The organism is Curtobacterium sp. PhB25 (genome assembly GCF_004365375.1).
Taxonomy (GTDB): Bacteria; Actinomycetota; Actinomycetes; order Actinomycetales; family Microbacteriaceae; genus Curtobacterium.
On sequence record NZ_SODR01000007.1, the window covers coordinates 114413 to 171966 of the forward strand.

Annotated in this window: 51 protein-coding genes and 1 tRNA gene (2 of these 52 running past the window's edge); 23 read left to right on the forward strand and 29 right to left on the reverse strand. The window is 71.1% G+C overall.

Going from position 1 to position 57554, the window contains the following annotated elements; all coding sequences use genetic code 11:
- The 7 genes from EDF51_RS14350 to EDF51_RS14380 form a co-directional block, all read right to left on the reverse strand.
- Positions 1-426, reverse strand: partial view of a family 1 glycosylhydrolase gene (locus tag EDF51_RS14350; RefSeq protein ID WP_131881262.1) — the 5' end (the start) only. Its footprint begins 765 nt before the window's first position; only the first 426 of its 1191 coding nucleotides appear in the window; the start codon lies at positions 424-426; its stop codon lies off the left edge, out of view.
- 12 nt (positions 427-438) lie between these two features.
- Entirely contained in the window at positions 439-1308 is an 870-nt protein-coding gene (locus tag EDF51_RS14355; protein WP_134195415.1) for an alpha/beta fold hydrolase, read from the reverse strand.
- Entirely contained in the window at positions 1305-3101 is a 1797-nt protein-coding gene (locus tag EDF51_RS14360) for an ABC transporter ATP-binding protein (RefSeq protein WP_134195416.1), read from the reverse strand. Before EDF51_RS14360 ends, EDF51_RS14355 begins: the two co-directional genes overlap by 4 nt.
- The gene (locus EDF51_RS14365; protein WP_123293511.1) at positions 3098-4042 is read right to left on the reverse strand and encodes an ABC transporter permease; all 945 of its coding nucleotides are present in this window, start codon (positions 4040-4042) and stop codon (positions 3098-3100) included. Before EDF51_RS14365 ends, EDF51_RS14360 begins: the two co-directional genes overlap by 4 nt.
- Positions 4039-5019 carry an ABC transporter permease gene (locus EDF51_RS14370; protein WP_111085432.1) on the reverse strand — a complete coding sequence of 327 codons (981 nt, stop codon included), beginning with the start codon at positions 5017-5019 and terminating at the stop codon, positions 4039-4041. Before EDF51_RS14370 ends, EDF51_RS14365 begins: the two co-directional genes overlap by 4 nt.
- Positions 5016-6773, reverse strand: a complete 1758-nt coding sequence (locus EDF51_RS14375) for an ABC transporter substrate-binding protein (RefSeq protein ID WP_228505606.1) — start codon at positions 6771-6773, stop codon at positions 5016-5018. Before EDF51_RS14375 ends, EDF51_RS14370 begins: the two co-directional genes overlap by 4 nt.
- Positions 6774-7089: 316 nt before the next feature.
- Positions 7090-8190, reverse strand: a complete 1101-nt coding sequence (locus EDF51_RS14380) for a LacI family DNA-binding transcriptional regulator (RefSeq protein ID WP_228505604.1) — start codon at positions 8188-8190, stop codon at positions 7090-7092.
- Positions 8191-8417: 227 nt separating this feature from the next.
- Here EDF51_RS14380 and EDF51_RS19980 point away from each other — a divergent pair, with 227 nt between their 5' ends.
- Positions 8418-8570, forward strand: coding sequence for a hypothetical protein (locus EDF51_RS19980; protein ID WP_159570996.1), 153 nt, complete (start codon positions 8418-8420; stop codon positions 8568-8570).
- A gap of 169 nt (positions 8571-8739) precedes the next feature.
- Here the strand turns inward: EDF51_RS19980 and EDF51_RS14385 are convergent, their stop codons facing one another.
- Complete coding sequence (locus EDF51_RS14385) at positions 8740-9441, reverse strand: GntR family transcriptional regulator (protein ID WP_235035805.1); 702 nt, start codon at positions 9439-9441, stop codon at positions 8740-8742.
- Between the two features lie 90 nt (positions 9442-9531).
- On the opposite strand from EDF51_RS14385, the gene EDF51_RS14390 reads away from it, so the two are divergent.
- Positions 9532-10734 (forward strand): MFS transporter, encoded by a 1203-nt coding sequence (locus EDF51_RS14390; RefSeq protein ID WP_134195418.1) that lies wholly within the window; start codon positions 9532-9534, stop codon positions 10732-10734.
- A gap of 86 nt (positions 10735-10820) precedes the next feature.
- On the opposite strand, the gene EDF51_RS14395 is transcribed toward EDF51_RS14390, so the two are convergent.
- Positions 10821-11984 carry a hypothetical protein gene (locus EDF51_RS14395; RefSeq protein ID WP_123293507.1) on the reverse strand — a complete coding sequence of 388 codons (1164 nt, stop codon included), beginning with the start codon at positions 11982-11984 and terminating at the stop codon, positions 10821-10823.
- Between the two features lie 187 nt (positions 11985-12171).
- On the opposite strand from EDF51_RS14395, the gene EDF51_RS14400 reads away from it, so the two are divergent.
- The 4 genes from EDF51_RS14400 to EDF51_RS14415 are packed head-to-tail and all read left to right on the forward strand — an operon-like array spanning position 12172 to position 18591.
- Complete coding sequence (locus EDF51_RS14400; protein ID WP_123340015.1) at positions 12172-13530, forward strand: sugar ABC transporter substrate-binding protein; 1359 nt, start codon at positions 12172-12174, stop codon at positions 13528-13530.
- The gene (locus tag EDF51_RS14405; protein ID WP_134195419.1) at positions 13527-14618 is read left to right on the forward strand and encodes a sugar ABC transporter permease; all 1092 of its coding nucleotides are present in this window, start codon (positions 13527-13529) and stop codon (positions 14616-14618) included. The genes EDF51_RS14400 and EDF51_RS14405 overlap by 4 nt, the downstream gene beginning before the upstream one ends.
- Complete coding sequence (locus tag EDF51_RS14410; RefSeq protein ID WP_111085425.1) at positions 14615-15550, forward strand: carbohydrate ABC transporter permease; 936 nt, start codon at positions 14615-14617, stop codon at positions 15548-15550. Before EDF51_RS14405 ends, EDF51_RS14410 begins: the two co-directional genes overlap by 4 nt.
- The gene (locus tag EDF51_RS14415; RefSeq protein ID WP_131881273.1) at positions 15547-18591 is read left to right on the forward strand and encodes a glycoside hydrolase family 2 TIM barrel-domain containing protein; all 3045 of its coding nucleotides are present in this window, start codon (positions 15547-15549) and stop codon (positions 18589-18591) included. Before EDF51_RS14410 ends, EDF51_RS14415 begins: the two co-directional genes overlap by 4 nt.
- Before the next feature lie 72 nt (positions 18592-18663).
- Here EDF51_RS14415 and EDF51_RS14420 read toward each other — a convergent pair whose 3' ends face one another.
- Positions 18664-19089 carry a DUF3151 domain-containing protein gene (locus tag EDF51_RS14420; protein ID WP_134195421.1) on the reverse strand — a complete coding sequence of 142 codons (426 nt, stop codon included), beginning with the start codon at positions 19087-19089 and terminating at the stop codon, positions 18664-18666.
- A 273-nt stretch (positions 19090-19362) separates the two neighbouring features.
- Between EDF51_RS14420 and EDF51_RS14425 the strand changes: the two genes are divergently transcribed.
- Complete coding sequence (locus EDF51_RS14425; RefSeq protein WP_131881277.1) at positions 19363-20934, forward strand: ABC-F family ATP-binding cassette domain-containing protein; 1572 nt, start codon at positions 19363-19365, stop codon at positions 20932-20934.
- 7 nt (positions 20935-20941) lie between these two features.
- Here EDF51_RS14425 and EDF51_RS14430 read toward each other — a convergent pair whose 3' ends face one another.
- Together EDF51_RS14430 and EDF51_RS14435 are read right to left on the reverse strand one after the other, a co-directional pair.
- The gene (locus EDF51_RS14430; RefSeq protein WP_134195423.1) at positions 20942-21637 is read right to left on the reverse strand and encodes an SDR family oxidoreductase; all 696 of its coding nucleotides are present in this window, start codon (positions 21635-21637) and stop codon (positions 20942-20944) included.
- A gap of 10 nt (positions 21638-21647) precedes the next feature.
- The gene (locus EDF51_RS14435) at positions 21648-22151 is read right to left on the reverse strand and encodes a VTT domain-containing protein (RefSeq protein ID WP_131881282.1); all 504 of its coding nucleotides are present in this window, start codon (positions 22149-22151) and stop codon (positions 21648-21650) included.
- 88 nt (positions 22152-22239) lie between these two features.
- Between EDF51_RS14435 and EDF51_RS19985 the strand changes: the two genes are divergently transcribed.
- Positions 22240-22971, forward strand: a complete 732-nt coding sequence (locus EDF51_RS19985; RefSeq protein WP_279586156.1) for a DUF3800 domain-containing protein — start codon at positions 22240-22242, stop codon at positions 22969-22971.
- Positions 22972-23017: 46 nt separating this feature from the next.
- Here the strand turns inward: EDF51_RS19985 and EDF51_RS14445 are convergent, their stop codons facing one another.
- The 9 genes from EDF51_RS14445 to EDF51_RS14480 all read right to left on the reverse strand — a co-directional run bounded on the left by EDF51_RS14445 (position 23018) and on the right by EDF51_RS14480 (position 31315).
- Positions 23018-24049 (reverse strand): YihY/virulence factor BrkB family protein, encoded by a 1032-nt coding sequence (locus EDF51_RS14445; RefSeq protein WP_134195425.1) that lies wholly within the window; start codon positions 24047-24049, stop codon positions 23018-23020.
- A 4-nt stretch (positions 24050-24053) separates the two neighbouring features.
- Entirely contained in the window at positions 24054-24569 is a 516-nt protein-coding gene (locus tag EDF51_RS14450; RefSeq protein WP_134195426.1) for a hypothetical protein, read from the reverse strand.
- 157 nt (positions 24570-24726) lie between these two features.
- Positions 24727-25770: a Gfo/Idh/MocA family oxidoreductase gene (locus EDF51_RS14455; RefSeq protein ID WP_134195428.1), complete on the reverse strand. Its 1044-nt coding sequence runs from the start codon at positions 25768-25770 to the stop codon at positions 24727-24729.
- 237 nt (positions 25771-26007) lie between these two features.
- Positions 26008-26943: a prenyltransferase gene (locus EDF51_RS14460; protein ID WP_134195430.1), complete on the reverse strand. Its 936-nt coding sequence runs from the start codon at positions 26941-26943 to the stop codon at positions 26008-26010.
- Positions 26940-27356: a lycopene cyclase domain-containing protein gene (locus EDF51_RS14465; RefSeq protein WP_166673564.1), complete on the reverse strand. Its 417-nt coding sequence runs from the start codon at positions 27354-27356 to the stop codon at positions 26940-26942. Before EDF51_RS14465 ends, EDF51_RS14460 begins: the two co-directional genes overlap by 4 nt.
- A complete protein-coding gene (locus EDF51_RS14470) occupies positions 27353-27685 on the reverse strand; it encodes a lycopene cyclase domain-containing protein (RefSeq protein ID WP_111085416.1) in 333 nt (110 codons plus the stop codon). Before EDF51_RS14470 ends, EDF51_RS14465 begins: the two co-directional genes overlap by 4 nt.
- A complete protein-coding gene (gene crtI, locus EDF51_RS19990) occupies positions 27685-29325 on the reverse strand; it encodes a phytoene desaturase family protein (RefSeq protein ID WP_243698127.1) in 1641 nt (546 codons plus the stop codon). The genes EDF51_RS14470 and crtI overlap by 1 nt, the downstream gene beginning before the upstream one ends.
- Entirely contained in the window at positions 29322-30260 is a 939-nt protein-coding gene (locus EDF51_RS19995; RefSeq protein WP_243698128.1) for a phytoene/squalene synthase family protein, read from the reverse strand. The genes crtI and EDF51_RS19995 overlap by 4 nt, the downstream gene beginning before the upstream one ends.
- Positions 30257-31315: a polyprenyl synthetase family protein gene (locus EDF51_RS14480; protein WP_111085415.1), complete on the reverse strand. Its 1059-nt coding sequence runs from the start codon at positions 31313-31315 to the stop codon at positions 30257-30259. Before EDF51_RS14480 ends, EDF51_RS19995 begins: the two co-directional genes overlap by 4 nt.
- 21 nt (positions 31316-31336) lie before the next feature.
- Here EDF51_RS14480 and idi point away from each other — a divergent pair, with 21 nt between their 5' ends.
- The 6 genes from idi (at position 31337) to EDF51_RS14510 (ending at position 38823) form a co-directional block, all read left to right on the forward strand.
- Positions 31337-31879 carry an isopentenyl-diphosphate Delta-isomerase gene (gene idi, locus EDF51_RS14485; RefSeq protein ID WP_111085474.1) on the forward strand — a complete coding sequence of 181 codons (543 nt, stop codon included), beginning with the start codon at positions 31337-31339 and terminating at the stop codon, positions 31877-31879.
- 337 nt (positions 31880-32216) lie between these two features.
- Positions 32217-33281: a magnesium and cobalt transport protein CorA gene (locus EDF51_RS14490; RefSeq protein ID WP_132099441.1), complete on the forward strand. Its 1065-nt coding sequence runs from the start codon at positions 32217-32219 to the stop codon at positions 33279-33281.
- A 172-nt stretch (positions 33282-33453) separates the two neighbouring features.
- Complete coding sequence (locus tag EDF51_RS14495; protein WP_134195433.1) at positions 33454-34473, forward strand: LacI family DNA-binding transcriptional regulator; 1020 nt, start codon at positions 33454-33456, stop codon at positions 34471-34473.
- Between the two features lie 367 nt (positions 34474-34840).
- A complete protein-coding gene (mmsA, locus tag EDF51_RS14500) occupies positions 34841-36364 on the forward strand; it encodes a multiple monosaccharide ABC transporter ATP-binding protein (protein ID WP_185002736.1) in 1524 nt (507 codons plus the stop codon).
- A complete protein-coding gene (locus EDF51_RS14505; RefSeq protein ID WP_131844746.1) occupies positions 36361-37653 on the forward strand; it encodes a sugar ABC transporter permease in 1293 nt (430 codons plus the stop codon). The genes mmsA and EDF51_RS14505 overlap by 4 nt, the downstream gene beginning before the upstream one ends.
- A 63-nt stretch (positions 37654-37716) precedes the next feature.
- Complete coding sequence (locus EDF51_RS14510) at positions 37717-38823, forward strand: sugar-binding protein (protein WP_134195435.1); 1107 nt, start codon at positions 37717-37719, stop codon at positions 38821-38823.
- A 163-nt stretch (positions 38824-38986) separates the two neighbouring features.
- Here EDF51_RS14510 and EDF51_RS14515 read toward each other — a convergent pair whose 3' ends face one another.
- The 3 genes from EDF51_RS14515 to dcd form a co-directional block, all read right to left on the reverse strand.
- The gene (locus tag EDF51_RS14515; RefSeq protein ID WP_131844748.1) at positions 38987-39334 is read right to left on the reverse strand and encodes a HepT-like ribonuclease domain-containing protein; all 348 of its coding nucleotides are present in this window, start codon (positions 39332-39334) and stop codon (positions 38987-38989) included.
- Complete coding sequence (locus EDF51_RS14520; protein ID WP_165901272.1) at positions 39331-39846, reverse strand: helix-turn-helix domain-containing protein; 516 nt, start codon at positions 39844-39846, stop codon at positions 39331-39333. The genes EDF51_RS14515 and EDF51_RS14520 overlap by 4 nt, the downstream gene beginning before the upstream one ends.
- Positions 39847-39967: 121 nt before the next feature.
- Positions 39968-40555 carry a dCTP deaminase gene (gene dcd / locus EDF51_RS14525; RefSeq protein WP_123339996.1) on the reverse strand — a complete coding sequence of 196 codons (588 nt, stop codon included), beginning with the start codon at positions 40553-40555 and terminating at the stop codon, positions 39968-39970.
- 89 nt (positions 40556-40644) lie between these two features.
- On the opposite strand from dcd, the gene EDF51_RS14530 reads away from it, so the two are divergent.
- The 3 genes from EDF51_RS14530 to EDF51_RS14540 all read left to right on the forward strand — a co-directional run bounded on the left by EDF51_RS14530 (position 40645) and on the right by EDF51_RS14540 (position 44615).
- On the forward strand, positions 40645-41739 hold the full coding sequence (locus EDF51_RS14530; RefSeq protein ID WP_159570949.1) for a GNAT family N-acetyltransferase: 1095 nt from the start codon (positions 40645-40647) through the stop codon (positions 41737-41739).
- A gap of 9 nt (positions 41740-41748) precedes the next feature.
- The gene (locus EDF51_RS14535; protein ID WP_132099438.1) at positions 41749-42447 is read left to right on the forward strand and encodes a DUF6882 domain-containing protein; all 699 of its coding nucleotides are present in this window, start codon (positions 41749-41751) and stop codon (positions 42445-42447) included.
- A 107-nt stretch (positions 42448-42554) separates the two neighbouring features.
- Complete coding sequence (locus tag EDF51_RS14540; RefSeq protein WP_134195441.1) at positions 42555-44615, forward strand: cytochrome c oxidase assembly protein; 2061 nt, start codon at positions 42555-42557, stop codon at positions 44613-44615.
- Between the two features lie 30 nt (positions 44616-44645).
- Here the strand turns inward: EDF51_RS14540 and EDF51_RS14545 are convergent, their stop codons facing one another.
- Positions 44646-44993 (reverse strand): hypothetical protein, encoded by a 348-nt coding sequence (locus tag EDF51_RS14545; protein WP_123293483.1) that lies wholly within the window; start codon positions 44991-44993, stop codon positions 44646-44648.
- Positions 44983-46131 carry a DUF6177 family protein gene (locus tag EDF51_RS14550; RefSeq protein ID WP_131844753.1) on the reverse strand — a complete coding sequence of 383 codons (1149 nt, stop codon included), beginning with the start codon at positions 46129-46131 and terminating at the stop codon, positions 44983-44985. Before EDF51_RS14550 ends, EDF51_RS14545 begins: the two co-directional genes overlap by 11 nt.
- A gap of 198 nt (positions 46132-46329) precedes the next feature.
- Between EDF51_RS14550 and EDF51_RS14555 the strand changes: the two genes are divergently transcribed.
- The 6 genes from EDF51_RS14555 to EDF51_RS14580 all read left to right on the forward strand — a co-directional run bounded on the left by EDF51_RS14555 (position 46330) and on the right by EDF51_RS14580 (position 52866).
- A tRNA-Gly gene (locus tag EDF51_RS14555) sits at positions 46330-46400 on the forward strand.
- 68 nt (positions 46401-46468) lie between these two features.
- Positions 46469-47416 (forward strand): class A beta-lactamase, encoded by a 948-nt coding sequence (gene bla, locus EDF51_RS14560; RefSeq protein WP_134195443.1) that lies wholly within the window; start codon positions 46469-46471, stop codon positions 47414-47416.
- Between the two features lie 101 nt (positions 47417-47517).
- Positions 47518-48786, forward strand: a complete 1269-nt coding sequence (locus tag EDF51_RS14565) for an FAD-dependent oxidoreductase (protein ID WP_134195444.1) — start codon at positions 47518-47520, stop codon at positions 48784-48786.
- Positions 48783-49919, forward strand: coding sequence for an FAD-dependent oxidoreductase (locus tag EDF51_RS14570; RefSeq protein WP_243837133.1), 1137 nt, complete (start codon positions 48783-48785; stop codon positions 49917-49919). The genes EDF51_RS14565 and EDF51_RS14570 overlap by 4 nt, the downstream gene beginning before the upstream one ends.
- Positions 49916-51475, forward strand: a complete 1560-nt coding sequence (locus EDF51_RS14575; RefSeq protein ID WP_166673565.1) for an ABC transporter substrate-binding protein — start codon at positions 49916-49918, stop codon at positions 51473-51475. The genes EDF51_RS14570 and EDF51_RS14575 overlap by 4 nt, the downstream gene beginning before the upstream one ends.
- Positions 51472-52866 (forward strand): M20/M25/M40 family metallo-hydrolase, encoded by a 1395-nt coding sequence (locus tag EDF51_RS14580; protein ID WP_243837134.1) that lies wholly within the window; start codon positions 51472-51474, stop codon positions 52864-52866. The genes EDF51_RS14575 and EDF51_RS14580 overlap by 4 nt, the downstream gene beginning before the upstream one ends.
- An 18-nt stretch (positions 52867-52884) precedes the next feature.
- Here the strand turns inward: EDF51_RS14580 and EDF51_RS14585 are convergent, their stop codons facing one another.
- The 3 genes from EDF51_RS14585 to EDF51_RS14595 all read right to left on the reverse strand — a co-directional run.
- Positions 52885-56508: an HtaA domain-containing protein gene (locus EDF51_RS14585; protein ID WP_134195448.1), complete on the reverse strand. Its 3624-nt coding sequence runs from the start codon at positions 56506-56508 to the stop codon at positions 52885-52887.
- Positions 56509-56578: 70 nt separating this feature from the next.
- Complete coding sequence (locus EDF51_RS14590; RefSeq protein ID WP_111085395.1) at positions 56579-57154, reverse strand: hypothetical protein; 576 nt, start codon at positions 57152-57154, stop codon at positions 56579-56581.
- 56 nt (positions 57155-57210) lie between these two features.
- On the reverse strand, positions 57211-57554 hold the end of the coding sequence (locus EDF51_RS14595; RefSeq protein WP_131844758.1) for a hypothetical protein. It continues 655 nt past the right edge of the window; 344 of the gene's 999 nt are visible here — the last part of the coding sequence; its start codon lies off the right edge, out of view — the gene reads right to left on this strand; it ends in the stop codon at positions 57211-57213.

Consider the following 57554-nt stretch of genomic DNA (forward strand, 5'->3'; position numbering starts at 1 on the left):
GGCTTCGGTGTAGCGGGCGAACAGGTCGGCCGCGTCGGGTGCGCGCCAGAAGCCGTCGCGTTCGAACCAGCGGGGCACCGTGAAGTGCATGAGCGTGACGATCGGCTCGATGCCGAACTCGTGGCAGGCGTCGACCATGCGGCGGTAGTGGTCGATCTCGGCGCGGCTGACGAACCCGCGTTCCGGCTCGATGCGCGCCCACTCGATGCTGAACCGGTACGAGTTCAGGCCGAGCTCGGCGGCGATCCGGATGTCCTCGCGGTAGCGGTGGTAGCTGTCCGCGGCGTCGCCGGACGGCTCGACGATGGTGGTGTCCGGCTCGTGCTCGTGCACCCACCAGTTCGAGTTGACGTTGTTGCCCTCGATCTGGTGCGCGGCGGTGGCGGCACCCCAGAGGAAGCCCTTCGGGAAGTCGAGCGTGCTGATGACGGGGTCCTTTCAGTGGGCGTTCATGAACGCATCGAAGACGGCGACCGTGCCGAGCGGGTTCTCGATCTGGGGGCCGTGGTAGCTCTCGGCGATCACCTCGTACGACGCACCGAGACGCGAGGCCATGTCCGCCTGCCACGGGATCGGCCAGGCGCCGTCCCAGACGCCGTGCGCGACGAGGACCGGCAGTCCGGTCGCGCGGAGTTCCTCGGTGGTGTCGGCGCGGTCCTCGAGGATGGCCGCGCCGCCGAGCACGCTGAGGACGCTCGTGTGGTCGAAGCGCTCGCGGACCATCCGGGCGTCGTCGGGGAGCTCGGCGTCGGGTCGGCCCGCCCAGAGCGGGTTCTGCGCGTCGAACAGCGCACGGTTGGAGCACGTGTCGGCGACGATCGTCTTCTCGGCGGCCTTGCGGTACGACCAGCCGTGCGGGCCGGAGCAGAACATCGTCACGTCGCGGAACGACGTCGGCGACGCGATCGCTGCGGCGCGGACGATCACACCGCCGAGCGAGTGGCCGATGAGGTGGACCGGAGCGCCGTCGTCGAGCAGTCCGGCGACGCGGACGACGTCGGCGGCCTCCTGCTCGAGCGTGTACGCCGTGCGGTCGTCGGGCGAGACCGAGTCGGCCTGTCCACGGCGGCTGATCGCCACCGCCGACCACCCGGCGTCGCGGAGGAGTGGCAGGAACGTGCGCCAGTCCTCCTTCGAGCCGGTGTACCCCGGGATGATGAGCACGACGCCCTTCGACACCCCGGACGGCACGATCCGGTACGCCGTAAGGCGGCCGATCGGCAGGTCGATCCCGACGACGTCGACCCCGTCCGGCGTCGGCAGGTGGCCGAACGCCGGCACCGCCGGGAAGTCGTGCAGCGTGGTCACAGCCGGCCCTCCGCGAGGGCGCGGCGGGGGTTCGGCACGGCGTCGAGCAGGGCGATCGTGTAAGGGTCCTGCGGGTTCTGCAGAACCTCGGCCGTCCGTCCCCGCTCGACCACGGCACCCTCGTGGAGCACCATGATGTCGTCGGTGATGAGCCGCGCGCTGAGCAGGTCGTGCGTGATGTAGAGGAGCGAGACGCCCCACTGCTCGCGCAGGTCCTCGAGCAGGGCGAGCACGCCGGCGCGCAACGTCACGTCGAGCATCGAGACCGGCTCGTCGGCGATGATCACCTGCGGGTCGGACGCGAGTGCCCGGGCGATGACGACGCGCTGCCGCTGCCCACCGGAGAGCTGGTGCGGGAGCTTCTGCGCGAACTGCTCGACCGGGGTCAGGCCCACGGTCTCGAGGAGCTCGAGCACGCGGCGACGGGCGTCCTGCCCCGTCAGGTCCGTGTAGTTCGCGATCGGGCGGGACAGCGTGTACTCCACGGTGTGCAGCGGGTTGAGCGCCGCGTACGGGTCCTGGAACACCATCTGCACCTCGGAGCGGAGGTCCCGCAGGCCTCGCTTGCCCAGGCGTGCGACGTCGAGGTCGCCGAACCGGACGGTGCCGGTCGTCGGCTTCTCGACCCCGGTCAGGAGCTTCGCGATGGTCGACTTGCCCGAACCGGACTGGCCGACCAGGGCGAGCGACTGCCCCGGCTCGAGGGTGAACGACACGTCGCGCACCGCCTGCACGGGCTGCTCGCCGCGGCGCGGCGCCGGGTAGGTCTTCACGATGTTCGAGACGACGATCGGGTTCTTCGCCGCCGAGCGCTCACGCGACCCGACGGTGCTGAACGACGACGTGGCCTCCTGCCGCTTCTCGCCGGACGTCGCACGCTGCGACCGGTCCGGGAACCCGGGCAGGGACACGATCTCGGCCCGCGGGTCGGCGTAGTGCGACAGCAGCATCTGCGTGTACTCGTCCTGCGGGTTGCGCAGGAGCTCCTTCGAGCCGCCGTCCTCGACGATGCGGCCCTCGTGCATGACGAGCACGCGCTCGGTGGCCTCGAGCACGATGCCGAGGTCGTGGCTGATCAGGATCGCCGTGAAGCCCTCGGCCTGCTGCAGCTCGATGATCGTGTCCATGACGGCGTGCTGCACGAGCACGTCGAGTGCCGTGGTCGGTTCGTCGAACACCATGAGCTGCGGTTCGAGCGACAGGGCCAGGGCGATCGAGACACGCTGCCGCATGCCGCCGGAGAGCTCCCCGGGGAACCGGGCGAGCATCGACGTCGGCAGCTTCACCTTCTCGATGAGCTCCTTCATCCGGGCGTCCCACCGGTCGCGCGACACGTGGCCGTGCGCCTTGAAGATGTCGATGAAGTGGTTCCGGACGGTGCGCACCGGGTTGAGCGCGTTCATGCCGGACTGCAGCACCATCGCGAAGCCGCCCTGGCGCTGCTGCCGGAGCGCTTCCTCGTCGAGGTCACGGATGTCGTGACCGTTGAAGACGATGCTGCCGCCGTTCGTCCGCGCCGGCGGCTTCTGCAGGCGCGTCAGCGCGTAGCCGAGCGTCGACTTGCCCGAACCGGACTCGCCGACGAGGCCGACGAACTCCCCCTTCCGCAAGCTGAACGACACGTGGTCGACCGCCTGGACGGCCGTCTGGCCGGCCGATTCGTACACGACCGACAGGTCGCGGACGTCCAGCAGGACGCCCTGGGCGTCACCACCGTCGGACGGGAGGCCCGTGGCGGCGCCGTCCCGCGCCTCCAGGCCGTCTGCTGGTTGCGTCGTACGCGAGCCGCTCATGCGGTCGCCTCCTTGCGCTTCGGGCGCGCGCCTTCGCGCAGCCGCGGGTTGGACACGGCGTCGACGCCGAAGTTGATCAGGGTGAGGCTCATCGCGAGCAGCGCGATGCAGAGGCCGGGGGCGAAGAGCAGGATCCACTGGCCGGTGAGCAGCGCGTTGGAGTTCTGCGCCCAGTAGAGGATCGTGCCCCAGCTGACGATCGACGAGTCGCCGAGCCCGAGGAACTCGAGGCCCGCCTCGGCCAGGATCGCGCTCGTGGCCGCTCCGAAGAAGGAGCCGACGATGAGCGAGGTCATGTTCGGCAGGATCTCGCGGAACACGATGCGGGTCGCACCGTCGCCGGAGAACTGCGCCGCCGTCACGAAGTCGCGACCGCGAAGGGACTGCGTCTGGCTGCGCAGGACGCGAGCGCCCCAGGCCCAGCCGGTGACGACGATCACCGCGATGATGACCGCGATGCCGCCGTTCTGCAGGTACGCCGCGATGACGATCATCAGGGGCAGGCCCGGGATGACCAGGAACAGGTTCACGATGAAGCCGATGACCTCGCCGATCCACCCGCGGACGTAGCCCCAGCTGAGGCCGATCGCCACGGCGACGAGCGTCGACAGGATGCCGGCGACGGCGCCCACCATCACGGAGATCCGTGCGCCGTAGATGATCTGGGACAGGACGTCCTCGCCGGCGGCGGTGGTGCCCATCCAGTGGTCGGCGGTCGCGTCGGCGGACCGGGCGAAGCCGTTCTGGCTGGCACCGTACGGGGCCAGGAGCGGCGCGAAGATCGCGACCAGCACGAACACCGCGAGGATGATGATGCCGATCCGGGCCTTCGAGTTCGACCAGACGACGCCGAACTGGCGGGCGATGCTCTTCCACTTGGAAGGAGCCTGTTGTTCGTCGGTGTCCTGGGTCCGGACAGCGACAGTGGCGTTGTTGGTCATCGGCGCGTCCTCGGGTCCAGGACGCCGTACATGACGTCCACGATGAAGTTGGCGATGAGCACCGACACGGTGATCATCAGGAAGAGGGCCTGCATCAGCGGGTAGTCCTGCCCGATGACGGCGTTGAACAGCAGGTAGCCGATGCCGGGGTAGCCGAAGACCTGCTCGACCAGCACCGAACCGCCGACCACGCCACCGAGTGCCAGACCGAAGCCGGTCAGGTTCGGCAGGATCGCGTTCCGCGCCGCGTACCGGACGGCCACGGTGCGGCCGCGCAGACCGTTCGCCTCGGCGAAGGTCACGTAGTCGTCACCGAGCGTGTTGATCATCGCGTTGCGCATGCCGATGATCCAGCCGCCGAGGCTCGTCACCAGGATCGTCACCGCGGGCAGCACCGCGTGCTGCAGGGCATCGGCCGCGAACGCTCCGTTGAGCCCCGGGGTGGTGGTCGCCGAGTAGGCCCCCGTCGTCGGGAACCAGTGCAGGACGTAGCCGAGGAAGAACAGCAGGAGCAGCGCGGTCCAGAAGTACGGGAACGTCGACATGAACGATCCCGACAGCGTCGGGAGCGAGTCCAGCCAGGTGCCGCGCTTCCACGCCGCCGCGACGCCGATCAGGGTGCCGAGGACGAACGCGAGGATCGTCACGACGCCGACCAGGATGAGCGTGTACGGCAGGGCCTTCGACACCAGGTCGCCGACCGGCTGCGGGTAGAACGTGTAGCTCACCCCGAAGTCGAGCGTGACGACCTGGTGCAGGTAGTTGACGTACTGGTCCCACAGGTTGCCCGTGGGGACACCGAGCTGGGCCTCGATGGCCTTCTTGGTGGCTTCGGTGACGGGGCCGTTCTGGCTGAGCTTCGCCAGCGCGGCGTCCGACGGGCTGCCCGGCATGAGGCGCGGGAGCACGAAGTTCAGCGTGACCGCGGCCCAGAGGGTCAGGACGAAGAGGACGAGTTTCTGGAGGATGTACTTCACTTCTGGTCCTCTTGCTGCTTCAGGATCTCCTGGCCGGCTGCGCTGTCCCGGAGCCGGAGCTTCGAGAAGATGAGCAGCGGTGCGGAGTCGTAGTTCTGCGGGGCCATGTACGGGTCCTCGGCGCTGGGCCAACCGACGAACTTGCCGGTGTTGAACAGCCCCCAGAGCCCGCCGTAGTACATGCCGATGACGGGCAGCTCGTCGTACACGATCTCCTGCAGCTGGTTCAGGATCTCCTGCTGCTTCGCGGTGTCCGTCGTCGCCTTGTACTCGTCGAGGAGCTTCTGGGTGTCGGCGTTCTTGTAGCGCTCGTAGTTGTTGACCGTCGACTTGCCGACCGGCTGGTAGAAGTCGCTGCTGAGCAGGGAGTTGAACGCCTGGTAGACGTCACCGTTGCCCATGCCGCCCATCGCCATGTCGAACGTGCCGTTGTTGATGTTCTGCTGGTAGCCGGCGGGCTGCGGTGCCTGGATCGTCACCTTCACGCCGATGGCCGTCAGGTCGCGACGGACCTCCTGCGCGGCACGGAGCCAGTCCGAGTAGCCGTTCGCGGTCATGATGGTGATGGACAGCTGCTTGCCGTCCTTCATGATCTTCCCGCCCTGCTCGGTCCAGCCGGACTTCGCGAACGCGGCCTTCGCAGCGTCGACGTCCTGCGTGATCATGCCCTTGTCCGGGATGTCCGGGTTGAGGTACTTCTCCTGGTTCGGCAGGATCAGGCCGGTCTGGCCCGCTGCCGCCAGGTTGCCCTCGGACGCGGTCTCGGCGATGTCGTCACGGTTCAGCGCGAGCGAGATGCCCTTGCGGACGTTGACGTCGTTGTACGGGGCCTTCGTCAGGTTCGGGATGAGGCCGATCACGCCACCGGCCGGGAACCACCACTGGTTCGTCTTCGACGCGGCACCCCAGGTGCCCTTGACGTCCGAGATGAACGAGTACGCCCAGTCGTAGCCGCGGGTGACGGTGTCGAGCTGCGTGTTCGTCGCCGGCAGGATGAGGTGCTTGATGGCGATCTTGTCGGCCTGCCAGTACGTCGGGTTCTTGTCCATCGAGTACTGCTGGTCGGTGTAGTTGCCGAGCACGAACGGACCGGTACCGACCGGGTTCGGGTCGCGGAAGGTCGTGGGGTCCTTCACGCCGCCCCAGTGCTGCTCACCGAGGATGTACGTCGCGCCGATGATGTTCAGGCTGGGCACGTCGTCGCTCTTGAGGTGGAAGACGACGTGGTCGCCGTCCACCTCGATGCTCTTGATGTGCTGCCAGGCGCCCTTGACGTCCATCGCCGGGAACTTCTTCAGCAGGTCGAACGTGAAGACGACGTCCTTCGCCGAGAACGGCGAGCCGTCGGACCACTCGACGCCCTGGCGGATCGTCATGTCGATCGTGCTGGCGTCCGGTTGGCTCCACTTGCTGGCGAGCCACGGGGTGCCCTTGCCGTCGAGGGGGTTGATCTCGATGAGCGGCTCGTACATCCACTTGGAGGCCGTGCGGGCGTTCGCGATGTACGGGTTGAAGTTGCGGTCGAACAGCGGGTTGCCGTGGTCCGCGTTGATGAGCATCGTGTCCTTGCCGATCGTGGGATCGGGTTCGGACCGGACCTGGATGCTGCAGCCGGTGGCCATCAGGGCCACGGCTGCGAGCCCGGCGATCGCCGCGACGAGGCGTCCGCGTCGTCGGGTGCTGCCGGGGCGCGTTCCGGGAGCGCGGGTCCCGGGGTCGCGCTTGCCGCGCGTGCGCTGTGGGGGAAGCGTCATTGCTCGGTCGACCTCCGTGTCGAATCGGTACTGGGTCAATGTATGCGCTTACATCGCGTCGCGCAACACCGGGGTTCCGTGCCGGGGTGGTACGTAGGCGCGGGCGGCGGCAGCGAGGGTCGGAGCGAGGGTCGCTGCGCACGGTGCGCGTTCCGTCGCCGGGTGCGAGGCTGCCCGCTCCGTGCGCGGTTACAGGCCCGCACCGGGCGGTCAACGTCGCACGGGATGAGCAAAGCCGCACGGTGCGGACGCACCGCCGCACCCCTCGCCGCGCCGTTCGCCGCGCCATGCGCCGCGCCGCTCGCCGCACCGCTCGTCACAGCGCCGGCGGGCAGCTCTCGCGCAGCAGCACCTCGACCGGCAGGCGGACGGCGCGCGGCGGTCCCTCGCGGTGGTCCAGCCGGTCGACGATCGCCCGCACCGCCGCACGCCCGAGCTCCCCCATCGGCTGGTGCACGGTGGTGAGCCGCGGCGACGAGAAGCGCCCGGCGTCGATGCCGTCGAACCCGGTGACGACGACGTCCTCGGGCACGCGCAGGCCCCGGGCGGTGGCGGCGTCGAGCACCCCGAGCGCCGACTGGTCGTTCGAGCACACGATGGCCCGGGGCACCTCGTCCGCCAGCAGCGTCGCCGCCAGCTCGCGCGCCCGCGCCCGGCCGAAGTCGCCGTGCACCACCCGGACCGACGAGGCCGGCACCCCGTGGTCCGCCAACGCCGACCGGAAGCCCGTCGAGCGCTCCATGTCGTCCGGCGAGTCGATCGGGCCTGCGACGTACGCGAGCGACCGGATGCCGAGCCGCCCGATCACGTGCGATGCGAGCGTCCGCATGCCGGCGCTGTTGTCCACGCTCACGGAGTCGAACCCGTGCGACCGCCGGTCGTCGGCGAGCACCACGACCGGGATCCGACGGGCGACGTGCTCGAGCAGGTCGTCCGGCACGGTCTGCGCGAGCACGGCGAGGCCGTCCACCCGGCCGGCGACGTCGTTGACGATCACGTCGCGCGAGGACCCCCGACCGGCGGCGACCATGAGCGCGAGTCCGCGCTGCCAGGCCTCGGTCTCGGCGCCGCGCAGGACCTCGTCGAAGTACAGGTTCGAGGAGAACGGCTGGGTCACGTGGCGGCGGTCGTCGACCACGCGGACACCCCCGTCGGTGACCAGGTCCGGCCGTTCGTCGGGCACCACGTCGAACCCGGGCAGCAGCAGTCCGACGACGCCGGTGCGCTTGCCGGCGAGGGCTCGGGCGTTGCCGGAGGGGACGTAGCCGAGGCTGCGGATCGCCGCCTGGACGCGGTCCCTGGTGCCCTCGCGGACGGCGTCCGGCGTGCGGAGCACGCGCGAGACGGTCGCGATCGAGACGTTCGCGGCACTGGCGACGTCGTAGACCGTGGGAGGTGCGGTACGTGGTGCAGCCAAGCCGTGCCTCCCGTCCGACGTCCGCTGGTGCGCACCGGGGCGGCGCGGCCGCACCATCCTAGGCACGGTCCGTGACGGCACTTCTCCACATGTGACGAAAGCCCTTGCGGCGGCCGGAGCGACCGCGCGACACTGTCACGACCTCAGTACGTCCCGTGAGGAAGCGCACCGGCGGGCAGGATGCCCGCGCACACCACGATGCCCACACGCAGGGGAAGGACACCGACATGTCACAGGCGACACGATCCGGAAGCAAGCTGGCGAACCGCGCGAGCCACGACGAGGCCGAGGTGCGCGACGCGCTGCTCGAGCGCACCGACGGCGGCGGTTCGACGTTCGACCAGCTCGACGCGACGGAGGAGCGCGCGGACCGCCCGTAGCGGGTCACGTCCGGCGACGGCCAGGAGGCGCGGACCGGCAGCTGCTGTCGGGTCGCGTCTCCGGCATGGTCGCGTCCAGTGCCCTGCTCGCGTCACGGCGGACCGGGTCACGCGCCGCGCGTCCCGCCGGGCCCCGCGGTTCGTGTTCCGTCAGGTCACGCGGTTCGCGTCAGCGCTCGGTGGCCCCGACGATCGTCATGCCCGCGCCGCGCAGTCGGCGGCGCTCCTGTGCGATCCAGCCGAGCAACCGGTCGTTCGTCCCGGCGACGTGCGCTGCGACGAGCCCGGCCGCACGGTCGGCGTCGCCGTCGCGCACGGCGTCGATGATGGCGCTGTGCTCGTCCCACGCGGCGTCGCGGGCCTCGGGCGTGCGGACCTCGATCCACCGGGTGCGCTCGAGACGGGTCAGGGCATCGGCGATCGCGTCGGTGATGAACCGGTTGCCACCGAGCGCCGCCAGGTCGAGGTGGAACGTCGAGCCCATCCGGATGCCGGCTTGCTGGTCGGGCGTCGGGCGCAGGGCGTCGAGGTGCCCGCGGACCTCGGCGAGCTGTTCGGCGCTCGCCCGCTCGACCGCGAGTCGGGTGGCGGCGGGTTCGAGCACGCCCCGGAGTTCGGCGAGCGAGGCGATCTCGTCGAGGTCGATCGGGGTGACCGTCCACGAGCGCCCCTCGTGCAGGATGAGGCCCTCGCGCTCGAGCCGCGACAGTGCGGCACGGACGGGGGTCCGCGAGGCGTGGAACCGCGCTTCGAGACCGCGCTCCGAGATGCGCTCACCCGGCGCGATGTCGAGCGTCAGGATCGCGGCACGCAGGTTGTCGTAGAGCTGGGCCGTCTGCGACACCGGGGTTGCATCGGTCGTGTCGGTCACGGCCAACAACTCTAGCGGGGACACCGTCGGAATGGTATACCGTTGTGGTATACCAATTGCTTCCGACATGAAACGATGCGAGCCACCACGATGACCGCGACCGCCGCACCCCCGACGCCCACCACGATCGGCCGCCGAGCGTGGACGATGCTCGCGCTCGGGGTCGCCGCGCAGGCCGCCGGGACCCTGGTGGTGACGGCTCCCGCTCTGCTCATCCCGTACCTGCACGCGAACGGTACGTCCCTGACCGTGGCGGGCGTCCTCGCCGCCGCGCCGACGTTCGGCATGGTCCTGACGCTCATCGCCTGGGGCGCCATCACCGACCGGATCGGCGAACGGATCGTGATCGCCGGCGGACTCGTGCTGACGACCCTCGCGGTGGTCGGGGCATGGCTCGCCGCGGGCGACCCGGTCCTGCTCGGGCTGGCCTTCCTGCTGGGCGGCATGACGAGCGCGTCGACGAACGCCGCGAGCGGCCGGGTCGTCGTGGGGTGGTTCCCGAAGGAGCGGCGCGGGCTCGCGATGGGCATCCGGCAGATGTCGCAGCCGCTCGGGGTGACGCTCGCGGCCGTCACCGTGCCGCAGCTCGCCGAGGGGTCCGGGATCCGCGCGGCCCTCGTCCTGCCGATCGTCCTCTGCGCCGTGCTCGCGGTGCTCTGCGCCGTCGGCATCCAGAACCCGCCACGACCGGCCCGGCACACGGCACCGGCCGACGCGACGGCGAACCCGTACCGGGCGAGCGGGTTCCTGTGGCGGATCCACGCGGTGTCGATCCTGCTCGTGGTGCCGCAGTTCACCCTGTCGACCTACGGGCTGGTGTGGCTCGTCGGGCTGGGCTGGTCGACGGCCGCGGCAGGGCTGCTCGTCGGGGCGTCGCAGTTCGTCGGGGCGATCGGGCGGATCCTGGTCGGGGTGTGGAGCGACCGGGCCCGCTCACGCGTCGGACCGCTGCGGATCGTCGTCGTGAGTGCCGCCGTCGTGATGGGGCTCCTCGCGCTCGTCGACGTCACGCACCTGGCGGCCGGCGCCGTGTTCCTGGTGATCGCGACGAGCGTCACCGTGGCGGACAACGGGCTGGCCTACACGTCGGTCGCCGAGGCGGCCGGGCCGTTCTGGTCCGGTCGCGCCCTCGGCACGCAGAACACCGGGCAGTTCATCGCGGCGAGCGCCGTCGGCCCGGGCATCGGCGCGTTGGTGACGGCGCTCGGGTTCGCGGCGTCGTTCGGCATCGTGGCTGTGCTGCCGCTGCTGGCCCTGCCGCTGGTCCCGCGTGCGGACCGGTCGCACGACTGACCGCGCGATGCACTGTAGGAACGGGCGTACTTGGTCGAAAGAACTGACCAGGTACGCCCGTTTCGATAAGGTACGCGCGCGGCTCGCTAGGCGGGGACCACCGGGCCGACGGGCCAGCGGAGCAGCGCGGCGGCGGGAGCGCCACCGGGCAGCGACGCGGCGTTGACGAGCACGAGCTCGGCGTCGGTCAGGACCGCGGCCCGCACGAGCGCGCACACCGCCGGCACCGCCCCGATCACCGGCGTCCCCGCGGCCTGCTCCGGTGCGGTGGCGACCCACGGCGCCCCGGCGAGCGCGAGCAGCGTCCGGTCGCCGATGGCCACGGCGTCGAGGGCGACGGTCGCACCCTGGGCCTGCTGCAGCGCCTCGACGACGGGTCCGAGGCCGGTGACGACCTGGTTGTCGCCACGCCCGACGTGCGTGCGGAGCGAGTCCTCGAGGTCGTGACGGCGGGTGGCGACGACGCGGGCGAGTGCGGTCTCGACGTGCTCGACGAACGCCTGCTTCGAACCGGCGTCGGCTCGCGGGTCGCCCGGGAACACCGAGACGAGTGCACGGGTCTCGGACGAGAGTGCCTTCACCAGCAGCTCGCGGGCGGTGACGTCACCGGCGACGACGACGAGTCCGGGGCGGATCGTCCGAACGGCCTCGTCCACGGCGGCAGCGGTCTCCGAGGAGTTCTGCTTCCAGATCTCCTCGGTGTGCTGCTGCCAGTGCGGCTGCTTCCACCCGGTGCCGGCCTTGGCGTAGTGCAGGGTGTCGTTCCGGCCTGCCACCTGCTGCTCGGACGCGTCGGCCGCGACCGGGGCGTGCCCGAGGCGGTAGGCACGGAAGGCCCCGCCCTCCTTGCCGGCGTGGACCACCAGGAACGGCAGGTCGACGGGACGGTGGGCGACGAGCGGCACCAGGTCCGGCACGGCTCCGACGCCGACGGACTCCGATCCGTGCAGCGGCCCGGGCAGGACCTCGCTCAGCACGACCTCGCCGTCGTGCACGAGCACGTACCGGGTGACGGGCGAGGGGACGCCGGGCTCCTGCTCGAACTCGGTGGCGACGGCGTCGACGACCTCGTCGGACGCACCCTGTGCCCGGAGCCCCTCCTCGACACCGCGGAGCTTGAGCGCCGCCTGTCGTCGGGGATCCTCGACGTTGCCGGAGACGTCGGCGTAGGCCCAGGCCCAGGTGCCGCCGCCCTCCAGTCGCTCTCCCAGGATCCGGTGCAGTTCGCTCGTCGCGTTGGTCGACGTCATGGCAGCTCCTCTCGGACGGTTGCCGGAGCCGATGAGCCCCGGCGCTCTCACGTGCGACCACACTCCACCTCGCCGCCACCGGGCGTCCACAGTCGGGAGCGAACACCCAGGCGCGAATCTGCAACGACGCTCGGTTTTGTGGTTGGCTGAGCTGGACCCCGAATCGACGACGAACCGGAGTGCGGCAATGACGCCACGACCACGACCCATCTCCAGACGACAACTCCTGGGCTTCGGCATCGGCACGGCGGCGGCAGGGCTGCTCGCCGGCTGCGCGGTCCCCGGTTCCACCAACGTGAACAAGGCCGCCCTCGTGCCGGCCGCCGCGTCGGGCGAGACCGTCCAGCTCACCTACTGGGCCTGGTTGAAGGACCTGCAGAAGGTCTGCGACGTCTGGAACAAGACGCACCCGAACATCCAGGTGTCGGCGAACTGGATCCCCGGTGGCAACAGCGGGGGGTACCAGAAGATGTACTCCGCGCTGGCGGCCGGCGGCGGTCCGGACATCGGTCAGGTCGAGCTGCGGCAGATCCCCGAGTTCATGCTCGCCAACGGTCTCGTCGACCTCGCCCGCTACGGCGCGAAGGACTTCGAGTCGAAGTACGACGAGGCGGCGTGGGCGCAGGTGTCCTTCGTCGACGGCATCTACGGCATCCCGCAGGACACCGGCCCCATGGGCTTCTACTACCAGACCGCCCTGCTCGAGCAGGCCGGCGGTGAGCCCCCGACGACGTGGGACGAGTGGCGCGACCTGGCCGAGAAGGTCCGGAAGACGGGCAAGCAGAACTACCTCGAGGTGTTCCCGGTCTCGGACGCGTCACCGTTCGCCGCGTACGCGCAGCAGGCCGGCGCCCGCTGGTTCAAGGTCGACGGTGACGAGTGGGTCGTCGACATGACCGACGACAAGACCCTGATGGTCGCGGACTTCTTCGACGGGGTCATCGACGACAAGCTCGTCGACACCAGCGCCGGTGCGTACTCCCCCGGCTGGTACGCCTCGGCCGCGAGCGGCAAGATCGCCGCGGTCACGAGCGCGAGCTGGGGTGACGCCCTGATCGAGTCCGTGCAGGGCGGCGAGGGCAAGTGGAAGGTCGCCCCGATGCAGAAGTGGGGCGCCGACGGCTTCGGCTCGAGCGCCATCGGCGGTTCGACGGCGGCGGTCCTGGCGAACGCGAAGCACCCGAGGGAAGCGCTCGAGTTCATCACCTGGATGACCACCTCGAAGGAGGGCATCGACGCGATGATCAAGTACTGCGGCATCGGCTGGTCGCCCGCGGTCGACTACATCGGCAAGCAGCGTGAGCAGCCGTCCAAGTGGTTCTCCGGCCAGAACTACAACGAGGACGTCTTCGTGCCGGCCTCGAAGGAGCAGAACATCGACTGGTCGTGGTCCCCCGTGACCCAGTCGGCGTTCACCAGCCTGCAGAACCAGTTCCGCCGCAAGCTCACCTCGGGGCTGAAGCTCAGTGACGCCGTGGAGCTCGCACAGCGGGAGATCGTCCAGTCCTTCAAGGACAAGGGCCTCAGCGTCAGGACGGCACGATGAGCCAGCAGACCAGCACGCGACCCGCCTTCCGCACGAGCACGAAGGCCACGAGTGCGCAGAAGCGTGCTCCGTGGATCCTGCTCGCGCCGTTCCTGACCCTGTTCCTGCTGACGTTCATCATCCCGATCATCAGCGCCCTGTTCCAGTCGTTCACGACCGTCGACCGCGAGGGCCTGTTCGGCGAGGACGGCGTCGTCGGCAAGTTCGCCGGCTTCGACAACTACGCGATCGCGCTGCAGGACTCCGGCTTCGTCGCCTCGATCGGCCGCATGCTGCTCTTCGGCATCGTGCAGGTCCCGGTGATGATCATCGCCTGCACGATCCTGGCGCTGCTGCTCGAGTCGGCGAGCGCCCGCTGGCCGGGCTTCTTCCGCGCGATCTACTTCATGCCGTACGGCGTCCCCGGCGTCATCGCGACGATCCTGTGGTCGTTCCTGTACGTGCCCGGCCTGTCGCCGATCGTGTCCCTGCTGCAGTCGATGGGGCTGCAGCCGGACTTCCTCGGCGCCAACAGCGTGCTGTGGTCGATCGCGAACATCGTCACGTGGACCTACACGGGCTACAACATGCTCATCATCGTGGCGCAGCTCAAGTCGATCCCCGGCGAGGTCTACGAGGCCGCCAAGATGGACGGCGCCGGACCCTTCCAGGTGGCGTGGCGGATCCAGATCCCGCTCATCGCGCCGGCCCTGGTGCTCACCACGGTGTTCTCGATCATCGGCACGCTGCAGCTCTTCGCGGAGCCGCAGATCCTGTCCACGGTCGCCCCGGCGATCGACACCGAGTACACGCCGAACTACGCCGCGTACACGAACGCGTTCGCGTTCAACGAGTACGGCGTCGCGAGTGCGCAGGCGGTCATCATCGCGCTGGCCGCGTTCATCCTGTCGTTCGCGTTCCTCGCGTTGACGAACCGCGCGCCGAAGGACGAACGCGACCGGCGCAAGCGCGCCAAGCGTGACGGCCTGGAGGCCCGCACCGCGCTCCAGACGCGCGCTGCGGCGGGCAGCACCGGTACTTCCCAAGCCGCACCGGGCCTCCAGGCCAGGTCCGGTCTGCAGAACGGAACGAAGGGGGCGGACGCATGACCAGCGAAGCCATCGAAGCGCCGGCCACGGCGAAGACCGCCGTCCCCGTGGACACCACGTCGATCTCGGCGCACCAGCGCCGCAAGCTCGACCGGTCTCCCCGCTCGCAGATCGTCGTGACGGGCATCCTCGTCATCGTCGCGCTGTACTTCCTCGTCCCGCTGTACTGGGTGGTCATCGCCGCGACGAAGACGACCGGCGCGCTGTTCTCGACGAACGGGTTCTGGTTCGGCGGCGAGTTCGCACTGTGGAGCAACCTGCAGCAGGTGTTCACCTACGACGGCGGCATCTTCGTCCGGTGGATCGCGAACAGCATCCTGTACTCCGGCGTCGGTGCGGTCCTGGCGACCTACTTCGCCGCGGCCGGCGGGTACGCCCTGGCGAAGTACGACTTCAAGGGTCGGCAGTTCGTGTTCGGCACGATCCTCGGCGGCGTGCTCGTGCCCGGGACCGCGACGGCGCTGCCGCTGTTCCTGCTGTTCTCGACGCTGGGCCTGACCGACACGTACTGGAGCGTGCTCATCCCGAGCCTCGTCTCCCCGTTCGGCCTGTTCCTGTGCCGGGTGTACGCAGCGGCGTCGGTGGACACCACGCTGCTCGAACAAGCACGCATCGACGGTGCCAGCGAGCTCCGGATCTTCCACACCGTCGTGCTCCGGCAGATGACCCCGGCCCTGGTGACCGTGTTCCTGTTCCAGGTCGTCGGCATCTGGAACAACTTCTTCCTGCCGCTCATCATGCTGGCAGACCAGAAGCTGTACCCGATCACACTGGGGTTGAACAACTGGCGCTCGCAGGTCGACCGCCTGCCGGAGTTCTACCAGCTCACCACCGGCGGGGTGCTCGTCTCGGTCATCCCGCTCGTCATCGCCATCATCGTCCTGCAGCGCTTCTGGCGCGGGGGCCTCACGGAAGGATCGGTCAAGGGTTGACCAACTCCGCACTCGACGACCTCCACTCGACCTCGCCGGGTTCGGCATCACGGCTCCCTCCGCGGGCCGCGCTCCACACCGACGCACCCTCGCTGTCACTGAACGGCGACTGGCGCTTCCGGTGGTCGCCGGTCGCATCGGTGTCCGACGCGTTCGCCACCGACGCCGCCGTGGAGGACGACCCCGCGTGGGGCGAGCTCCCGGTGCCGTCGCACTGGGTGCTGCACGGGCACGGGTCGCCGAGCTACACGAACCTGCAGTACCCGTTCCCGATCGACCCGCCGCACCCGCCGGACGAGAACCCCACCGGTGACCACCGGCGCACGTTCGAGCTGCCGTCGTCGTTCGCGGCGGCCGGTCGGGTGCTGCTGCGGTTCGACGGTGTCGAGTCGCACTTCCGGGTGTGGTTGAACGGCACGCTCGTGGGCTGGTCGACCGGGTCCCGCCTGGCGACCGAGTTCGACGTCACGCAGCTGCTCCGTCCGGGGTCGAACGACCTGGCCGTGCGGGTGCACCAGTGGTCGGCGGCCTCCTACCTGGAGGACCAGGACCAGTGGTGGCTGCCCGGGATCTTCCGCGACGTCACGCTGCTCGCCCGTCCGACGGCGCCGATCGACGACGTGTTCGTGCGCGCCGGGTGGGCACCGACGCTCGGCAGCGCCGCGACGGCCGGGACCGCTGCGTCCGGACGCCCGGCGACCGGCAGCGGGACGATCACGTTCCCGACGCTGGACGCTGGCTTCCCGGTGCGGTTCGCGGTGCCCGACCTCGGCGTCGACGTGACGTGGGCGACGGCCGACGAGGTCGCGCCGATCGAGGTCGAGGGCGTCGAGCCGTGGAGCGCGGAGCTGCCGAAGCTCTACGACGCGACGGTGTCGACCGGCACGGACGCCGGCGGTGCCGCCGGTGGCGAGACCGTCTCGTTGCGGCTCGGCTTCCGCACCGTGTCGATCGAGGGCGACCGGTTCCTGGTGAACGGCGAGCGCGTGGTGTTCCACGGCGTGAACCGGCACGAGACCCACCCCGTCCGCGGCCGCGTCTTCGACGAGGAGCACGCCCGCGCGGACATGGCGCTCATGAAGCGCAACAACGTCAACGCGATCCGCACCTCGCACTACCCGCCGCACCCCCGCGTGCTGGACCTCGCCGACGAGCTCGGCTTCTGGGTGATCCTCGAGACCGACCTCGAGACCCACGGGTTCATCTTCACCGGCTGGGTCGGCAACCCGTCGGACGACCCGGCATGGGCGGACGCCTACCTCGACCGCGTCGCACGGACCGTCGAGCGGGACAAGAACCACCCGTCCATCGTGATGTGGTCGCTCGGCAACGAGTCCGGCACCGGCCGGAACCTGGCGGCGATGTCGCAGTGGGTGCACGACCGCGACGCCGAGCGCCCCGTGCACTACGAGGGCGACTACACGGGCGAGTACACCGACGTGTACTCGCGGATGTACCCGTCGCTGCAGGAGACCGAGTCCATCGGCGGCGGCACCCCGACGCCCCTGCTCGGCTGCGGCCCGGCCGAGGCCGCACGGCAACGCTCGAAGCCGTTCATCCACTGCGAGTACGTGCACGCCATGGGCAACGGCCCCGGCCAGATCGCCGAGTACGAGGCCCTGGTCGACCGGTACCCGCGCCTGCACGGCGGGTTCGTGTGGGAGTGGCGCGACCACGGGCTCCTGGCGCAGACGGCGTCCGGCCAGGACTACTACGCCTACGGCGGCGACTTCCACGAGGTCGTGCACGACGGCAACTTCGTGATGGACGGCCTGGTGCTGCCCGACGACTCCCCGACCCCGGGGCTCGCCGAGTTCGCGGCCGTCGTCGCCCCGATCCGCCTGGCGGTGTCGGACACCACGATCCTGGTCGAGAACCGGTACCACTCGGCCTCGACCGCCGGGCTGCGGTTCTGCTGGACCCTGTCGCGGAACGGCGTCGTCGAGGCCTCCGGTCGGTTCGCCGCCGGTGTGGTGGCCGCCCGCGAGTCGGCGACCGTCCCGGTGCCGTCCGAGGTGCTCGACGCGGCCACGGCCGAACTCACACCCGGCGACGAACTCTGGCTCGACCTGACCGCCGAACTGGCGGGCCCGACCGCGTGGGCGGACACCGGCCACGTCGTCGCACGCACCCAGCGGCTCGTCGCGAGCCGTGTGGCGGACGCACCACGGGCCTCCCGGCAGGGGTGGGACGGCGACCGTCTCGGCGACGGGACGTTCTCGGACCGCGGCGACCTGGTGTCCTGGAAGGGACACGAGGTCGCAGGACCCCGCCTGGAGCTCTGGCGCGCCCCGACCGACAACGACCGGCTGGCGTCGCAGGGCGGCTACGAGACGGCGGACCCGGTGCTGACGCACGGTGTCGGTGACCCGGACGCTCCCCCGTCGGCCTCGCGCTGGCGGGACCGTGGACTGGACCGGCTGACCCACCGCCTGGTGTCAGTGGCACGGACCGACTCCGGCCTGGAACAGCGGGTGCGGGTGGCGGCGGCGAACAGCGGGTGGGGCCTCGAGGTCACGCACCGCTGGACCCTGACGTCCGACGGGCTCGTGCTGCAGACCGACGCGGTGCCGTTCGGGGCGTGGGACGTCACCTGGCCGCGGATCGGGGTGCGGTTCGACCTGCCGGCCGGGTTGGCCGACGAGACGGCCACGTGGTTCGGCACCGGGCCGCTCGAGTCGTACGCCGACTCGTCACACGCTGCCCGGGTCGGCCGGTTCACCGCTCCGGTGCGGTCGCTCGGGGTCGAGTACTCGCGGCCGCAGGAGACCGGGCACCGGCCTGCTCTGCGCTCGTTGTCCGTCGGGCCGTTCACGGTGTCGACCGTGGGGTCGCACCGTGCGGGCTTCACCCTGTCGCCGTGGACCGCGCAGCAGATCGACCGCGCCGAACACCCGTACGAGCTGCCGACGTCGGACCACCTGTACCTGTACCTCGACGCGGCACAGCACGGGCTCGGCTCCCGCGCGTGCGGCCTCGACGTGCTGCCGGAGCACCAGCTCTGGCCGCAGGCGTTCAGTTGGAGCGTGGCGCTGGCGTAGGGCGGGTCCGGGTCTTCCGGAACCTGGTTTCGTCGTTTCGCGCCGCACGCCGCGCGCCGCGACCGCGCCGCGCTACGCGTCGGCGGACAGGGCGCGCAGTGCCTCGGGGTCGCTCGCGTTCAGGAAGTCGGTCAGGCGCTCGGGCTCGCCGGGCTCGTCGATCGCCTCGGCCGCACGGCGCAGCGCGAACAGCGCACGGAGCACGCCCCGGTTCGGCTCGTGCGCCCACGGCACCGGACCGGCACCGCGCCACCCGGCCTTGCGCAGGGCGTCGAGCCCGCGGTGGTACCCGACGCGGGCGTAGGCGTACGACTCGAGCGCCGCGCCATGCTCCCAGGCCTCGTCGGCGAGCAGGGCCCACGCCAGGCTCGACGACGGGTGCGACACCACCACGCTGGCGACGGGAGCGTCGGCGGCGAGCGCCGCGGTCACCTCGGGTTCGGCGGGCAGCAGGGTCTCAGGGTTCGTCGACGGGTTCGGCAACAGGTTCTCCGGCATGCCCCCAGCCTGTCATCCCTTGCGCGTCCCCGTGGCCGGGATTACCGTGGGAGACACCTCGTCGTCATCACGAGGCCCCCGGGGCGGGAGACCGACCGGCGGCACGGATGGCGGACACGGGGGTCCCCGACGGAAGAAGACGGATTGCTGTCGATCACCGGTTCTGCTCAGCCCACGCGCTGACACCGTGATCGCGCGCCCCCGTCGGGCGCTCCACCGCACAGCGGTGGGTTCGGTGTCGTGCGCCCAGCATCGACACCGGGAGGCATCCCCATGCCCAGCAGTCCATCCGTCGTCCTGCACGACGTCACCTTCGCCTGGCCCGACGGCACCGTCGCCCTCGACCACCTCACCGCCGCCTTCGGGCGTGGCCGGACCGGCCTGGTCGGGAGGAACGGGGCCGGCAAGTCCACGCTGGTCCGGCTCGCGACCGGCCGGCTCCACCCCACGTCGGGCACCATCTCGACGTCCGGCCCCGTCGACCACCTGCCGCAGCGCCTCGCAACGGGGACCGACGACGCCGTCGCCGACCTGCTCGGCATCCGGTCGACGCTCACCGCGCTCCGGGCCGTCCTGTCCGGTGACGCGTCGCCCGAGCACTTCGAGGCGGTCGGCGACGACTGGGACCTCGAGGAACGGGCCGCCGCCGCGATCGCGAGCGTCGGACTCGACGGCGCCGACCTGGAACGCCCGGTGTCGACGCTGTCGGGCGGGCAGTCCGTGCTCGTCGCCGTCGCCGGGGTGCGGTTGCGCGGTCGTCCGATCGCGTTCCTCGACGAGCCGACGAACAACCTGGACCGTCGGGCACGAGGGCTCCTGCTCGACCTGGTCGACGACTGGCGTGGCACCCTCGTGGTGGTCAGTCACGACCGGGAGCTCCTCGAGCACGTCGACGAGACGTGCGAGCTCCGCGCCGGTGCGATGACCGTGTTCGGCGGGACGTTCAGTGCGTTCGAGGAGCACGTGGCCGTGCAGCAGGCGGCCGTCGAACGGGAGGTCCGGGTCGCCGAACAGCGACACCGCACCGAGAAGCGGCAGCGCATCGAGGCCGAGACGAAGCTCGCCCGGCGTGCCAAGGCCGGTGAGAAGGCGGGCCGATCGATGCCGAAGATCCTGGCGAACGAGCAGCGGAAGAAGGCGCAGGAGACCGCCGGCCGACTGCGCGTCGGGTACGCGGACGACGAGGCCGCCGCACTCGCCACCAAGCGCGAAGCCGAACTCCGGCTGCGCGACGACGAGTCCATCCACGTGACCCTGCCCGACCCGGACGTCCCGGCGTCACGACAGATCGCGACCGTCACGGTTCGCGGGCGGGACGTCATCGTGCAGGGGCCGGAGCGGATCGCCGTCACCGGGGACAACGGCGTCGGCAAGTCCACCCTGCTCGAACAGCTCGTCGGTTCGCCGGAGGCGCGGGAGCACCCGCTCCCCGACACCGGAGCCGTCGCCCACGTCGAGCGGATCGCGTACCTGCCGCAGCGGAAGGACACCCTCGACGACACCGCCACGGTGCTCGACAACGTGCGACGGGACGCCCCGCACGTCGCCGTCGCCGAGGTCCGGAACCGCCTCGCGAAGTTCCTGGTGCGCGGCGACACCGTCGACCGGCTCGCCGGGGCGCTGTCCGGCGGGGAGCGGTTCCGGGTGGCGTTGGCGAGCCTGGTGCTGGCCGACCCGCCGCCGCAGTTGCTGGTGCTCGACGAGCCGACGAACGACCTCGACCTGACGAGTGTCGACCAGCTCGTCGACGCGTTGCGGGCCTACCGCGGCGCGCTCGTCGTGGTCAGCCACGACGAGACGTTCCTCGACCGGCTCGAGCTCGACGCGCGCATCGAGCTGTCGTAGCCCGCTGTCAGCGCCGTCGGGTCGGTCGGATCGCGAGCGAATCGACGGTGCCGCGCTCCGGCAGGTCGACGACCGTCCGGACAGCGGCGGCCACGTCCTCCGGCGCCAGGTAGTAGGCGGTGTCGTAGTCCTCGCCGAGCTTCTCGGTCAGCGCCCGCTGCATGTCCGAGTCCGTCCGGCCCGGGTGCACGCTCGAGACCCGGACGCCGTTCGCCCGCTCTTCTTCGCGCAGGGCGTCGGCGAAGGCCCGCAGTGCGAACTTCGACGCCGCGTACACACCACCGCCGGGGCCGGAGTGGAAGCCCGAGCCGCTGTTGATCGGCACGACGATGCCCCGAACCGCTCGGAGTGCCGGCAGCGCCACCCGGGTGAGCTCGGCGACCGCGAACAGGTTCGTGGCGAAGACCTGCTCCCACACGGCACGCGGGGTGTCGGCGATGGTCGTGCCCTGCTCGACACCGGCGGAGTGCACGAGCACGTCGAGCCGGTCGGGCAGCGGCGGCAGGTCCCCCGCGCCGAGGTCACCGACGAACGGCACGGCGCTCGGCAGCTCGGCGACGAGGGCGTCCACTGCCTCGGCGTTCCGCCCGCCGACGAACACGTGGTGGGTGCGACCGAGGTCGGTCGCGATCGCGCGGCCGATGCCGCGGGTGGCACCGGTCACCAGGGCGACCGGACGGTTCTGGAGCTGTTCTGTCGTCACGTGGGCCAGCCTACGGAAGCCGGGCCGGGCCTCCCGTCCGGTTCCGTGATCTGTGGAGAACCGTCACCGCGACGACCATCGCGACCACCAGGACGGCCACCAGGACGGCCACCGCCGCGATGCCCCACGGCGAGCCGGCCAGCGCGGCGACGACCGCCCAGAACACCGCGAGCCCGACGGTGGCGTAGAGGAAGGCCCACGCGACGCACCCCGGCACCATCGCGGTCGTGTACCGCCACCACGCCACGCGGGCGAGCCCGGCGGCCGCGTTCATCACCGTCTGCAGCCCGACCACCACGAAGCTCACCGTCACCACCGGCAGGCCCCAGCGCTCGAGGAGCACTGAGCCGCGGCGGACCGCCGGCGAGTGCAACCAGCGACCCCAGCGGGAGCGCGAGGCACCCGTCACTGCGAGACGCGCGACCCAGTACGTGGCCTGCGCACGGCAGAACACGATCACGAAGAGCGCGAGGACGAGCTGCCAGAACGGCAGCCCGTCGAGGAAGGCGGGCACGGTCGCACCGTAGCGCGCCGACCCCCGCGGACGCCTGGAGTACGTCAGTATCTGGTACATGGAACGTCACACAGCCGCCACCGAGCGCATGCGGCTCTTCTACGTCGATGACTCGGGGAGCGCCGAGCACGGCGGGCTGATCGTGTACGCCTGGGTCGAGGTGTCGCCGACGTCGTGGGCGCCCGCCCTCCGCACCTGGCTCGATCTCCGGAAGGAACTGGCACGGGACTTCGGGATACCGGTCTCGCGGGAACTGCACTGCACGCACTACACCCAGGGTCGCGGCAAGGTGGCAGACCACCCGCCGGCGCGACACGTTGCGCAGAGCGCAGACGGAACGACAATCGTCCTGTGGAAGGACCTCGGGCGCGAAGTCGCCGAGCGATGCCTGCGGACCCTCACTTTCCTTCCCGGTGTCCGTGTGGGATCGGTCTTCCGGTGGGTACCTGAGGGCGGGAAGGCCTGGGGTGCCGCGAAGTACGAGACGTACGCCGATCTCGTGGCGATGATCGATCGCGAGCTGGCCGCCGAGGACGCCTTCGGGATCATCACGATGGACGGTGACGACGAGAACTACCGATCCGCGCATCGTGCCCTTCCGCTGGCGACGCGCCGAGTGCTCGAGGACCCGGTGGCACATGACAGCCGTCGTTCGCAGTGGGCGCAGATCGCCGACCTCGTGGCGTACACGGTGAACATCCACCTCAATCGGCACCCACGCAACGCGTTCGGATGGGATTGGTACGACCAGCACCTGCGACCCCTGGACCGAAACGGTGCGCCGTTGCACGTGCCCGGAGAAACAGCTAGACCCGCCTGATCCACGAGAGTGGGGCGGGTCCGCTGCACCAGTTTACCGGATTCGGTCAGTCGCCGTCGGCGCCCTGCCGGATCCTGATCCCCTCGAGCACGTCCTGCGCCCGCTTCTCGTCCTGCTTCTCGATCTGGCGGGTGTCGCGCTCGGGGAGCTGGATGTCCTCCTCCGCACGGATGCCGGCCTGCAGCTGCCGGCCGCGCTCGAGCTCGGCGTCGAACTCGGCACCGAACAGCAGCGCGTTGTTCGTGATCCAGATCCACAGCAGGAACACGATGACCCCACCGAGGGAGCCGTACGTGGCGTTGTAGTTCGAGAAGTTGCCGACGTAGAACCCGAACCCGACGCTCGCGATGATCCAGATGAGGAGCGCGAGGATCGATCCGCCGCTGACCCAGGTGAACTTCGGCTGCTTGACGTTCGGCGACCAGTAGTAGAGCACTGCCACGGTGACGATCGCGATGATCAGCAGGATCGGCCACTGCACGATCAACAGCACCGTCGCGGCGACGTCTCCGAGGCCGATGACGTCACCGAAGCTGCGCGCCAGGGGGCCGGAGACGAGCACGAGCAGACCGAGCACGAGCAGGACGACGGTGACGAGCGTCACGCCGAGCATGGTCGGGCGGAGCTTCCAGATCGGCCGGCCCTCGCGGACGTTGTAGATCCGGTTCATCGCCCGGCCGAAGGCGCCGACGTACCCGGAGGCCGACCAGAGCGCACCGACGACACCGACGATGAACGTGATGGGAGCGGCGGGCGAGCGGACGAGACCTTCGAGCGGCTCCTTGATCAGGCTCACGACCTGGTCGGACCCGATGTTGCCGATGATCTGCAGCAAGGTCTTGATCGTGTTGTCGGCCTGCCCGACCAAGCCCAGGAGCGACACGACGGCCAGCAGTCCGGGGAAGAGCGCGAGGACCGTGTAGTACGTCAGGCTCGCGGCGAGGTCGGTGCACTGGTCGCTGGAGAACTCACGCAGGGTCTTCTTCAGCGTGTAGACGAGCGTGGGCTTGGTGAGGTCGGTGGGACTGTCCGGCTTCCGGGAGTCGTCCGGGTCCGGCTTGTGCTGCTCCTGCGCCATCGGACTACCCCCGCGCCTTCAGGGCCTGCTTCGACCGCTTCACGGCGGCCTTGCGGTTCTTGGTCGCCCGTCGCTGCACCGCGGCGATGCCGGTCTGCTGCTTCACGCGGGCCTTGTGGGCCGGGTCACGGTCCAGCGCTTGCTCGGCCGCCTTCGCCCGGGCCTTACGCCCCTTGCGGCCGGACTGTGCCTGCTCCTTCGCCGAGGGGCCGTCGCCGCGCGCGCCGAAGGGCAGCAGCGCGGTGAACGCCGAACTCGCCGGTGGCGTCGCCAGGTGGCCGGCGGGACGGTTGCGGATCGCGATGCCGGTGATGATCGCCGCGATCCCGGTGAGTCCGGTGATGCCCATCGCCACGAGCGGGGTCGGGTCACGGTGCCAGCGCTGTCGGGTCTTCGCGACTGCGAGCCGTGCCCGCGCCGGGAGGTTCGCACGGCGCTTGAGCTCGGTGACGGTGTCGGTCATGCGCTCACGCGTGCGGACGTTCGCGAGTTCGAGCTCGGGGAGACTGTCCTTGGCCATTCCCCAGTTTCTACACGGTGGGGCCGGGGGCGCGCCCAGATGGCCGCGGCGCGGCCGCCCGGTCCGTGTCGCTCCTGCGGCAGTGGACGCGACCCAAGGGCGGACGGGAGGCCCGTGGCAGGCCCGCCACGGGCCTCCCGTTCGCCGGTCACGGCGTTCAGGACGGGACGACGACGTCCTCGGGCTGGCCGCTGGCAGCCGAACGACCGGCTGCCTCCATGAGTGCGAGGCTGCGCAGGTTGTCGCGGCCGCTCGTCGCCGGTGCCGGACCGCCCTCGACCGAACGGGCGAAGGCCTGCAGCCCGCCCTGGCGGTCGGTGTGCTCGAGCACGGGCAGCTTGACGGGCTCGGCCTCGTCGTCCTGGGTGCGGCGGAGGGTGACCACGTCGCCGTCGACCGCGTTCGGGGCTCCGTCGCGGCTGGTGAACCAGAGTTCGCCGTCCTCGCCCTGGATGCTCCACTCGCCGGCCCACGCCGTGCGGGGGCCGCGGCTCAGCCAGCTGCCGCGGTAGCTGACGACCAGGCCACCGTCGAGCTCGATGATCATCGAGGCGATGGCTTCGTCCTGGTACTTGCTGTACGACGGGAAGGTCGCCTTGGCGAAGACCCGGACGGCCTCCTGTCCGGTGACCATCCGGAGCAGGTCGAAGTGGTGGATGGCCATGTCGTTGATCATGGCGTGGGGGAACTTGTAGTGCGGGTGTTCCTCGAACGCCAGGTCGTTGTCCCACTGCCGGAAGTCGACGTTGATCGCGGAGAGCTCGCCCACGGTGTTCGCAGCGAGCAGGTCCTGCACGGCGCGCGGTGCCGGGTACCAGCGGTAGTTCTGGCTGACCTGCAGCACGAGGCCGAGCTCCTCGGCACGGCGCACGGCGGTGACGGCCTCGTCCGTGGTGTTGGCGAACGGCTTCTCGACCAGGACGTGCTTGCCGGCGTCCAGGGCCTCGAGGGCGAGCGGCACGTGGGTGACGGCGGGGGCGGTGATGACGACGGCGTCGGCCTCGACCCCGGCGAGCGCCTCGGTGAGGGACGCGAACGCGGCGGACGCGGGCAGCCCGAGGTCCTGCTGCACGGCGGTCAGCGTCGCCGGCACCGGGTCGACGATCCCGACCACCTCCACTTCGGAGACCTCTGGGATGGCGGTGCGGGCCCAGTTGCCGCCCCACCCTCCGAGACCGACGTGGATGATCCGGACCGTCATGCGTGCACTCCTTCGTGGCTGCCGCGTCACGACTCCCGTGACGCGTCCGTCCAGTCTGTCAGTGCTGCGCGCGCCGGGCGTCGAGGTTCGGGCGTCGAGGTTCCACGACATGCCGCGTGCGCGGCGCCGAGGTTCCACGGATCGCGCCGGGCGACGTCGAGATGCCGAGATTTCGGAACCTCGACGGGACGCCGACGGGACGACCGAGCCCGACCGCGACCAGCGCGACCCGGGCGCTCAGTGCGTGAAGGCGTAGGCGATGAGCGCCATCGTCACGATGAACCCCGCCAAGTAGTTGATCCAGAGGAACCGCTTCCACCCGGCGTTCGCGGCCTCGGCGCCCTGGTCCGTGATGTTCCACCACGGCAGCACGTTGAGCGCGTACGGGATCACGACGACGGCGGCGATCGGCCCCGGGAACGCCGAGAACAGCAGCGCGACGCCGGCGACCAGGTACGCGACGAACGCGAGTCGCACGGTCGCCCGCGCACCGATGACGGTCGCGACGGAGCCGATGCCGCCGGCCCGGTCGGCCAGGACGTCCTGCACCGCGCCGAACGCGTGCGAGGCGACCCCCCACAGGAAGAACGCGATGCAGACGGCGACGAGCTGGCCGGTCCAGTGCGGTCCGGCGAGCGCCAGGCCGTAGATCGCGGGCGAGACGAAGTGGGTCGACGAGGTCAGGGAGTCGAGGAACGGCTTCTCCTTGAACCGCAGCCCCGGGGCCGAGTACGCGATGACGGCGAACACGCTGATCGCCAGGACGAGCCACGACCACGGCCCGTTCCCGCTCACCGCCCCGAGCACGACGAGCGCGACCAGGAACGGCACGTTCGTGACGACGACGGCCCAGAGCGTGGTGCGGTGGACGCTCTTGTCGAGCAGCGCCCCCTCGACGCCGCCCTTGCGCGGGTTGCGCAGGTCGGACTCGTAGTCGAAGACGTCGTTGATGCCGTACATCGCCAGGTTGTAGGGCACCAGGAAGTACACGACGCCGACCAGGAACGCGACGAGCGAGAACCCGCCGCCGCTGTCGTCAACGCTGACGCCGACCCCGCTGCCGAGCAGGTACGCGGCCCCGAACGGGTAGGCGGTGTTCACCCAGCTGATCGGACGCGACGAGACGAACAGTGCTCGCAGGGTCGACGGCCTGGAGGCGGTGCTGGCGTTCACGGGGTGTCCTCCGGTGGTGCGGTGGTCGGGTCGGGCGCGGGGCGCGCGGCGGCCGGGTCGCGCAGGCCCGTCCGGTCGAACAGGACCCACAGGCTCGGCAGCAGCACGATCGCCGCCATCGCGTACGCGAGGTCCTCGACCGGGATCGCCCCGATCTTCGCGCCGCTGATGAGCGAGGGGTCGTAGGCGACGATGCGCAGGGTCACGATGACGTTGTCGAACACGATCGTCATCACGAGCAGCGCGATCCCGGCGACGAGCGACGTGACGAGCGCGACCCGACGCCCGGGCCCCGGTGCGCGTCCCGCCGCTCGTGCACGGCGCGCGGCCACGATGCCGGCGACGACCGCCACCACCGCCACGACGGCGAAGAACGGCAGGGCCAAGAGGCCGTAGGCGCCGGAGCCGGTCACGGGCGCCGCCGTCCGAGCGACCGCTGCACGACGGGCCGGACGAAGCCGACCAGGTCCATCGTCGAGTAGCAGAGCAGCAGCAGGAAGAAGAGCTCCTCGAGCGGGACCTCGGGGGCGAGGAGCACCCCGGTCAGCAGGTGCTGCGGGCCGATGAAGAAGATGCCGTACGCGACCCCGGCGACGTCCCACACCATGAAGAACGCGACGCCGACGACCATCACCGCAGCCGCACGCCACGGCGCTCGCCAGAAGAACAGCCGGAAGCGGGCGTCGAGCACGGTCATGCCGATCAGCGACACGACCAGGCCGGCGAGGTACAGCCCCGGCATCAGACGGTGCCGGCCTGGTTCCGCGGGGTGCCGAGCGGCGTCGGCAGCGGTTCGGTGCTCGTGTCACCGTGGATCCGCTTGAGCAGGACCTCGGCGCTGATCAGGCACATCGGCAGACCGATGCCCGGGATCGTGGACGCCCCGGCGTAGTACAGGCCCTCGACCTTGGCCGACGCGTTCTTCTCGCGGAAGAACGCACTCTGCTTGAGGGTGTGCGCGGGACCGAGCATCGACCCGTTCCACGCGTTGAGGTCGTCGGCGAAGTCGCGCGGGCCGATCGTCCGGCGGACCCGGATGCGGTCCCGCAGGTCGGGGACGCCCGAACGCTCGGCGACGACGTCGATGGCGCGGTCAGCGATCTGCTCGACCTCCCAGTCGCCGGCACCGTCGATCCCGCCTTTGCCGATGGACAGGTCGGCGGGCAGGGGCACCAGGATGAAGAGGTTGCTCGAGCCGCGGGGCGCTACGGACGGGTCGGTCTCCGACGGCGCGCAGACGTAGATCGACGCGGGGTCGGGGACGTGCCGGTCCTTGCCGAAGATCGCGCCGAAGTTCGCCTTCCAGTCCTCGGTGAACACCAGGGTGTGGTGCAGCAGGCCGGGCGTCGGTCCGTCGATGCCGAGGTAGACGAGCACGGCGCTCGGCCCGGGGTCGCGGGTCTTCCAGTGCTCGGCACCGTGGGTGCGGTGCTCGCGGTCGAGCAGCTGCATCTCGGTGTGCTGCAGGTCGGCGGCGCTCACGACCAGGTCGGCCGGAGCCGTGTGCTGCACGCCGTCGCGGTCGCGGTGCACGACCCCGGTGGCGACGCCGTCCTCGACGACGATCCGTTCGACCTTCGCGCCGGCGATGATCTTCGCGCCCTCGGCACGGGCAACCCGCTCGACCGCGGCGATCACCTCGGTGATGCCGCCCTTCGGGTAGAGCACCCCGTCGGCGAGGTCGAGGTGGCTCATCAGGTGGTACATGCTCGGTGCGGCGTACGGGCTCGTGCCCAGGAACACGGCCGGGTAGCCCAGGATCTGCCAGAGCCGCCGGTCCTTGACCGCCGAGGCAGCGCGGGACGACAGTGGCTGCAGCAGGAGCCGGGCGAGCTTCGGCAGGCGACGGAGCACGTCGGGGGCGGCGAGCTTCGTGAGGTCCTGGAACGTCGTGTACAGGAACCGGCGGATCGCCATCGCGTAGGTGTCCTCGGCCGAGGCGAGGTACTTCCGGATCCGCTTGCCGGCTCCGGGCTCGACGGACTCGAACAGCGCGATGTTCGCCTCGGCGTCGGCGCGCAGGTCGATCGGCTCGTCGTTGCCCTCGCTGTAGACGCGGTACCCGGGGTCGAGCTTGACCAGGTCGAGTTCGGCGTCGGCCGAGGTGCCGAGCAGTTGGAAGAAGTGGTCGAACACCTCGGGCATGAGGTACCACGACGGCCCGGTGTCGAACCGGAAGCCGTCGCGCTCCCACGAACCGGCACGGCCGCCGAGCTGCGACCGCTGCTCGAGCACGGTCACGGCGAAGCCGTCCCGCGCGAGCAGCGCCGCGGACGCCAGTCCGCTGATGCCGCCGCCGATCACGACGGCGCGTCGGGCGGGCACCTTGCGCCGGGTGGTGGCGGCGACGGCCGTCGGACGGGAGGCGCGGGGCGGGGTCATGACGTGCCTCCTGGCCGACGGGTGGCCACCTTCGACCGCACGGGGGCGCGTCCGGCGAGCACCTGTGCGGCCAGGCGTGCCTTCACCGGGTTCGGGACGCGCACGCGCGTCGTCACCAGGCGCGTCGCCGGCGTGCGGGCGATGCGGTCGTTGAGTTCCTGGAACAGGGCGTGCGCGAGCCCGACGGCGTTCCGGGCGTCGGCCGGCAGCAGCCGGATCGTCCGGGCCGCGTGGTCGAGGTCGGCCTGCACGTCGGCGACCAGGCGCTGCTTCGTGGCCTCGTCGAACGAGCGGATGTCGACCCCCGGGAAGTACGAGCGGCCGAGCACCTCGAAGTCGGCGTGCAGGTCGCGCAGGAAGTTCACCTTCTGGAACGCGGCGCCGAGCGCACGGGCTCCCGCGACGAGCTCAGCCTGGTCGAAGGTCGGGCGGCCGGCGCGGTACACGAACGCACGCAGGCACATCAGCCCCACGACCTCGGCCGAGCCGTACACGTACGCCGCGAACGAGGCGTCGTCGTGCTCGGTGCGCTCCAGGTCCATCCGCATCGACGCGAAGAACGGCTTGGTGAGCTCCGCGCCGAAGCCCGTGACCCGTGCACTCCGGGCGAATGCGTGCACGACCGGGTTCGCCGAGAAGCCGAGGGCGATCGCGCGCTCGGTGTCGGCCTCGAGCTCGTCGAGGACCGTCCGTGCCAGGTCGGGATCGAGCCCCGCCTCGGTCGCGGGACCGTCGACGACCTCGTCGGCGACGCGCACCAGCGCGTAGACGTTGCGGATGTGCTCGCGGGTGTCCTTGGCGAGCAACCGGCTCGCCAGGCCGAACGACGTCGAGTAGCGGTCGATGACGACGCTCGACGCCGCCTCGGCCGTGGCGTCGTACAGGGGGAGCCGACCGGACGGCGCACTGCCGGTCCGGGTGGTGTCGGTCGTCACCGGGCGCGCTCCACGAGTTCGGTCACGAGGCCCTCCAGGCGGTCGGCGAGGTCGTACGGCAGTCCGGAGAGCTCGGCACGGGCGAGTGCGACGTGGTCGGCGATCCGGGACTCGGCTGCGGCACGGGCGCCGCAGGTGACCAGGGTCGCACGGAGTTCGGCCGCACGTTCCTCGGTCAGGTCCGGGTCACCCAGGTAGGGAGCGATGTCCGGCCAGCAGTCCGTCGTGGCCGCGTAGGCGATGAGCATGGTCCGCTTGCCCTCGCGCAGGTCCCCCAGCACGCTCTTGCCGGTGGTCGTCTCGTCGCCGAACACCCCGAGCAGGTCGTCGACGATCTGGTAGGCGATGCCGATCTCGCGGCCGAAGGCGCCGAGCGCGGTGACGACGGTCTCGGGCGCGCCGGCGAGCACGGCACCGGACTGCAGCGGTGCCTCGAACGAGTACACGCTCGTCTTCGCCCGTTCCATCGCCAGGACCTCGTCCACCGTCGGCATCACGCCCAGGGCCAGGTCGACGTCGGTCATCTCACCGGCGGCGCTGGCGAACACGGCTTCGTCGAGCAGTTCGAGCAGACGCCCACGACGCTCGCCCGTCACGCCGGAGGACTCGATGAACCGAGGGGCGCCGGAGAGTGCGAGGTCGCCCGCGATCACGGCGGCGCTCATCCCGCGGTGCTCGGCGGTCGGCAGCGGCAGCCCACCGGTGGTGCCGGCGTCGCGGTAGGAGCCCGCGACGTTCGGCTGGCCGCGGCGCGCCCAGTCACGGTCGATGACGTCGTCGTGCACCACCAGCGCGGTGTGCAGGAGTTCGTAAGCCGCGGCGACGTGCGCGGCAGCGTGCACGTCGTCCCCGCCGAGGCCGAGGTACGCGGTCAGGACCATGCGCGGTCGGAAGCGCTTGCCGCCCAGGCTCGCCTTGCGGAGCACCCGCCAGAGTTCCTCGGACGGACGGCCGTAGCGCGCGGCACGAGCCGAGGACACGACGAAGAAGCGCTCGAGACAGTCATCGACGAGCGCGAGGTCGATGTGCGCCACGGTGGCCGCTTCCTCGCTCATTGGCCTAACCTATCGGTGCAGATGAGCGCTTTCCCGGAAACCGTGGTCCTGCTGGCCGACGACCGTACCCCGATCGGCACAGCGGACAAGTTCACGGTGCACACAGACCACACGCCCCTCCACCTGGCCTTCTCGTGCCACGTCCGCAACACCGACGGGGACGTCCTGGTGACCCGTCGCGCCCTGTCGAAGAAGACGTGGCCCGGTGTCTGGACGAACACGTTCTGCGGGCACCCCGGCCCCGACGAGTCGTTCGAGGACGCCATCGCCCGCCGGGCATCGCGCGAACTCGGCATCACCGTGCGCGACGTCGAGCTCGTGCTGCCGGACTTCCGGTACCGCGCGGTCGACGCCTCGGGGATCGTCGAGAACGAGGTCTGCCCGGTGTTCCGCGCCGTCACCGACGACCTGCCCGCCCCCGCGGACGACGAGGTCGCCGAGTACGCCTGGGTCTCCGAGGACTCGCTGCGGGCCGCCGTCGCCGGTGCGCCGTTCGGCTGGAGCCCCTGGCTGGGCTGGCAGCTGACCGAGCTCGAGGCCGCGGGCCTGCACATCACCCGCTGACCCTGGCGGCCGCCTGGGCCGAGACTCGCGCTCCGCGACACTCCTCGTGCCGGCGAGCACGAGAACCGTCGCCCAGGCCGAGTCTCGGACGAGCGCTTGGCTCCCTCGTGCGTCCGGAGTAGGGTCGGACGTCGGCCACGGTTGTGGCCACGAGGCTGCGCACCGCGGCCGCACGACCAGGAGAAGGGCAGGTGAGGCGCGATGTCGGGTGACCATCCTCGCGCGGGCCGGCAGCCCCTCCCCCTCGCCGCCGCGCCCGTGTCCTAGATCTCCTCCGCCCGCTGCGGCCCGCCCGCGGCATCGCGCCTGCCTGCTCCCGACCACGAGGAGCACGCGCATGGCAATGATCGACAACGCGATCTACGTCGAAGGACGTCGCATCGATTCTCCGTCGACCCTGTCGCTCGGCGCACGCCACGAGGTCGCACGGTGCGACCTGGCGTGGATCGGACTCCTCCGCCCGGACCCGAAGGAACTCGACGCCGTCGCGACCGAGTTCGACCTGCACGAGAACGCGGTGGAGGACGCCCGCAAGGGGCACCAGCGCGCGAAGCTCGAGCGGTACGGCGACACGCTCTTCCTGGTGCTCCGTCCGGCCTGGTTCGACCGCGCCGCGGGCACGGTCGAGTTCGGCGAGGTGCACCTGTTCGTCGGCGACCGGTTCGTGGTGAGCGTCCGGCACGCCGAGCGCCCCGACCTCGCGGCACTCCGCGCCCAGGTCGAGGCCGACCCCGAGTTCCTGGCGCTGGGCTCCGAGGCCGTGACCGCCGCGGTGCTCGACGAGGTCGTGGACGGCTACGCCCCGGTGGTCGAGGTGCTGCAGGACGGCATCGACGCCATCGAGGACCAACTCTTCGCTGGGCAGGTCGACCCCGGTGTCTCGAAGCGCATCTACCAGCTGCTCAGCGAGGTGCTGTCCTTCCAGCGCGCCACGAAGCCGGTGCCCGCGATGGTGAAGGGTCTGCTCCGCGGGGCCGACAAGTACGGCGTCGACGACGAGGTGCAGCACCGACTGCGCAACGTGCTCGACCACGCCCTGCGCGTGACGGAGCGGGTGGACTCGTTCCGGTCCCTGCTCGAGAACGCCCTGACACTGCACGCGACCCTGGTGTCGCAGGAGCAGAACGAGGCGATGCGGCGGATGACCAGCGCGAGCCTGGCGCAGGGCGAGGAGAGCCGGCAGCTCGCCCGCGCCGCGCACCGTCAGGGCGAGGAGGTCAAGAAGATCTCGTCGTGGGCGGCGATCCTGTTCGCCCCCGGGCTGATCGCCGGTGTCTACGGGATGAACTTCGACCACATGCCCGAGCTGCACTGGCGGTACGGCTACCCGGTCGCGATCCTCGGCATGCTCGCCCTGATGGGCGTGCTCTGGGCGATCTTCCGCAAGCGCAACTGGCTCTGACGCGCCGCGAGGGCGCAGCGAGGGCGCAGCGAGGCTGCGGCCCGGCACGCCGCCGGGCCGCAGCCTCGAGGACGTTCAGGTGGCGTCGATCCGCCGGACGTGCATAATGATCTGGCCCGGAATGTGAACGTGCACATCGACGTGCCACGGCCCCGGGCGGAAACGAGCAGCAATGGCGTCATCGCGGGCACAGCAACCGCGTTCGCCCAGCATCCGTGACGTCGCACGGATCGCGGGCGTCTCCCACCAGACCGTCTCGCGGGTGCTGAACAACTCCGACGCCATCCGCGACGCCACACGCGACAAGGTGCTGGCGGCGATGGAGCAGCTGCAGTACCGGCCGAACCGTGCGGCGCGGGCCCTCGTCACGAGCCGCACCCACACGATCGGCGTCCTGACGGCCCGGCGCGCCCACTACGGCCCGGCGGTCGCACTGCAGGCGATCGAGGACGCGGCGATGCTGCGCGGGTACTCGGTGACGACGGCGAACATCGCCGAGGCGACCGACACCGCCGTGCGCGAGGGGCTCGGGCACCTGCTCGACCTGGACGTCGAGGGCATCGTCGTCATCGCACCCCAGCAGCGGGTGTTCGACCTGATCGAGGAACTCGGCATCCGCACGCCGTACGTGACGATGCGGGCCAGTGTCGGCGAGGACCCGACGGCCCTGTGGGTCGACCAGATGGAGGGCGCGCGGCTCGCCACCGAGCACCTGCTCGACCTGGGCCACGAGTACATCCGGCACATCGCCGGCCCGCAGGACTGGATCGAGGCGGACGCCCGCATGCAGGGCTTCCTGCGCGCCATGTCGGACCGCGACATGTCCGTCGTCCCGCCGATCCTGGGCGACTGGACGGCGGACTTCGGCTACCACGCCGGCCGCGAACTCCTGCGGTGGCGGGACTGCACGGCGGTGTTCTGCTCGAACGACCAGATGGCCCTGGGCGTCATGCACGCAGCGCGCTCCTACGGGCTCGACGTGCCGGGCGACCTGTCGGTGGTCGGCTACGACGACATCCCCGAGGCGAAGCACTTCTGGCCACCGCTCACCACGGTGCAGGTCGACTTCGCCGAGCTCGGCCGCCGCTGCGTCGACCTGCTCCTGCCCGGCGAGGACGAGCTGCTCCGCCCGATCGACATCGTCCCGCAACTCGTCGTGCGCGCGTCCACGGGAGCCCCGCGCGGCCGGTGACGCGCCCACGGTCGATCCGCAGGACGCGGGGCGGACCGGCACCGTGCCTCCCGTCCGGGGGACGTTCGTGCGGGATCACGCAGGCCGTTACGAAAACGCGACCAATCCGAATTGACAGCCGCACCGGGGCTGTGCGTAAATTACCTCCGTCCAGCCGATGTGACCGTTCACATGAGCGTCACACCAGCGGGGCACCGGACGCGACAACGAAGTCCACGCAGGCCACCTGCGCCCTTTCGCTGCCGCAGCAGAACCACCCGAACAACTGCCGCATCGCAGCGGCAGAAGGAGATGCACTGTGGCGTCAACCCCGATCGACACCGGCCTCGAGACCCGGTCGATCACCGCACCCGAGACCATCCTCGAGATGCGCTCGATCACCAAGGAGTTCCCTGGTGTCAAGGCGCTCTCCGAGGTCTCCCTCAACGTCCGCGCCGGTGAGATCCACGCGATCTGCGGTGAGAACGGCGCCGGCAAGTCGACCCTGATGAAGGTCCTGTCGGGCGTCTACCCCTACGGCACCTACGACGGCGAGATCGTCTTCGAGGGCGAAGAGGTCCGCTTCGCGAACATCAAGCAGTCGGAACAGGCCGGCATCGTGATCATCCACCAGGAGCTCGCGCTGATCCCGGAGCTCTCGATCACCGAGAACCTGTTCCTCGGAAACGAGCCGGGACGCTTCGGGCGCATCGACTGGACCGCCGCGCAGCTCCGCGCCCAGGACCTGCTCGCCCGCGTCGGCCTGGCCGACGACCCGGACACGCAGATCAAGAACATCGGTGTCGGCAAGCAGCAGCTGGTCGAGATCGCGAAGGCCCTGCACAAGGACGTCAAGCTCCTCATCCTCGACGAGCCGACCGCGGCCCTGAACGAGAACGACTCGCAGCACCTGCTCGACCTGATCGTCGGGCTGAAGGCCAAGGGGATCTCGAGCATCATCATCAGCCACAAGCTCAACGAGATCGAGCAGATCGCCGACGAGATCACGATCATCCGTGACGGCAAGACCATCGAGACGCTGAACGTCAAGGGCGACGGCGTCAACGAGGACCGCATCATCCGCGGCATGGTCGGCCGTTCGCTCGAGAGCCGGTTCCCGGACCGCACCCCGAAGATCGGCGAGACCTTCTTCGAGGTCCGAGACTGGACCGTGCAGCACCCACTCGACGCGTCGCGTCTGGTCTGCAAGGGCTCGAACTTCCACGTGAAGCGCGGCGAGATCGTCGGGTTCGCGGGCCTGATGGGTGCCGGTCGTACCGAACTCGCGATGAGCCTGTTCGGTCGTTCCTACGGCACCTGGCTCGGCGGCGAGATCATCAAGGACGGCCACGAGATCAAGGTCACCAACGTCCAGCAGGCGATCCAGCACGGCATCGGCTACGTCTCCGAGGACCGCAAGGCCCTCGGCCTCAACCTGCTCGACACGGTGAAGCGGTCCACGGTCTCCGCCGACCTGCAGAAGATCTCGAAGGCCGGTGTCGTCGACTCGCTCGAGGAGTACTCGGTCGCCGAGAAGTACCGCAAGATGCTCCGCACCAAGGTGCCGAGCGTCGAGGAGAACGTCGGCAAGCTGTCCGGCGGCAACCAGCAGAAGGTCGTCCTGTCCAAGTGGATGTTCACCGACCCGGACATCCTCATCCTCGACGAACCGACCCGCGGCATCGACGTGGGCGCCAAGTTCGAGATCTACGGGATCATCCAGCAGCTCGCGGCCGAGGGGAAGGGCATCATCCTCATCTCGTCCGAGCTGCCGGAACTCCTCGGTCTCTCCGACCGGATCTACACCATCTTCGAGGGCCAGATCACCGCTGACCTCCCGGCCGACCAGGCCGATCCCGAATCGCTCATGCGCAGCATGACCTCCGCGCGGAAGGGCGCCACCGCCTCATGAACAACCTGAAACTGCTCTTCGGCAAGGGCAACAGCATCGGCCAGTACGGCATGATCATCGCGCTCATCGTGCTGCTCGCGTACTTCGCGATCACCACCCAGGGGCTGATCCTCGAGCCCACGAACGTGATCAACCTGTTCCTGCAGTACTCCTACATCCTCATCCTGGCGCTCGGGATGGTCATGGTGATCATCGCCGGCCACATCGACCTGTCGGTCGGCTCGGTCGCGGCAGTCGTCGGCATCATCGTGGCCCAGTCGATCGCGGTGTGGAACTTCCCGGTCTGGGCCGCGATCCTGCTCGGCCTGGCCGTCGGCGCCGTGATCGGTGCCTGGCAGGGGTTCTGGGTGGCCTTCGTCCGCGTCCCGGCGTTCATCGTGACGCTGGCCGGGCAGCTCATCTTCCGTGGCGTCAACCAGATCATCGGCAACTCGACGTCGGTCCCCGTGCCGGACAGCTTCACCCCGATCGGCGCCGGCTTCCTCGGTGACTTCGGGCCCGACTTCGGCTACAGCAACGGCACGCTCCTGCTCGGCCTCGCCACCATCGCCGCACTCATCATCATCGAGGCGCGCGGACGCGCACGGCGCCGCAAGATGCAGGCCGAGGTCCCGCCGCTGTGGGTCTCCGTCGTGCGCACCGGCATCCTGGTCGCCGTCACGCTCGTCGCCACGTACCTGTTCGGCGCCGGCCCGGTCGGTACCTCGGTCCCGATCGTCGCGATCATCCTCGGTGTCCTGACGATCGTCTACGGCTTCGTCACGAAGAACACGATCTTCGGTCGCCAGGTCTACGCCGTCGGTGGCAACTCCAGCGCCGCCGTCCTGTCCGGTGTCTCCGCGAAGAAGGTCAACTTCTTCGTCATGATGAACATGTCCGTCCTCGCCGCCGTCGCCGGCATGGTGTTCGTCGCCTACTCCGGTGCGTCCGGACCCGCGGACGGCACCGGCTGGGAGCTGGACGCGATCGCCGCCGTGTTCGTCGGTGGCGCCGCCGTGGCCGGTGGTGTCGGCACGATCTCCGGTTCCATCATCGGTGGTCTCGTGATGGCGCTGCTGTCGAACGGCCTGCAGCTGATGGGCCTCGAGTCCAACAAGGTGCAGATCATCCGCGGTCTGGTCCTGCTCGTCGCCGTCGCCTTCGACGTCTACTCGAAGTCGCAGGGACGTCCGTCACTCATCGGCGGCATGATGCGGCAGTTCCAGCGGAAGGACACCGAGCAGAACACGGTGGCCGCCCAGCAGCCGCGGTCCATCGAGGACCAGCCGGACAAGATCACCCTCCCCTAGCTCACACCTCCCCACAGCGGGGCCTCAGGCCCCACCCCTCCTCAACGAAGAGAAAGCAATCACATGCGCAAGAAGATCGTCGCCGGCCTCAGCCTGGCGCTCATCGCGGGCCTCGCCCTCAGCGGCTGCTCGTCGCGCGGCTCGTCCGACGACGCCGGCAGCGGCAGCTCCACCACCATCAAGAAGGGCGACCTGATCGGTGTCGCCCTGCCCGCCAAGACCTCGCAGAACTGGGTCCTCGCTGGTGCAGCGTTCAAGAAGTCGATCGAGGACGCCGGCTTCAAGGCCGACATCCAGTACGCCAACGCCGGCAACCCCGTCCCGGACCAGCAGTCGCAGATCTCGGGCATGATCACCAAGGGTGCGAAGGCCGTCATCATCGGTGCGGCCGACGGCTCGCAGCTGACCGCGCAGGTCAAGTCGGCGAAGTCCTCGGGCGCCGTCGTCATCGCCTGGGACCGCAACATCCTGAACACGACGAACGTCGACTACTACGTCGCGTTCAACAACTTCAAGGTCGGTCAGCTGCAGGCCCAGGCGCTGCTCAAGGGCCTGAAGGAGAAGAAGGGCGACGGACCGTACAACGTCGAGCTCTTCGCCGGTTCGGCGGACGACGCGAACGCGACCGTCTTCTTCGACGGTGCGATGGACGTCCTGCAGCCGAAGATCGACGACGGCACGATCAAGATCGTCTCGGGCCAGACCACCTTCCAGAAGGTGCAGACGAAGGGCTGGCTCGCGCAGAACGCCCAGTCCCGCATGACCGACCTGCTCTCGCAGTACTACTCGGGCAGCACGAAGCTCGACGGCGTCCTGTCGCCCAACGACACCCTCGCCCGTGCCATCCTCACCGCGACCAAGGCCGCCGGCAAGGAGAACCCGGTCGTGACCGGGCAGGACTCGGAGACCGCTTCCATCCCGCTCATCATGCAGGGCACGCAGTACTCGACGATCTACAAGAACACCACGGAGGAGGCCCAGGCGGCCATCGACCTGGTGTCCGACCTCGCCGACGGCAAGACCCCGAAGACGACGAAGGACAAGAACAACGACAACGGCAAGAAGATCGTGCCGGCCGTCGAGCTGACGCCGATCCTGGTCACGAAGGACAACGCGGTCGAGGCCTACAAGGGCAACGACACCCTCGAGGAGCTCGCCAAGAAGGGCTGATCTCCCCCGCTCACACGGACGGCCCCGTCTCGCTTCGGCGAGACGGGGCCGTCCTGCGTCGTCGTGGGGCCGGCCACGGTCGGACGGGAGGCCCGGGGCACGTCGTGATCCGTGCCTCCCGTCCGCCGTGCACGCACGTCCGGTGCCCGCGCGACCCGCCGGGTCAGGGCCGGGTCGCGCGCAACCGCCGCGCCGCGTCGGCCAGGTGCGGTACGTCGGTGCGGGCCGTGCCGAACACCACCGCGCGGGTGGTGTCGAAGTAGCGCCGGGTCAGCCGGTCGCCGAGGTCGGACACCCGCGACCACGGGATGTCCGGCTCGCTCGCGGTGACGGTGCTCGGCAGGACACGGACCGCCTCGCCGATCTCGACCAGCCGCATCCGGACGGCGTCGTGCACCAGGTCCTCGGGCAGCCGCTCGTCGCCGACGTACCGGCCGATGGCCTCGCACGCGCCGATGACGTCGTCGAGTCGGTCGCCGACCAGCCGGGGCGTCACCGGTTCCTGGCTCACAGCGGCACCGCGCGTCGGACGACCTCGGGACTCATGCCGGCGGCGTCCACGACGTCGACGCGCACGCCGAGCAGTCGCTCGGCGCCGTCCTGGATGCGCATGAGCGCGAAGATGCCGAGCCCGGCGTCGACGTCGATCATCAGGTCGACGTCGCTGCCCGGGCCGTCGTCCCCACGGGCGACGCTGCCGAACAACCGTGGGTTGCGGCCGCCGAACCGCTCCACGACGGCGACGAGGTCGTGCCGTGCTGCGGCGACGCGTTCGCGCAGGGGCGGTGGGTCCTCGACCGGGAGCAGGTCGATCGACGTGGTGAAGCCCGCGGCCCGGAGCATGCGCTGGAGTGCGGCGAGCGAGGGTTCGCGTCGGCCGTTCTCGTACGTGCTGATGACGCTCTGCGTGACGCCGGCGCGGCGGGCGAGCTGCACCTGCGTCAGTTCGGCGCGGTCACGGGCGTCACGGATGAGCGCGGCCGCCGACACCGTCGGCATCGGACGTGGAGGGACTGCGGACATGCTGCAACGATACACAGCATGCGACATTTCGTCCGCTGGATGACGCGCGGTGTCGACCCGGAACGACGTCATCGATGTCGCACGACGTCGAGGACGTCGCTCCGGGTCGGACGGACCGCGGTCAGGGGCGCGCTGAGACGTCCGCGCGGTGGAAGTTCTGCGCCGAGCGGGACGGGGTCGGCCCGCGCTGGCCCTGGTACCGCGACTGGTACTCGGCCGAGCCGTACGGCTTCTCGGCAGGGCTGGACAGCTGGAAGAAGCACAGCTGCCCGATCTTCATGCCGGGCCAGAGCTTGATCGGCAGCGTCGCGACGTTCGACAGCTCGAGCGTCACGTGGCCGGAGAACCCGGGGTCGATGAAGCCCGCGGTCGAGTGGGTCAGGAGCCCGAGGCGTCCGAGCGAGCTCTTGCCCTCGAGCCGCGCGGCGATGTCGTCGGGCAACGTGACGACCTCGTAGGTCGAGCCGAGCACGAACTCGCCGGGGTGCAGCACGAAGGCCTCGTCCGGGTCGGTCTCGACCAGCCGGGTCAGGTCGGGCTGGTCGACCGCCGGGTCGATGTGCGGGTACTTGTGGTTGTCGAACAGCCGGAAGAACTTGTCGAGTCGGACGTCGATGCTCGACGGCTGGACGAGCGAGGCGTCGTGGGGGTCGAGACCGATCCGGCCCTCGGCGAGCTGGGCGGTGATGTCGCGATCGGAGAGCAGCACGCCGTGCAGCCTAGCGGCAGCGGACCCTCGCCGATATGCTGCGAGGCTGTCCGGAGCCGGGCGGCGTCGCACCGCCGGGAGGAACCGACATGACCGCGTACACCGTCCACGAACTCGTGGTCCCCGCCACGATGGACGACGACCCGGGGACCGTGCGGGCGTTCCGCGAGTGGGTCGACGTGCAGAACCGCGCCGAGGTGTCGATCACCGGACTGCCGGAACTGCTCTGGACGCCCGAGGAACAACTGCCGTACCTGATCGACCCCGACGCGCCCAGCCGACTGTTCCTGGTCCGTGACGACGAGGGGGCCGCGGTGGGGGCCGGCTCGTACGAATCGAAGGCGGTCGCGGACGCCCCGAACTGCTGGATGGCGGTCAGCGTGGCGCCCGAGCACCGGCGCCGTGGCATCGGCACGCTCCTGGCCGAGCACGTCGAAGCGGTCGCGAGGCAGCAGGGCCGCACGCAGTGGAAGACGTACGCCGTGTCACGGCAGGTCGGCCCCGCAGCGGGCCCCGGGTACCTCCGTGCACCGACCGGGTTCGGCGTCGTGCCCGAGGACGAACCCGGAGCCCGGTTCCTGACGAGCCGGGGGTGGCGGTTCGGGCAGGTGAACCGGATCAGCCGTCTGGAGCTCCCGGCCGACCCCGATGCGCTCTCCGGCGTCCGCGCGGCGGCGACGCGGGCGGCGGCCGACCGGTACCGCGTGCACACCTGGGCCGGACCGACTCCGTCCCGGTGGCAGACGGACGTCGCACTCCTCCTGAGCCGGATGAGCACCGATGCCCCGGCCGGCGACATGGCCGAGCCCGAGGACGCCTGGACGATCGACCGGCTCCGGACGCACGAGCAGCACCTCGACGACGGCCCGCGCACCATGCGCACCGTCGCCGTGGAGGACGTGTCGTCCGGCGGACTCGTCGGCTTCACCCAGCTCGCCGTCCCTGGGCCCGTGGCCCAGCCCGTGATGCAGGGCGACACCCTCGTGCTGCGCGAGCACCGGGGGCACCGGCTCGGGTGGCTGCTCAAGGTCGTCGGGATCGAGACGATCGAGCGCGACCACCCGGGGCACCCCTCGATCATCACGTTCAACGCCGAGGAGAACCGCCCGATGCTCGACGTGAACGAGGCCGTCGGGTTCGTGGGCGTCGGCAGCGAGGGGATCTGGGAACACCGCCCGGCGTAGGGTTCCCCCATGACGCGCTCACGGGGGATGGACGATCTGGTCAGCGACGGGGTCTTCCTGGCCTGGGAAGCGCAGCTGCAGCTCGCCGACCTGTACGACGACCACGAACGCTGGAACGTCGACCTCGCCGCCGGCACCCTGCAGTTCGTCGGGCCGCACCCGGGCGAGTTCCGGATCCAGCTGCTGGGATCGGCCGCACCGGGGCCGCGCAGCTGGCTCTGGGGCTGGGCGAACCCGTCGCAGTACCCCGCGTCGGTGCTCGCGGCCGCGAACGCCACCCGCGCGCTGGGCGAACGGCTCGGCATCCCGGAACTCGTGCAGGGCGAGGTCCCGTTCGGCGAGCACCGGCAGGCCGACGCCGCCGACGCCGGGTACGAGTTCGCGTGGGACATGTCGATCGCGGCACGGCTGGCGACCGGTTCGTGGTTCGGCTTCGGCGGGCACGTCGGTGGAGGTTCCCGACTCTGGGTGCTGTTCGAGGGCCTGCTGTTCGCGCCACCGACGGTCCCCCGGATGGTCCGGGTCTTCGGTGAGGGCCTGCAGACGACCGAGGTGCACGACCACCGCCGCGCTGTGGGGAGCTGGGCGTCGCTCCGCGGTGTCCCCTGGGACGGGCGCACGCTGACGTTGGCGGACGGGACCATCACGGTCGACTTCGACGAGCTGGGCCGGATCCGCGACCTGCAGGGGTCGTCGGCGCGAGCCTGAGGCGGGCCGCAGCGCGCGCTGCGGACTGACACCGCGCCTCCAGACCGACCCGCCTACCATGGAGGGTCCGCGGTCTCGCGGACGCACGCGTCCCTGGAACAAGGTTGATGACCGTCACGTCCCCCGCAACCCAGCCCGGAGGCCCGGCGCCGGAATCCGCGCCCGTCACCGCGCGCACGTCCACCGTCGCGACCGTGCTGGTCGTCGCCATCCCGCTCGCGGTCGCGTGCTCGATCCTCGGCCTGACGATCACCGGGGCGTTCACCGCGAACCAGCAGCTGGTGTCCGCCGGCGACGTGGTCGAGTACGGCCTGCCGATCGCCCGCGTGGTGCACGACACCATGGCGGCGCTGACCGTCGGCCTGCTCATCGTCGCCGCGTTCGCGCTGCCGGCACAGAAGAAGGACCACCGGGCACTGTCGAGCGTGCAGCACCGCGCCACGCGCTGGGCGGCGGCGACCGGATCGATCTGGTTCCTCGCCGCGGCCGTCACCGTCGTGCTGACCGGCGCCAACACCCTCGGCGTCCCGCTCACCAGTCCGGTGTTCGCCCGCAACTTCATGCTGTTCGCGTTCCAGGTCGAGATCGGTCAGGCGCTCGTGGTCTCCGCGGCGGCGATCCTCATCGCGACCGTGCTCGCCGCGTTCGCCACCCGGGTCACGACGCTCGCCGTCGCCACCGTGTTCGGCCTCTTCGCCCTGCTCCCCCTGGCACTGTCCGGCCACGCCGCCGGCTCGCTCGAGCACGCCAACGCCGTGAACTCCCTCGCGATCCACCTGATCGGGGTGTGCGTCTGGGCCGGCGGGCTCGTCGCCGTGGTGCTGCTGCGCACCCGCACGAAGGGCGCGACCGGTCGGGTGGTCTCCCGGTACTCGACGCTGGCCGGGTGGTCGTTCGGCGCCGTCGCGTTCTCCGGCATCGTCAACGCCTCGCTGCGGCTGACCGGTCCGCTCGACCTCGTCACCACCCCGTACGGCGCACTCATCACGGTCAAGGCCGTCATCCTGGTGCTGCTCGGGATCGCCGGCGTCGTGCAGCGCCGCAAGCTGGTGCCCGGGCTGCTCCGCGCGCCGCTCGACCGCCGTCGGTTCACCCGGTTCGCGCTCGCCGAGATCGTGTTCATGGCCGTCGCGATCGGCGTCTCGGTGGCCGTGTCCCGCTCGCAGCCGCCGATCCCGCAGACACCCGAGACCGGTGAGGACACCCGCTCCGGCCTGATCGGGTTCCCGTTCCCGCCGGCCCAGACGATGCACACGTACCTGACGCAGTGGCACATCGACTGGGTGTGGCTCGGGCTCGCCGTCGTCGGTGCCGTCTGGTACCTGCTCGCCGTGCGGAAGCTCCGGAAGCGCGGCGACAAGTGGCCCGTCGGGCGCACCATCGCCTGGGTCATCGGCTGCGCCCTGTTCATCTGGACCACGTCGGCCGGACCGGCCGTGTACGGCATGATCCACTTCTCGTCGCACATGGTCCAGCACATGCTGCTCATGATGTTCGTGCCGCTGCCGCTCGTGCTCGGCGGGCCGGTGCTGCTCGCCATGCGCACCCTGCCGGTCCGCAACGACGGTTCCCGCGGGGCCCGCGAGTGGCTCATGCTCTTCGTGCACTCGCGGTACATGCAGTTCATGGGGAAGCCCGCCGTCGCGGGTGTGATCTTCGCCGGGTCGCTCGTGGTGTTCTACTTCACGCCGGCGTACCAGGCGGCGATGCAGTCGCACGAGTGGCACGTCGCGATGGTCGTCCACTTCGTGCTGAGCGGCTACCTGTTCTTCTGGGTGTTCGTCGGCGTCGACCCGGGGCCGAAGCGTCCGCCGTACCCGATCCTGATCATCGCGCTGCTCGCGACGCTGGCCTTCCACGCGTTCTTCGGCGTCGCCGTGATGACCTCGCAGTCGGTGTTCGCGATCGACTGGTTCCACGCACTCGGCCAGACGAACGACGCCGCCCTGCTCGACGACCAGCACACCGGCGGCGGGATCGCCTGGGGTGCCTCCGAGTTGCCGATGGTCTTCGTCGCGCTGCTCGTGGTGCGGAACTGGATCCGCACGGACAAGCGCGACGCGAAGCGGCTCGACCGCAAGGCCGAGCGCGACGGTGACGCCGACCTGAAGGCGTACAACGAACGCCTGGCGGCGATCAACGCGACCGACACCGCGCGCAGCGACTGACGCGCGCGTCCGGCGTCCGCGTCGGTTCCGTCAGTCGCCGTGGACGATGCAGACCGCGTCGAGGTCGAGGGCGGCCTCGAGCGCCGCCGAGATCCCGGACTCGCCGTCGGCCCCCGCCGGGGTGACGGTGTCGACCCACCACAGCGGCGTCGCGATCGTGGGAGCGTCCGGCAGGATCCGCTCGACCTCGTCGAACGAGTCCACCCGCCGCACCCCGAGCACGGTGATCACCGGGTGCGTGGCGTCGCGGCAGACCTGCAACATCGGGCCGTCATCGAGGGCTCGGACGCCCCAGGACTCGTCGTGCAGGAGCAGTGCTTCGGCGACCTCCCGCGGCTCGACCGGCTGGCGGCAGAGGATGGTGACGTCACGCGGCACCGTGACCGCCTGCCACCCGGGTGTCCCGCACGTGCCCGTCGAGCGTGCCCTCGTCGTGGGCCGGGTCGAGGGGCGCTCCGCCGACGAGCTGCAGGAAGCGGTCCTCGTCGATGCGGTCGAGGAAGGACTCGAGGGCTTCCCAGCCGTCCTCGAAGCGGACGATCATGCCGCCGTCGACGATGTCGCTGTCAGCGGCACCGGTGTCGCCTGCTCCGGACGGGCCGCCCGCCCCGGACCGGTCGCCTGCCCCGGACCGGGTGCCGAACGTCGCCGTCGTGGTGCGCGGTGGCGGCCAGACCCCGTCGCGGTCCAGGAACTCGGAGGCTTCGGGTCCGACGACGACGGCGAGCGGCGACGGCTCGCCGTGCGACACCGCGCGGATCAGGTGGTCGGCGTCCCCCCGGCGCTGCATCACCACACCGAAGACGGGCACGACCTGGTCCGCGACCTGCTGCACGGCGTCGAACAGGCGGTTCGCGAGCGCCGGGTCGGTGTTCTCCTCGGGCACGGTCAACACGGCGGACATCGTCTCGACGACGACGCCACCGACCAGGTGGGCGGTCATCGTCGCGGAGAAGCCCTCGCCGACGGCGTACGAGGTCGACACTCCGGGCGCCTCGTGCTTGGCGTACTGCGTGACGACCCATCGGTCCCACGGCACGGAGAGCGGTTCGGCGGTGCCCCAACGGGTGGGGCAGGTGCCGACGGTGTGGCACAGGGCCTCGATCGCGGACCCCATGTCCACGGCACGCTCGGCGTGGTGGCGGAGCGTCAGGTCGATGCTGATCTGGCGGACGGAGTCGGCTGCGACCGGGTGCTCGGGAGACGGTGTGCCGACGAGTTCGGGGCCGCGGTGCACGAAGTCCTCGATGCCCGAGGCTGCCGCACCCGTCCGGCCGTCGCGCAGCGTCCCGTCGAAGTCGGCGACGGCCCACGCGGCACCGTAGGCACCGAGCGCGTGCCGCAGGGCGGGGGTGATCGCGGATTCGCGCCCGGTCCGCAGCACGACCATGCGGCCGGCGTCCGCCGAACGACGGAGCAGTGAGGCGAGCGCGTCCGTCAGCCACACGACCGGCGAGGCGGACTCGACCACGATGGCGGGACCGACCACGTCGTCGATGAGGGGATGCCTGACCATCCGGTCCTCCTCGGGTTCTTCGGCGCTGGAACTCCCTGGACGGTACACACGAGGACGACACCTGTCCGTCAGGCTGGCGTGCTCACAGCGGAGACTCGGGAGGCACGACACACGCCCGACAGGAGGCGTACGGTGCGCGGTCGGCTGGCTTCCAGGCGAGAATCCGCTAGGCTTGCCGAGTCCCGTTCTGCGGGGTGCGCGAGTGTAGTTCAATGGTAGAACTCCAGCTTCCCAAGCTGGTAGCGCGGGTTCGATTCCCGTCACTCGCTCCGAACGAACGGCCGCCCGGTGGGCGGCCGTTCTGCATGTGTCCAGGGTGACCCGCAAGGCTGCTCGCATGCGTCGTTCTGCCTTGTTCGTGATCGGCGGTGTGATCACTGCGCTCGTCCTGACCGGCTGTGCGGACGGCGAGTCCCCGGCGACGTCCCGTTCCGCGGCACCGCCCCGGACGACGGCGAGTCCGACCCCGACGGCGAGCGCCGCTGCACCGCACCAGGAGCGCGTCCGCCGAGCACTCGCGGGCCTCGAACGCCAGTACGACGCGACGGTCGGCGTCGTCGCGACCGACACCGTCACGGGTGAGACGGTCGCGTACAACGGCGACCGACGCTTCGGCTACGCCTCGACCATCAAGGCGTTCGCCGCGGCACAGTTCCTGCGCTCGGTACCCGCGGACGCCCGGAACGAGGTCGTGCACTGGACGGCCGCGGACGTCGCCGCTGCCGGGTACTCCCCCGTGACGGAACAGCACGTGGCCGACGGGCTGTCGTACGAGCAGCTGGCCGAGGCAGCCGTCCGGATGAGCGACAACACGGCCCTGAACCTCGTGCTCACGCGCATCGGCGGTCCGAGCGGCCTGGACGCCGCGTTGACCGAGCTCGGCGACACCACCACCGAAGTGGTCCACGGCGAGCCGGACCTCAACACCATCGAGCCGGGCAGCACCGAGGACACCACGACCCCGGCGGCGTTCACCGCGGCCCTGACGACCGTGCTCGACGGCAGCACCCTGGACCGCGCCGACACCGCGCTGCTGGTCGACTGGATGGGCGGCAACGCGACCGGCGACGCGCTCATCCGGGCCGGCGCACCGGACGGCTGGGTCGTGGTCGACAAGTCCGGGGGCGCCGGGCCGATCCGGAACGACGTGGCGCGGGTGACCCCGCCCGGCGGTGACCCGATCGTGCTCTCGGTCCTGACCACGCGGAACGACCCCGACGCCGCCTACGACGACGCCCTGGTGGCCCGGTCGGCATCGGCGGTGCTCGACGCGTTCGACCGCTGATCGACCGCTGATCGACCGGGGCGGCGATCGCCGTTCTGCACCGCGTCACACGGCGTCATGAACGACACCTGTCGGGGACCCCGGGACACTACGCTCGCTCCATGTCCTCCTCCGGATCCCCCGTGGTCGTCGTCGGCGCCGGCATCATCGGACTGAGCGCCGCGTGGCACCTCGCCGGGCTCGGGCAGCGGGTCCTGCTCCTCGACAGCGGGACGGTCGCCGGGGGCACGACCACCGCGGGTGCCGGGTTCGTCGGCCAGTGGGCAGCCGGGTACGCCTGGTACTGGAACGAGTCCGAACGCGACGTCGAGCAGTACGGCATCGACTTCTACCGCGACCTCGCCGGCGCCGGCCACGGCCCGACCGGGTACCGGCAGAACGGCAACGTCTGGCTGACCGTCACCGAGCAGGGCCAGGCCGACCACCTGCCGCCGTTCGAGCAGCACCCGCTCCGGCCGGCCGGGGCGCGGACGCTCACCCCGGCCGAGGCGGCCGACCTCGTGCCCGGGCTCGACCCGACCGCGGTCACCGCGGGCTTCCTCCATCCGGACGGCATCCAGATCAGTGCGCCGGACACGGCCGCAGCGCTGGTGCACGCGGTCCGTGCGCGGGGCGTCGAGATCCGCGAGCACACGCCGGTCGCCGGTCTGGAGGCCCGTGGGGGCTCCGTCACGGGCGTCCGGACCGCGAACGGCGAGGTCATCGACGCCGCGAAGGTCGTGCTCGCCGCCGGCAGCTGGACGAACGCCCTCCTCGCCCCCTTCGGGCGCGAGCTGCCGACGGTCCGGGTCGTCGCCAGCCGGCTCGTGACGACGCCGTTCGGTCTGCCGGGCACCCTGCCGACCCTGATGCTGCCGGAGCTGCACGGCCTGTGGATCCGTGAGCACCGCGGCGGCCTGACGTACGGTGCCGGGCCCGGGTACGAGCCGCTGCACGTCGGCGGTGCGGACCGGAGCGACGAACCCGACCGCCGACCGGTTCGCACGGACCTGCTCGACGCCATGCGGACGTACCTGCACCCGATCGTCGCCCGGCTGCTCCCCGCCGCCGCGAGCGTGCTCGGGGTCGACGAGACCCCCACGCAGGGCGTCGTCTCGATGACCGCCGACCGGAACTTCATCGTCGGCGCGGTCCCCGAGCTGGACGGACTCGTGGTGGCCGGTGGCGACAACGAGTCCGGCGTCACGCACGGTCCGGGCCTCGGGCGGATCGCGGCGGAACTGAGCGTCACGGGCACGACCACCCTCGGCGACGCGAGCCGCTACGCCCCGGCACGGTTCCCGGCGGCGGCCCCGACCGAGGCCGAGGTGGTAGCGATGATGCCGGCGCGGCGCGAGGCTGACGCCCGACGAGCCGGAACCGTGGCATGAGCGACGTGCTGAGCGACCGGGCCCCGACGCACGTCGTGATCGGCGGCGGGGTCGTCGGCGCCGCCACCGCGTACGCCCTCACACTCCGCGGCGAGCGCGTCCTGCTCGTCGAGCAGCACGAGCGCGGGCACCACAACGGCTCGTCCCACGGCGCCACCCGGATCTTCCGGCAGGGCTACGCCGACCCCGAGTACGTCGCCCTGACCTCCCGCGCGCTGGCGCTGTGGGAAGCGCTCGAGGGCGCTGCGGGCGAGGAGCTCATCGTCCGCACCGGGGCCGTCGACCACGGCCGCGCCGAGGTCGTCGAGGCCATCGCCGCCGCGCTGACGGACGCCGGCATCCCGTACGAGACCCTCACCCCGGACGCCGCGGCCGCACGCTGGCCGGGGATCGCGTTCGAGGGCCACGTGCTCGCACACGCCACGGCCGGTCGCATCCGGTCCGACCGCGCCATCGAGGTGTTCCTCACCCTGGCGGAACGGACGGGGCTCGCCGAGCTGCGCTTCGACACGGGGGTGACGGGGCTCGACGACCACGGCGACGACGTGACCGTGACGCTGTCCGACGGGTCCACCCACCGCAGCTCGTCCGTGGTGGCGGCCGTGGGGTCGTGGGCACCCGCGCTGGTCGGCGACCTGCTCGCCGGACGCGGGGCGGGCCTCCCGGCCATCCGCGTCACCCAGGAGCAGCCCGCGCACTTCCCCAGCCGTCTGCCGGACCAGGCGTGGCCGAGCTTCGTGCACTGGGCGGCCGACGACGACGTGTACGGCCTGCTCACCCCGGGCGAAGGCGTCAAGGTCGGGTTCCACGGCACCGGCCCCGTCGTCGATCCGGACCACCGCGACTTCACGCCCGTGCCGGCCGAGGCCGAGCGGCTGCAGGCCTACGTCGCGCGGTACGTGCCCGGTGTCGACGCGACGAAGCCGACCTTCATCAGCTGCCTGTACGACAACTCCCCCGACGAGGACTTCGTGATCGACCGACGTGGTCCCGTCACCGTCGCGACCGGGTTCTCCGGCCACGGCTTCAAGTTCGCACCGCTGCTCGGCGGCATGATCGCCGACCTCGCGACCGGCGGGGCCGCACATCCCCGTTTCTCCCTCTCGAAACCATCCCCCTCAGGAACCCCGTGACGACCCGACTCATCTCCGCGCTCGCGCTCTCCGCTGCCGTCGCCGCCGTGCTCACCGGCTGCGCCTCGACCGGGGCGTCCACCGACGTCTCCGACGGCCTGGTGATCGGGACGACCGATCCCGTCACCTCGCTCGACCCGGCCGGCGCCTGGGACCGCGGCAGCTACACGGTGCAGACGCAGCTGTACCAGCACCTGCTCACCTACCCGGCCGGCAAGACCACGACGAGTCCCGAGGTCGCCGAGTCGTGCGACTTCGCCGACGGCGCCCACTACGTGTGCCGGATCCGCGACGGGCTCACGTTCTCGAACGGTGACGCCCTGACGGCGAAGGACGTCGTGTTCTCGTTCGAGCGCCAGGTCGGCATCGGCTCCGAGAACGGTCCGGGGTCGCTGCTCGCCAACATGGCGTCCGTGGCGGCCGACGGCGACGAGGTCACGTTCACCCTGAAGCAGGCGAACGACCAGACGTTCCCGTACGTCCTGGCGAGCATGGCCGGGGCGATCGTCGACAGCAGTGTGTTCTCGGGGACGAAGGTCCACGCGGACGACGGGGTCGTCGGGTCCGGTCCGTACGCGCTGCAGCAGTCCGCCGACGGCGGGGCGACCATCGCGTTGACGGCGAACAAGGAGTACGACGGCACCGCGCCGGAGTCGTCGAGCGTGACGATCAAGCAGTACACGAAGTCCGCCGACCTCAAGCTCGCGGTGCAGGAGGGTGACGCCGACGTGGCGTACCGTCAGCTCACGCCGACCGAGGTCACCTCGTTGTCCGAGGACGACGGCCTGCAGCGGGTCCAGGGCTCGTCGGGCGAGGTCCGGTTCCTCGGCTTCAACCTCGACACGATGCCCGGTGACGACACCGCGCAGAAGACCGCGATCCGCCAGGCCGTCGCCGCGACCGTCGACCGAGCGGCGATCGCGAAGGACGTCTACCAGGGCACCTACGCTCCGGCGTACTCGATCGTGCCGTCCGACTTCACCGGCGCGACCGATGCGTTCCAGACGGAGTACGACGGCGCCGACCCCGCGGCCATCCTCGAGAAGGCCGGCGTGCGCACGCCCGTCACGCTGCCGGTCGAGTACACGACCGACCACTACGGCTCCGGGTCGGACGACGAGTACGCACTGATCAAGCAGCAGCTCGAGGACACCGGCCTGTTCACGGTCGACCTGCAGTCGGCGAGCTGGGACACCTACGTCGGGAACGTCGGCAAGGGCGAGTACCCGGTCTTCCAGCTCGGGTTCTTCCAGGACTACCCCGACGCCTCGTCGTACCTGACGCCGGCCTACGGTTCCGAGGACGTCAACCTGCTCGCGAACCACTTCGACGACCGGGCCGTGCAGCAGCTGGTCGCCGCGCAGGCGGTCGAGGCCGACGCGACCGAGCGGACGAAGCAGATCGAGGAGATCCAGCAGGACACCGCCGAGTCCGTGCCGCTCATCCCGTTGCTCGCCGGGCAGGAGAACGTCATCGGGCAGAAGTCGCTCACCGGGCTGACGAAGTCGGTCGACGCCTCGGGTGAGTTCCGCATCTGGGAGATCGGGCGCTCGTGAGCACCGGCGACGCAGCGCTGCAGGCGACCGAGCCCGCTGACCCGCTCCGCGACGCCGTCCGCGCCGGGATGCCCGCGGGGCTCGACGAGCTCGCGGCGCTCGTCGCCATCCCGTCGGTCCACGACCCGGCCGTGCAGTCGCTCGACGACTGCCGCCGCGTCGCCGAGCGCGTGCGGGGTGCGTTCGACGGCCTCGGCCTGACCTCGCGCCTCGTCACGACGTCGGACGGCTCGCAGGCGGTCCTCGCGACCCACCCCGCGCCGCCCGGCGCCCCGACGGTCCTGCTCTACGCCCACCACGACGTCCAGCCCGCGGGCGACCTCGCAGCGTGGACGAGCGACCCGTGGACCCTGACCGAGCGACAGGGTCGCCTGTACGGTCGCGGCGCTGCTGACTGCAAGGGCGGGGTCGTCACCCACCTCGTGGCGCTGCGGGCCCTGCTCGACGTGCACGGATCGTTCCCGGTCGGACTCGTCGTGGTCGTCGAGGGGTCCGAGGAGCAGGGCACCGACGGTCTCGAGCAGTACGTGTCCACCCACGCAGCGGACTTCGCCGCCGTCGACACAGCCGTCGTGATGGACGCCGGCAACGCCGCCGTCGGGGTCCCCGCGCTCGTGACCACCCTGCGCGGCACGGCGTTCGTCGAGCTGCGCGTCCGAGCGCTGCACGGCAACGTGCACTCGGGGATGTTCGGCGGTGCGGCGCCCGATGCCGTCGCGACCCTGGTGGCCCTGCTCGCCACGCTGCGCGACGACGCCGGGGACACCACTGTCGACGGCCTCGAGGCCTCGCAGACCTGGGACGGCCTGCCCTACCACGCCGACCGGTTCGCCGCCGACGCCGGGCTGCTCGACGGCGCGGTGCCGATCGGGTCCGGGGACCCGGCATCCCAGGTCTGGGCACGGCCGGCGCTGACCGTCGTCGGCATCGATGCGCCGGCGGTCGCCGGGTCGTCGCCGTCCGTGCAGGCGACCGCCGGTGCCGCGCTGAACCTCCGGGTCCCGCCGGGGGTCGACCCCGCTGCCGCTGGCGAACTGCTCGTGGCGCACCTGCTGCGGCGAGCGCCCTCCGGGGTCGAGGTCACCGCGCGGGTCACGGGCACCGGCGACGGGTTCCGGGCGACGGCGGGGCAGTACTCGTCGGCGTTCCGGAGCGCACTGGCGTCGTCGTACCGGGTGTCGTCGGTGGGCTCCCTCGGCGGCGGCGGATCGATCCCGCTCTGCGCGACGCTCGAACGGGCGATCCCGGGGGTCGAGGTCATCCTGGCGGGGGTGTCCGAGCCGGCTGCGAACGTGCACGCGCCGGACGAGAGCGTCGATCCGTCCGAGATCGAGCACATGGCCCTGGCCGAGGCGCTGTTCCTCGACGGGCTCGGGTGCGCCCGCGCCTGACGTCGCACGACGCCGGCGTCAGACGCCCTCCGCAGCCGATGCCACCCGCGGCGTGCGACGGGTCCGCACCTGCAGCACCCCCGTCAGCAGCAGCACGACCAGGCCGATCGCGAGCACCACGAGCCCGCCGAGGAACCCGATCACGACGAGCAGCATCGTCTCGGTGGACATCCCCCCGCCGCTGCTCCCGTCGGACGCGGCCGCGGCGGCGACCGACCCGTCGGTCTGCTGCGTGACCGCCTCGACGCCGTCGACCACCGTGAACGGCACCGCGACGACCGTTCCCTGGTCCCCGACGAGCACGACGTGGTGGTCGCCGACCTCCAGGCCCGTGGTGTCGACCGAGGCGGTGGCTGTGGCGTCCTCGACGGTGAAGTCGTCGCCCTGCACCGGTTCGGAGTAGGTCCACACGCTCCCGCCCTCGTCGTCGCCCGTCCACGGCAGGCGGAGCTCGAGCTGGTCACCGGCGGTGACCTCGTCGGGGATCCCGGCGTCGGCGGCCGCGACGGTCGTGATGTCGCCGGCGTCGATCTTGCGTGCCAGCTCGTCGGAGTCCGCGGCGGGGGCCGTGGGTGGCTCGGCGGCCGAGGGGGCCTTCGCGCTGTTCCGGGGCTGGGCGGCGGTGTTCCGCGGCGCTGCGGTCGGCGCGGCCGTCGGCGCCGTGTCCGAGGCGTTCGTGATGGTCGGTGCCGTGGCGGCCGGCGGCAGCTGCACGACGGGCGGCTGGATCACCGTGCCGCCGTTGCCGCCGGTACCACCACCCGTGGTCGGACCGGTCGGCAGGGTGCCGGGGACCGTCTGTCCGGCGAAGTACACCGGCGTGAAGGTCTCGAGCGCGGCGTCGGCGGCGCCGTGCGCACCGATGGTCAGGACCCCGCACTGCACGGCCCCGGACAGGCAGTCGACACGCTTCGTCGACTGGCCGGTGAAGGTGGAGCGCGCGATGACGCCGCCCTGCGTGAAGCCGGCGTTCTTGGTGCCGCTGAACTTCGCGGTCGCTGCGGCGCCGGTGCCGGTGTTGTCGGGCCAGGCGACGAAGCCCTGGCCGTCCTGCCCGGTGCCGCCGGACCCGGGGACGTAGTCGTAGCCCGCGCCGGCCGCTCCCCCGGCGCTCGGGTGCTTCGTGACGTACCCGAACAGCACGTACAGCCCGGAGCCGTTGGTGTTCTTCGTGAAGCCGGAGCCCGTCGCGGTGAGCTTCGTGCCCGCCGCGGCGGTCGAGAGTCCGGTGGCCGGCCGCACGTTCGTCGAGGCACCCCGGGCGTTCTCCGCCCCGGTGATCGACCCGTCCGCACCGACCACGGTCGACCCGCCGCCGGTGCCGCCGCCCGTTCCCCCGCCGCCGTTCCCGCCGCCCGGGTTCGTGGGCGCCTGCACGGTGACGCGCAGGGTCGCGGTGTCCGAGGCGACCCGACCGACGACGGTCGCACCGAGGACGTTCGTGGCGACCGCGCGGTACCGGTCGCCGTCCAGCCCCTCGGTGGCCGTGATGCGGAGTGTGCTGGTCGTCGCGCCGGCGACCGAGGGGCCGTCCTGCAGGTCGGCCCAGCCGGACGGGGTGTGCTGCTGCCACTGCACGGTGGGCGTCGGGGTCCCGGTCGTGGTGACCGCGAAGGACACCTGCTGCGGCGTGGCGGGGGTCGTGCTGCCGTCGGTTCCGGTGGTCGCGCCGGTCAGCGTCACGGCGACGTCGGCCGGCTGTGCCGTGATGGTCGGGGTGGTCACGACCGTGAACGTTCGGAGCCCCTGGTCGGCGGCGTCGGTCGCGGCGTTCACGACGCCGACCACCGCCCGGCCGTCGGCGGCGACCACGATCGGGTCGCCGGTGTAGGTGGTGCCGGGCTGGTACTCGGCACCGAGCGTGGGCGCGGTGCTGCCCTCGATCGCGTAGGCGCGGACGACGTTGCCGGTGTCGGTGCTGCCGGCGGCGGACACCCAGAGGCGCTTCGCGGACTCGTCGACGGCCAGGTACGCGGCACCGCCGACCCGGTCGATCGAGGTCGTCACGGCCGGGGTCCCGCGCAGCGAGACGGCTCGGAGCGTGGCGTCGCCGTCGTTGCTCCACCACGCCCGGCCTCGGGAGTCGACGACGGTCCCGCCGGTGGCCCCGGACGTCGCGGCGGCGCCGATCGACACGTCGGCGACCGAGGCCCCGGTGTCGAGGGCGACGACGCGGGCGAGGGCGGCGGCCTGGTCGAAGACGACGGCGCGCGTGCCGGTCCAGTCGACGCCGACCGACGAGATCGTCCCGGTGACCGAGCCGATCAGGGTTGCCGTGCGGGTGACGGCGCGGACGGTCCCGCCAGCGGGGCTGGTGCCGACCTCGGTCACCGCACCCGAACCAGAACCGGAACCAGAGCCAGAGCCAGAGCCAGAGCCACCCGAACCAGAACCAGCACCCGCTCCCACTCCCGCGCCGACGGCGGCCACCCGCAGCAGCCCCGCGGACCCGCCGTTCGCGGCCGGGGCGACCTGCGCGACGATCGAGCCGTCGGCGGGGTCGATCGTGAACGCCTTCGCGGCGGGCACCGCGACGGACGGCTTCACGTGCACGACGTCCCGGTAGGCGGCATCCGTGCCGCGTTCGACGACGACCCAGCCCTGGACGTTCGCGCCGGTGCCGCCGAACTCCGCGGCGGGCAACGACGCGGTCGCGACGATGTTCCCGGTGGACGGGTCGACGCTCGGCTTCGAGGTGGCGACACCGGGGTCGATCGGCCCGGCGACGCGCTTGCCGTCGTCGTCCACGACGAAGTAACTTGCCTTGGCGGTTCCGGCCGCCGGTACCTGCACGACGTTCAGGGCGCGCGTGGCGTCCCGCACCACCGTGGTGACCCGGCCGATCGTGCGGTCACCGACCGTGGTCTGCACGCCGGTGCTCACGACCCCCTGGACGCCGGGGTCGCTGAACCCCTGGTCACCGTCGGCGCCGCCGTCACCGTCCGTGCCCTCGGCGGCCCAGTCGCCCGTCACGGCGACCGACAGCGGGTCCAGCGCGGTGCCCGCGGCGTAGAACTGGGTCGGGTTCCCGCCGCCGGTGACGTCGGCTGCGAAGGCCGCCGCACCCGCCGCGGTGATCGTGGTGGGCAGACCGGTCCACGAGTACTTCCCGTCGGTGACCGATCGGGTGCCCTTGGTGACGTCGATCGTCGCGAACGCGATGCGCTTCGTCCCCGGGTCGGCCGTCGTGGCACCGGTCGTCGGGTCCACCAGCCGCACGTCGACCCCGGCGGTCAGGGTGCCGGTGGTCGGCGTGAGCTCGATCGCCGGGTCGCGCAGCGAGATCACGAACATGTGCGCCCGGTAGTCGAACACCGCGGCACCGGAACCCGTGACGGTGAGCTTCCGCGTGCCGGGGTCGTAGCTGCCGCCCGACGCGGCGAACCGGAACGTGCCGTCGGCGTTCTTCGACGCACCGCCGGACACCGACTGCCCTGCGGCCGGCACGTAGTTCCGGAACGACTGCTTGAACCCCCAGTCGAGCGTGCCGCCCGTGACGGACGTGCTCGGACCCGAGGCCGCGGTGGCGGCGGTCGCCGCGGTGGGCACGGTGCCGGCGACGGCCGCGGTCAGGCCGATGATCGCGGCGACGGTGGTGCTGAGCGCGCGGAGGCGACGGGCCGGTCTGGTCTGGGTGTGCATCGGTTCCTCGGGTCGGGTGGTGCGAGTGTGGGGCGGCGGTGCCCCGGGCGGACCCGGGGCACCGCGTGGGTCACCAGGTGACGGGGACCTGGACCTCGTCGAGGTCGACCGGGTCGTTCGCGACGCCGTGCGCCGAGAACGTCTGGACGAAGCACTCGTACTGCCCGAGGGCAGCGTTGGCGGTCGCGGTCTTCGTGGCGTCGTAGTCGCAGCTGACGGTCGCGGCCGCGTCGCCGGTGTGGTGCGGGTCCGCGGTGTAGGACTTCGCGACGTCGATCGTCGTGGTGAAGCCGCCGCCGGCCGTGAACGCGCTCTTCGACACCCACTGGGCGGAGCCGAACCAGCCGGAGTTGGTGGCGTAGTCCGCCTGCTTGGGCCCGTAGACGACGTAGACGCCGAAGCCGCGCCCCTGCGCGTCCCCGTCGAAGCCGCTGCCGGTGACCGTGACGCTGCCGTCCGAGACGCCGTGGAGCGCCCCCGGGCCGTCGGTGACGACCGAGGCCGGACCGCTGACGGACAGGCTGGCGCCGTAGTCGTTCGTGACCGCGGTGGCCGCGGACGCGCTGACCGCGGGCAGGACGGCGATCCCGACCGCGGCGACCCCTGCCGCCAGCGTGATCCCGAACGAGCGTGCGATTCGTGTCATGTTCGTGTTTCCCTCTCGATGTGGGCGCCCCCTGTGAGCACCCGGGTCCGGTGGTCCTACGGCGCGACGTCGGTCGCGGTGCGTCGTGCGGTGCGGCGGGAGTGCACGATCGCGAAGACGACGAGCGCCGCGACGGCCACGACGAGCGCGGACAGGCCGCCGAGCACGATGCGCAGGACGCTCGGGTCGATCCCGCCCGCGGAGCCGTCGGCAGCCGCGGCCGCCACCGCCGAGGGGGTCGCCCCGGCCGGCACGGTGGGGGTCGCCGACGCGGTCGGCTCCGCGGTGGCGCTCGGCTTCGCCGTCGACCGCGCGGACGGCTTCGTGGTCGCGCGGGTGTCGGCGCTCGCCTCGGACGACGACTCGGCGGACGGCCGGGAGGCACTGCCCGCGTCCGTCG

Bases quoted from the DNA above. Each gene is read 5' to 3' on its own strand.
- EDF51_RS14405 (WP_134195419.1), top strand. From the start codon at position 13,527: ATGAGCCAGCAGACCAGCACGCGACCCGCCTTCCGCACGAGCACGAAG.
- EDF51_RS19980 (WP_159570996.1), top strand. From the start codon at position 8,418: ATGTCACAGGCGACACGATCCGGAAGCAAGCTGGCGAACCGCGCGAGC.
- idi (WP_111085474.1), top strand. From the start codon at position 31,337: ATGAGCGCTTTCCCGGAAACCGTGGTCCTGCTGGCCGACGACCGTACC.
- EDF51_RS14470 (WP_111085416.1), bottom strand. From the start codon at position 27,685: ATGCCGGGGCTGTACCTCGCCGGCCTGGTCGTGTCGCTGATCGGCATG.
- EDF51_RS14530 (WP_159570949.1), top strand. From the start codon at position 40,645: ATGACCGCGTACACCGTCCACGAACTCGTGGTCCCCGCCACGATGGAC.
- EDF51_RS14585 (WP_134195448.1), bottom strand. From the start codon at position 56,508: ATGCACACCCAGACCAGACCGGCCCGTCGCCTCCGCGCGCTCAGCACC.
- EDF51_RS14505 (WP_131844746.1), top strand. From the start codon at position 36,361: ATGAACAACCTGAAACTGCTCTTCGGCAAGGGCAACAGCATCGGCCAG.
- EDF51_RS14455 (WP_134195428.1), bottom strand. From the start codon at position 25,770: ATGACGGTCCGGATCATCCACGTCGGTCTCGGAGGGTGGGGCGGCAAC.
- EDF51_RS14590 (WP_111085395.1), bottom strand. From the start codon at position 57,154: ATGACACGAATCGCACGCTCGTTCGGGATCACGCTGGCGGCAGGGGTC.
- EDF51_RS14495 (WP_134195433.1), top strand. From the start codon at position 33,454: ATGGCGTCATCGCGGGCACAGCAACCGCGTTCGCCCAGCATCCGTGAC.
- EDF51_RS14570 (WP_243837133.1), top strand. From the start codon at position 48,783: ATGAGCGACGTGCTGAGCGACCGGGCCCCGACGCACGTCGTGATCGGC.
- EDF51_RS14520 (WP_165901272.1), bottom strand. From the start codon at position 39,846: ATGTCCGCAGTCCCTCCACGTCCGATGCCGACGGTGTCGGCGGCCGCG.
- mmsA (WP_185002736.1), top strand. From the start codon at position 34,841: ATGCGCTCGATCACCAAGGAGTTCCCTGGTGTCAAGGCGCTCTCCGAG.
- EDF51_RS14390 (WP_134195418.1), top strand. From the start codon at position 9,532: ATGACCGCGACCGCCGCACCCCCGACGCCCACCACGATCGGCCGCCGA.
- EDF51_RS14450 (WP_134195426.1), bottom strand. From the start codon at position 24,569: ATGGCCAAGGACAGTCTCCCCGAGCTCGAACTCGCGAACGTCCGCACG.
- EDF51_RS14360 (WP_134195416.1), bottom strand. From the start codon at position 3,101: ATGAGCGGCTCGCGTACGACGCAACCAGCAGACGGCCTGGAGGCGCGG.
- EDF51_RS14400 (WP_123340015.1), top strand. From the start codon at position 12,172: ATGACGCCACGACCACGACCCATCTCCAGACGACAACTCCTGGGCTTC.
- EDF51_RS14540 (WP_134195441.1), top strand. From the start codon at position 42,555: ATGACCGTCACGTCCCCCGCAACCCAGCCCGGAGGCCCGGCGCCGGAA.
- EDF51_RS14510 (WP_134195435.1), top strand. From the start codon at position 37,717: ATGCGCAAGAAGATCGTCGCCGGCCTCAGCCTGGCGCTCATCGCGGGC.
- crtI (WP_243698127.1), bottom strand. From the start codon at position 29,325: ATGACCCCGCCCCGCGCCTCCCGTCCGACGGCCGTCGCCGCCACCACC.
- EDF51_RS14565 (WP_134195444.1), top strand. From the start codon at position 47,518: ATGTCCTCCTCCGGATCCCCCGTGGTCGTCGTCGGCGCCGGCATCATC.
- EDF51_RS14395 (WP_123293507.1), bottom strand. From the start codon at position 11,984: ATGACGTCGACCAACGCGACGAGCGAACTGCACCGGATCCTGGGAGAG.
- EDF51_RS14480 (WP_111085415.1), bottom strand. From the start codon at position 31,315: ATGAGCGAGGAAGCGGCCACCGTGGCGCACATCGACCTCGCGCTCGTC.
- EDF51_RS14535 (WP_132099438.1), top strand. From the start codon at position 41,749: ATGACGCGCTCACGGGGGATGGACGATCTGGTCAGCGACGGGGTCTTC.
- EDF51_RS14375 (WP_228505606.1), bottom strand. From the start codon at position 6,773: ATGACGCTTCCCCCACAGCGCACGCGCGGCAAGCGCGACCCCGGGACC.
- EDF51_RS14420 (WP_134195421.1), bottom strand. From the start codon at position 19,089: ATGCCGGAGAACCTGTTGCCGAACCCGTCGACGAACCCTGAGACCCTG.
- EDF51_RS19985 (WP_279586156.1), top strand. From the start codon at position 22,240: ATGCGGCTCTTCTACGTCGATGACTCGGGGAGCGCCGAGCACGGCGGG.
- EDF51_RS14445 (WP_134195425.1), bottom strand. From the start codon at position 24,049: ATGGCGCAGGAGCAGCACAAGCCGGACCCGGACGACTCCCGGAAGCCG.
- EDF51_RS14550 (WP_131844753.1), bottom strand. From the start codon at position 46,131: ATGGTCAGGCATCCCCTCATCGACGACGTGGTCGGTCCCGCCATCGTG.
- EDF51_RS14425 (WP_131881277.1), top strand. From the start codon at position 19,363: ATGCCCAGCAGTCCATCCGTCGTCCTGCACGACGTCACCTTCGCCTGG.
- bla (WP_134195443.1), top strand. From the start codon at position 46,469: ATGCGTCGTTCTGCCTTGTTCGTGATCGGCGGTGTGATCACTGCGCTC.
- EDF51_RS14365 (WP_123293511.1), bottom strand. From the start codon at position 4,042: ATGACCAACAACGCCACTGTCGCTGTCCGGACCCAGGACACCGACGAA.
- EDF51_RS14410 (WP_111085425.1), top strand. From the start codon at position 14,615: ATGACCAGCGAAGCCATCGAAGCGCCGGCCACGGCGAAGACCGCCGTC.
- EDF51_RS14490 (WP_132099441.1), top strand. From the start codon at position 32,217: ATGGCAATGATCGACAACGCGATCTACGTCGAAGGACGTCGCATCGAT.